The organism is Pseudoalteromonas sp. H103 (assembly GCF_001469205.1).
GTDB lineage: Bacteria > Pseudomonadota > Gammaproteobacteria > Enterobacterales > Alteromonadaceae > Pseudoalteromonas > Pseudoalteromonas carrageenovora.
The window spans coordinates 115,344-173,014 of the sequence record NZ_LOFG01000020.1 but is presented as its reverse complement, the minus strand read 5'-3'; the positions used below and the strand labels follow the sequence as shown (position 1 = coordinate 173,014).

The 57,671-nt window shown below is 38.5% G+C and carries 52 protein-coding genes and 1 pseudogene (2 of these 53 cut by a window edge); 21 read left to right on the top strand and 32 right to left on the bottom strand.

Features of this window, described 5'->3' with window-relative positions:
* The 15 genes from ATS74_RS18500 to ATS74_RS18430 form a co-directional block, all read right to left on the bottom strand.
* Positions 1 to 1,577 carry the start of a hypothetical protein gene (locus ATS74_RS18500; RefSeq protein WP_058550330.1) on the bottom strand. It extends 2,512 nt beyond the left edge of the window, so 1,577 of the gene's 4,089 nt are visible here — the first part of the coding sequence; its start codon is at positions 1,575 to 1,577; the stop codon falls past the left edge of the window.
* 298 nt (positions 1,578 to 1,875) lie between these two features.
* On the bottom strand, positions 1,876 to 3,198 hold the full coding sequence (locus tag ATS74_RS18495; RefSeq protein WP_058550329.1) for a tetratricopeptide repeat protein: 1,323 nt from the start codon (positions 3,196 to 3,198) through the stop codon (positions 1,876 to 1,878).
* 45 nt (positions 3,199 to 3,243) lie between these two features.
* A complete protein-coding gene (locus ATS74_RS18490) occupies positions 3,244 to 3,849 on the bottom strand; it encodes an energy transducer TonB (RefSeq protein WP_173827092.1) in 606 nt (201 codons plus the stop codon).
* A 12-nt stretch (positions 3,850 to 3,861) separates the two neighbouring features.
* Positions 3,862 to 4,275, bottom strand: coding sequence for an ExbD/TolR family protein (locus ATS74_RS18485; protein WP_058550327.1), 414 nt, complete (start codon positions 4,273 to 4,275; stop codon positions 3,862 to 3,864).
* A 53-nt stretch (positions 4,276 to 4,328) separates the two neighbouring features.
* A complete protein-coding gene (locus ATS74_RS18480) occupies positions 4,329 to 4,856 on the bottom strand; it encodes a MotA/TolQ/ExbB proton channel family protein (RefSeq protein ID WP_058550326.1) in 528 nt (175 codons plus the stop codon).
* 3 nt (positions 4,857 to 4,859) lie between these two features.
* Positions 4,860 to 6,227, bottom strand: a complete 1,368-nt coding sequence (locus ATS74_RS18475) for a MotA/TolQ/ExbB proton channel family protein (protein ID WP_058550325.1) — start codon at positions 6,225 to 6,227, stop codon at positions 4,860 to 4,862.
* 10 nt (positions 6,228 to 6,237) lie between these two features.
* Positions 6,238 to 6,990 (bottom strand): DUF3450 domain-containing protein, encoded by a 753-nt coding sequence (locus ATS74_RS18470; protein WP_058550324.1) that lies wholly within the window; start codon positions 6,988 to 6,990, stop codon positions 6,238 to 6,240.
* A gap of 251 nt (positions 6,991 to 7,241) precedes the next feature.
* Positions 7,242 to 7,868, bottom strand: a complete 627-nt coding sequence (locus ATS74_RS18465; protein WP_058550323.1) for a DsbA family protein — start codon at positions 7,866 to 7,868, stop codon at positions 7,242 to 7,244.
* A gap of 8 nt (positions 7,869 to 7,876) precedes the next feature.
* The gene (locus ATS74_RS18460; protein WP_058550322.1) at positions 7,877 to 8,965 is read right to left on the bottom strand and encodes a GGDEF domain-containing protein; all 1,089 of its coding nucleotides are present in this window, start codon (positions 8,963 to 8,965) and stop codon (positions 7,877 to 7,879) included.
* Positions 8,958 to 9,191, bottom strand: a complete 234-nt coding sequence (locus tag ATS74_RS18455; protein ID WP_058550321.1) for a hypothetical protein — start codon at positions 9,189 to 9,191, stop codon at positions 8,958 to 8,960. The genes ATS74_RS18460 and ATS74_RS18455 overlap by 8 nt, the downstream gene beginning before the upstream one ends.
* A gap of 257 nt (positions 9,192 to 9,448) precedes the next feature.
* Positions 9,449 to 10,705 (bottom strand): sugar MFS transporter, encoded by a 1,257-nt coding sequence (locus ATS74_RS18450; protein ID WP_058550320.1) that lies wholly within the window; start codon positions 10,703 to 10,705, stop codon positions 9,449 to 9,451.
* Positions 10,706 to 10,788: 83 nt separating this feature from the next.
* Entirely contained in the window at positions 10,789 to 11,682 is an 894-nt protein-coding gene (locus ATS74_RS18445) for a substrate-binding periplasmic protein (protein ID WP_058550319.1), read from the bottom strand.
* Between the two features lie 181 nt (positions 11,683 to 11,863).
* Positions 11,864 to 12,376 carry an RNA methyltransferase gene (locus tag ATS74_RS18440; RefSeq protein ID WP_058550318.1) on the bottom strand — a complete coding sequence of 171 codons (513 nt, stop codon included), beginning with the start codon at positions 12,374 to 12,376 and terminating at the stop codon, positions 11,864 to 11,866.
* A complete protein-coding gene (locus ATS74_RS18435) occupies positions 12,376 to 12,888 on the bottom strand; it encodes a YcgN family cysteine cluster protein (protein ID WP_058550317.1) in 513 nt (170 codons plus the stop codon). The genes ATS74_RS18440 and ATS74_RS18435 overlap by 1 nt, the downstream gene beginning before the upstream one ends.
* A gap of 96 nt (positions 12,889 to 12,984) precedes the next feature.
* A complete protein-coding gene (locus ATS74_RS18430) occupies positions 12,985 to 14,826 on the bottom strand; it encodes a DUF885 domain-containing protein (RefSeq protein ID WP_058550316.1) in 1,842 nt (613 codons plus the stop codon).
* 153 nt (positions 14,827 to 14,979) lie between these two features.
* Between ATS74_RS18430 and ATS74_RS18425 the strand changes: the two genes are divergently transcribed.
* On the top strand, positions 14,980 to 16,257 hold the full coding sequence (locus ATS74_RS18425; RefSeq protein ID WP_058550315.1) for a Xaa-Pro dipeptidase: 1,278 nt from the start codon (positions 14,980 to 14,982) through the stop codon (positions 16,255 to 16,257).
* A 389-nt stretch (positions 16,258 to 16,646) separates the two neighbouring features.
* Positions 16,647 to 19,061, top strand: a complete 2,415-nt coding sequence (locus ATS74_RS18420) for a TonB-dependent receptor (protein WP_058550314.1) — start codon at positions 16,647 to 16,649, stop codon at positions 19,059 to 19,061.
* A 79-nt stretch (positions 19,062 to 19,140) separates the two neighbouring features.
* Here the strand turns inward: ATS74_RS18420 and adhP are convergent, their stop codons facing one another.
* Positions 19,141 to 20,151 (bottom strand): alcohol dehydrogenase AdhP, encoded by a 1,011-nt coding sequence (gene adhP, locus ATS74_RS18415; protein WP_058550313.1) that lies wholly within the window; start codon positions 20,149 to 20,151, stop codon positions 19,141 to 19,143.
* Between the two features lie 203 nt (positions 20,152 to 20,354).
* Here adhP and ATS74_RS18410 point away from each other — a divergent pair, with 203 nt between their 5' ends.
* The gene (locus ATS74_RS18410) at positions 20,355 to 20,906 is read left to right on the top strand and encodes a GbsR/MarR family transcriptional regulator (RefSeq protein ID WP_058550312.1); all 552 of its coding nucleotides are present in this window, start codon (positions 20,355 to 20,357) and stop codon (positions 20,904 to 20,906) included.
* Positions 20,907 to 20,968: 62 nt separating this feature from the next.
* Here the strand turns inward: ATS74_RS18410 and ATS74_RS18405 are convergent, their stop codons facing one another.
* Positions 20,969 to 21,985, bottom strand: coding sequence for a lytic murein transglycosylase (locus ATS74_RS18405; RefSeq protein ID WP_058550311.1), 1,017 nt, complete (start codon positions 21,983 to 21,985; stop codon positions 20,969 to 20,971).
* Positions 21,978 to 22,265, bottom strand: a complete 288-nt coding sequence (locus ATS74_RS18400; protein ID WP_058550310.1) for a YcgL domain-containing protein — start codon at positions 22,263 to 22,265, stop codon at positions 21,978 to 21,980. The genes ATS74_RS18405 and ATS74_RS18400 overlap by 8 nt, the downstream gene beginning before the upstream one ends.
* 155 nt (positions 22,266 to 22,420) lie before the next feature.
* On the opposite strand from ATS74_RS18400, the gene minC reads away from it, so the two are divergent.
* From minC to minE, 3 genes are read left to right on the top strand one after another with little or no spacing between them, the layout of a single operon-like run.
* A complete protein-coding gene (gene minC, locus ATS74_RS18395; RefSeq protein WP_058550309.1) occupies positions 22,421 to 23,125 on the top strand; it encodes a septum site-determining protein MinC in 705 nt (234 codons plus the stop codon).
* A 5-nt stretch (positions 23,126 to 23,130) separates the two neighbouring features.
* Positions 23,131 to 23,940 carry a septum site-determining protein MinD gene (gene minD / locus ATS74_RS18390; protein ID WP_058550308.1) on the top strand — a complete coding sequence of 270 codons (810 nt, stop codon included), beginning with the start codon at positions 23,131 to 23,133 and terminating at the stop codon, positions 23,938 to 23,940.
* Between the two features lies 1 nt (position 23,941).
* Positions 23,942 to 24,205, top strand: a complete 264-nt coding sequence (gene minE / locus ATS74_RS18385; protein WP_004586362.1) for a cell division topological specificity factor MinE — start codon at positions 23,942 to 23,944, stop codon at positions 24,203 to 24,205.
* A gap of 340 nt (positions 24,206 to 24,545) precedes the next feature.
* Here minE and rnd read toward each other — a convergent pair whose 3' ends face one another.
* The 3 genes from rnd to ATS74_RS18370 all read right to left on the bottom strand — a co-directional run bounded on the left by rnd (position 24,546) and on the right by ATS74_RS18370 (position 28,347).
* Positions 24,546 to 25,676 carry a ribonuclease D gene (rnd, locus tag ATS74_RS18380; protein ID WP_058550307.1) on the bottom strand — a complete coding sequence of 377 codons (1,131 nt, stop codon included), beginning with the start codon at positions 25,674 to 25,676 and terminating at the stop codon, positions 24,546 to 24,548.
* Positions 25,677 to 25,727: 51 nt separating this feature from the next.
* Positions 25,728 to 27,380, bottom strand: coding sequence for a long-chain-fatty-acid--CoA ligase FadD (gene fadD / locus ATS74_RS18375; protein ID WP_058550306.1), 1,653 nt, complete (start codon positions 27,378 to 27,380; stop codon positions 25,728 to 25,730).
* Between the two features lie 115 nt (positions 27,381 to 27,495).
* Entirely contained in the window at positions 27,496 to 28,347 is an 852-nt protein-coding gene (locus tag ATS74_RS18370; protein WP_058550305.1) for an alpha/beta hydrolase, read from the bottom strand.
* 407 nt (positions 28,348 to 28,754) lie between these two features.
* Between ATS74_RS18370 and ATS74_RS18365 the strand changes: the two genes are divergently transcribed.
* A complete protein-coding gene (locus ATS74_RS18365) occupies positions 28,755 to 30,044 on the top strand; it encodes an alkaline phosphatase (RefSeq protein WP_058550304.1) in 1,290 nt (429 codons plus the stop codon).
* A 60-nt stretch (positions 30,045 to 30,104) separates the two neighbouring features.
* Here ATS74_RS18365 and ATS74_RS18360 read toward each other — a convergent pair whose 3' ends face one another.
* The 5 genes from ATS74_RS18360 to ATS74_RS18340 all read right to left on the bottom strand — a co-directional run bounded on the left by ATS74_RS18360 (position 30,105) and on the right by ATS74_RS18340 (position 37,406).
* Entirely contained in the window at positions 30,105 to 30,434 is a 330-nt protein-coding gene (locus ATS74_RS18360) for a hypothetical protein (protein ID WP_058550303.1), read from the bottom strand.
* Positions 30,435 to 30,501: 67 nt separating this feature from the next.
* The gene (gene tsaB / locus ATS74_RS18355) at positions 30,502 to 31,206 is read right to left on the bottom strand and encodes a tRNA (adenosine(37)-N6)-threonylcarbamoyltransferase complex dimerization subunit type 1 TsaB (RefSeq protein WP_058550302.1); all 705 of its coding nucleotides are present in this window, start codon (positions 31,204 to 31,206) and stop codon (positions 30,502 to 30,504) included.
* 9 nt (positions 31,207 to 31,215) lie between these two features.
* Positions 31,216 to 33,132, bottom strand: a complete 1,917-nt coding sequence (locus ATS74_RS18350) for an ATP-dependent DNA helicase (protein WP_058550301.1) — start codon at positions 33,130 to 33,132, stop codon at positions 31,216 to 31,218.
* A gap of 163 nt (positions 33,133 to 33,295) precedes the next feature.
* Positions 33,296 to 35,155, bottom strand: coding sequence for a M28 family metallopeptidase (locus ATS74_RS18345; RefSeq protein WP_058550300.1), 1,860 nt, complete (start codon positions 35,153 to 35,155; stop codon positions 33,296 to 33,298).
* A gap of 64 nt (positions 35,156 to 35,219) precedes the next feature.
* Positions 35,220 to 37,406: a M4 family metallopeptidase gene (locus ATS74_RS18340; protein ID WP_058550299.1), complete on the bottom strand. Its 2,187-nt coding sequence runs from the start codon at positions 37,404 to 37,406 to the stop codon at positions 35,220 to 35,222.
* A 979-nt stretch (positions 37,407 to 38,385) separates the two neighbouring features.
* Here ATS74_RS18340 and ATS74_RS18335 point away from each other — a divergent pair.
* Both ATS74_RS18335 and ATS74_RS18330 read left to right on the top strand, forming a co-directional pair.
* Positions 38,386 to 39,669: a cation:proton antiporter gene (locus ATS74_RS18335; RefSeq protein WP_058550298.1), complete on the top strand. Its 1,284-nt coding sequence runs from the start codon at positions 38,386 to 38,388 to the stop codon at positions 39,667 to 39,669.
* A gap of 258 nt (positions 39,670 to 39,927) precedes the next feature.
* Positions 39,928 to 41,793 carry a cytochrome c/FTR1 family iron permease gene (locus ATS74_RS18330; protein ID WP_235592033.1) on the top strand — a complete coding sequence of 622 codons (1,866 nt, stop codon included), beginning with the start codon at positions 39,928 to 39,930 and terminating at the stop codon, positions 41,791 to 41,793.
* Positions 41,794 to 41,872: 79 nt separating this feature from the next.
* Here ATS74_RS18330 and ATS74_RS18325 read toward each other — a convergent pair whose 3' ends face one another.
* Positions 41,873 to 42,121, bottom strand: coding sequence for a hypothetical protein (locus tag ATS74_RS18325; RefSeq protein WP_058550297.1), 249 nt, complete (start codon positions 42,119 to 42,121; stop codon positions 41,873 to 41,875).
* A 435-nt stretch (positions 42,122 to 42,556) separates the two neighbouring features.
* On the opposite strand from ATS74_RS18325, the gene hisG reads away from it, so the two are divergent.
* From hisG to ATS74_RS18270, 11 genes are all read left to right on the top strand, one after another.
* On the top strand, positions 42,557 to 43,456 hold the full coding sequence (gene hisG, locus ATS74_RS18320; RefSeq protein ID WP_008129142.1) for an ATP phosphoribosyltransferase: 900 nt from the start codon (positions 42,557 to 42,559) through the stop codon (positions 43,454 to 43,456).
* A 5-nt stretch (positions 43,457 to 43,461) separates the two neighbouring features.
* Complete coding sequence (gene hisD / locus ATS74_RS18315; RefSeq protein WP_058550296.1) at positions 43,462 to 44,763, top strand: histidinol dehydrogenase; 1,302 nt, start codon at positions 43,462 to 43,464, stop codon at positions 44,761 to 44,763.
* A complete protein-coding gene (gene hisC, locus ATS74_RS18310; protein WP_058550295.1) occupies positions 44,753 to 45,862 on the top strand; it encodes a histidinol-phosphate transaminase in 1,110 nt (369 codons plus the stop codon). The genes hisD and hisC overlap by 11 nt, the downstream gene beginning before the upstream one ends.
* Positions 45,859 to 46,920, top strand: coding sequence for a bifunctional histidinol-phosphatase/imidazoleglycerol-phosphate dehydratase HisB (gene hisB / locus ATS74_RS18305; protein WP_058405289.1), 1,062 nt, complete (start codon positions 45,859 to 45,861; stop codon positions 46,918 to 46,920). Before hisC ends, hisB begins: the two co-directional genes overlap by 4 nt.
* A complete protein-coding gene (gene hisH, locus ATS74_RS18300) occupies positions 46,917 to 47,507 on the top strand; it encodes an imidazole glycerol phosphate synthase subunit HisH (RefSeq protein WP_058405288.1) in 591 nt (196 codons plus the stop codon). The genes hisB and hisH overlap by 4 nt, the downstream gene beginning before the upstream one ends.
* A 33-nt stretch (positions 47,508 to 47,540) precedes the next feature.
* A complete protein-coding gene (locus tag ATS74_RS18295; protein WP_058550294.1) occupies positions 47,541 to 48,275 on the top strand; it encodes a 1-(5-phosphoribosyl)-5-[(5-phosphoribosylamino)methylideneamino] imidazole-4-carboxamide isomerase in 735 nt (244 codons plus the stop codon).
* Positions 48,257 to 49,036: an imidazole glycerol phosphate synthase subunit HisF gene (gene hisF / locus ATS74_RS18290; protein ID WP_010556206.1), complete on the top strand. Its 780-nt coding sequence runs from the start codon at positions 48,257 to 48,259 to the stop codon at positions 49,034 to 49,036. The genes ATS74_RS18295 and hisF overlap by 19 nt, the downstream gene beginning before the upstream one ends.
* The gene (gene hisIE / locus ATS74_RS18285; protein WP_058550293.1) at positions 49,027 to 49,641 is read left to right on the top strand and encodes a bifunctional phosphoribosyl-AMP cyclohydrolase/phosphoribosyl-ATP diphosphatase HisIE; all 615 of its coding nucleotides are present in this window, start codon (positions 49,027 to 49,029) and stop codon (positions 49,639 to 49,641) included. Before hisF ends, hisIE begins: the two co-directional genes overlap by 10 nt.
* A 118-nt stretch (positions 49,642 to 49,759) precedes the next feature.
* Complete coding sequence (locus ATS74_RS18280; RefSeq protein WP_058550292.1) at positions 49,760 to 50,287, top strand: hypothetical protein; 528 nt, start codon at positions 49,760 to 49,762, stop codon at positions 50,285 to 50,287.
* A gap of 2 nt (positions 50,288 to 50,289) precedes the next feature.
* A complete protein-coding gene (locus tag ATS74_RS18275; protein WP_058550291.1) occupies positions 50,290 to 50,475 on the top strand; it encodes a DUF1289 domain-containing protein in 186 nt (61 codons plus the stop codon).
* A gap of 63 nt (positions 50,476 to 50,538) precedes the next feature.
* On the top strand, positions 50,539 to 51,336 hold the full coding sequence (locus ATS74_RS18270) for a glycosyltransferase family 25 protein (protein ID WP_058550290.1): 798 nt from the start codon (positions 50,539 to 50,541) through the stop codon (positions 51,334 to 51,336).
* Here the strand turns inward: ATS74_RS18270 and ATS74_RS18265 are convergent.
* From ATS74_RS18265 to ATS74_RS18255, 3 genes are all read right to left on the bottom strand, one after another.
* Positions 51,331 to 52,947: a M56 family metallopeptidase gene (locus tag ATS74_RS18265; RefSeq protein WP_058550289.1), complete on the bottom strand. Its 1,617-nt coding sequence runs from the start codon at positions 52,945 to 52,947 to the stop codon at positions 51,331 to 51,333. The genes ATS74_RS18270 and ATS74_RS18265 overlap by 6 nt on opposite strands.
* A gap of 11 nt (positions 52,948 to 52,958) precedes the next feature.
* Complete coding sequence (locus ATS74_RS18260; protein ID WP_058550288.1) at positions 52,959 to 53,339, bottom strand: BlaI/MecI/CopY family transcriptional regulator; 381 nt, start codon at positions 53,337 to 53,339, stop codon at positions 52,959 to 52,961.
* 258 nt (positions 53,340 to 53,597) lie between these two features.
* Positions 53,598 to 54,869, bottom strand: coding sequence for an O-acetylhomoserine aminocarboxypropyltransferase/cysteine synthase family protein (locus ATS74_RS18255; protein WP_058550287.1), 1,272 nt, complete (start codon positions 54,867 to 54,869; stop codon positions 53,598 to 53,600).
* 335 nt (positions 54,870 to 55,204) lie between these two features.
* Here ATS74_RS18255 and ATS74_RS18250 point away from each other — a divergent pair, with 335 nt between their 5' ends.
* On the top strand, positions 55,205 to 55,981 hold the full coding sequence (locus ATS74_RS18250) for a hypothetical protein (RefSeq protein WP_058550286.1): 777 nt from the start codon (positions 55,205 to 55,207) through the stop codon (positions 55,979 to 55,981).
* Between the two features lie 126 nt (positions 55,982 to 56,107).
* Here the strand turns inward: ATS74_RS18250 and ATS74_RS18245 are convergent, their stop codons facing one another.
* Both ATS74_RS18245 and ATS74_RS18240 read right to left on the bottom strand, forming a co-directional pair.
* Entirely contained in the window at positions 56,108 to 57,157 is a 1,050-nt protein-coding gene (locus ATS74_RS18245; RefSeq protein WP_058550285.1) for a DUF5677 domain-containing protein, read from the bottom strand.
* A gap of 348 nt (positions 57,158 to 57,505) precedes the next feature.
* A pseudogene (locus ATS74_RS18240) lies at positions 57,506 to 57,671 on the bottom strand (S46 family peptidase) (its annotated part continues 454 nt past the right edge of the window); the annotation flags it as partial.

Here is a 57,671-nt window from a genome sequence, read left to right as displayed (position 1 = left end):
GTATCTTCAGCTAAGCGATATACTGGTTTATCTGTAATTGCTGGAAATTCGCTAGAAACATCTGATGCTAAGCCTTGTGCAAGCGCATTATCAATATCAGTAGGGAAGCCACCATTAATACCAACGGTCCAACCTTCCATCCAGTTAGTTGACCCATCAAAAGCACCAACTTGGCCATTTGCGATAAGCGGCGAGCCTGCAAGAGGTGTATAACCGTTGTCATCTAGCATTAAATCAGCTGGAGTAAGTGTTTGGTTAGCGTCTTGGCCTTCAAACCAAGATTGTACATCGCCACCGTTAATAACTTCGCTGCCAAAATTATTCGCTGCAGTTTGACAAGCAACGATAGAGTTTGTAATCGTAAGCGTGCCATCCTCAGCACGTGGTACTGAATCTGAACCTACACGTAAACAGTTTTCATAAGTAGCTGGGCCCGTTACAAATACATTTTTAAGAGCGCCCGCAGTACCCGCACGTAAACGAATCCCGTTATTTCCCTCAGCACCCACAATTGTAACGTTTGAAATAGTAGGTAAAGTTAGTGGTGTTGCACTTGAATCAAATTCAGAGTTATCAGCTTCGATAGCGTTGTCACCAACATTAGCCGCTTGCTGAATATAAACGTTTGTAGCTGAGCCCGTCCAACCAAAAGACCAATCTAGCGAATCGTCACCAATATTGGTAAGTACAACATTGCTTACATTAACGGTGCCACCAAAAAACTCGATGCCATCATCAAGATTTTCATGTACTTGAATATAATCAACTGTAGTTGCAGAGCCAACACCGGCAAATGTAATACCATTTAACTCATCACCATTACCTAACGTTTTACCGGCTTGCTTAACAAGTACATACTTTAAAGTACCTGAATTATCATCACTGATATCGCCACCAAATTGGCCTGCGTCACCTTCAGCCGACACACCACAATTAGCAAGTTCATCAGCTGTTGCTTCACCTTCTTGGTCGCCGCAAGAATTTGCTGGCGCGTTACCTAATAGTACTAAACCGCCCCACTGGCCAATCGTTGTTTCTTGAGCTGTAACATCTTGAATTGAGGTCATTGTAATGGGCTGACTTACAGTCCCTACCGATTCAATTTGTGAACCGCGACGAACAACTAGGAAGTCATCTCCTGTTTCGCCAATAATCGTTGTACCTTGTTGAATATAAAGTTTGGCGTTATCTGCGCGATCATTACCAACGGCAGTTCGTCCATTTAATATCCAGTGTGCATCGTTTGTTAACGATACATCAGTAGTGAACACGGTATCTGCAGCTAAGCGATATACTGGCTTATCTGTAATAGATGAAAACTCACTAGAAACATCAGTTGCTAAACCTTGAGTAAGTGCATTATCGATATTAGTAGGAAAGCCAGTAGTCGCATTTTGTGAATCATCACGTGATGACGTTTCATCACTTGTATCGTCACCGCCTTCAACAACGTTAGTTACTGTATCACCTTCATTGATAGTCGTGTCGCCTTCAGATACTACTAAGTCTCCACCACAACCTGCTAAAGATACTGCAGTTGCAATCAAACTTACTTTGAATAAGTCAGATAATTTCATTGTTCACTCCATTAAAGTATTTAATTATTTTTTAGGTGCTTAAATAAACTCAAGTCACCTTAAAACACTTAAACAATGCTTTAAGGTCACTTGAGTTTAGCTGCGGTAACAATACGGGAGACTTATGACAAAGTAGTTACAGTTTGATAACCATAAGATGACAATGATAACGTATTAAAAATCAAATAATTGGCTACTTAAAGCGACGAAAAAAAACCGCCCTAAGGCGGTTTTGGTGTTGCGATTATGAAATAGTTTTAAGCGCGTTACTTTTTAAATTAGTAAAGCGCTTCAAAATTTATAATAAAGCTGTTTTGAGTGTTTCTGCATGCACTTTTTCACGCTTTACATATTTGATCCACTGCTGTGCTAAACGCTGAGATTTTTTATGTTTTTCTGCCTGCTCAAAAGCTAAAATTGACGCATCAAAATTTTGCATGTTGTACTGAGCCATACCTAAGGCAACAAATGCATTTGATTCAAAATCAAGGCCACCTTTATCAAGTGCTTTACGCGCAGCATCGGCAGCTTCTTCATATTGCTCTGTGTTAACGTAAACCTCAGCTAAACGTTGTTCGTATTTACCGTGCTCTGATAAATCAGCCGCTTTTACAAAGTAGGTAATAGATTTTTCATCTTCTTTAGCTTGAATCATTGCCTCGGCTACAAAAGCGTAGTTTTTTGCTGTTTTTTCAGCAATACCTTTATCAATAGCTTCACTCATAACGACTGCAGCTTTAAACGCCAAGCCATTGTATAAATAAACTTGAGCAAGCTGGCGTAAATCAGACTTAGAAGTTAAAAAACCTTGTTGATAAGCTGATTCAATCACTGCTAACTGTTGTTTTTCTTTGCCCGTTTCGCCATACATCCCAGAAAGCTGAACCCAATATTCAGGCTTATTGTATAGCTTTACCATACGCTCAAGTACATCAACCACTTTATCTGTTTGATTAAGTGAGTAATACATTGCACGTTGTAACACCAGCCAGTTTTCTTTAGGGGTTTTACCCTCACTGTCACTTAGTGAAATAACTTGAGTAATATACTCAAGTCCTTTTTGGTAATCCTTTAACTGATAATACGTTTGTGCTCTTAATAAATAGTAACCTTCTGTTTTAGGTTTAGTATTTATTGCATCCCATTTATCTAAAAACGAAATTACCTTTTTATAATCACTATTAGCCATTGCCAATTGCGCCAAGCTAAATGTAGTACTTAAACGAAGTGATTCAGGAATGGCTTCTTCTGCTACCACTTTTTCAAACGAGGCAATCGCTTTTGGTAAGTCGTTTTCGTTGTAATAAATAAAGCCGTAAAAATTATGCATCATTGCAATTTCGTACGAGTTCATACTTGAAGCTCGCTCTTGAATGCTATTAAGTGCTTCAAGTCCACCCTTAACATCGCCATCGTCAGCGAGTTTTTGCGCTCGAGCAAGCTGGCTATAAACCTTTTCACGTAGCGCAGGTACACGCTTTGTTTTTTGCTCTGCATGTGCAGTAGCTACGTTAAGGCCAGGCACAAAGCTTAACGTACTTGGTACAACAATACTGGCACTTACTGCAGCAGTACAAAATAGTGTTATTTTAAAAAATTTAGCTGTAGGTAGTAATTTCATAATCGCCTCGCATTTCTGTCCGTTTACTCGTGGTTAATTACTAAATTAACCACTAATTTGGAAAGATATTTTATTCTGTACACCCGCCACTTCAACGGCTTCACCGTTTACTACGCGCGGTTTATATTTAAATTTAAGGGCAGCATCCATTGCTGCTCTATCAAATAGTGACTCAGGAACTGCTTTTACAACCTGAGGGTCGCGCACTGTACCTTGTTTAGTCACTGTAAATTCAACAATTACATAGCCTTCAATACCACGAGATAACGCACGACGCGGATACACAGGCGCTACTTTAACAATCGGTAAGTATTCACCGTCGCTTGTTTCCAGCGCTAAACCGCCTGATAAATTCACATCGGCATCTACATTGGCACCAAAGTCGAAATTGTTTGCGTTTGCCGTTGCATCACTACTTTGCATTTGTGGTGATTCCATTGGCGGCGGAGGTTCTTTTGGTGTGGGTGGCTTTTGCGGTTTACGTTCTTTTTTTTGTACTGTTTCTTCTTTTTTCAAACGTACAAAGTCTAAAACGTTACCTTTTACTGGCTCCGACATAGCACCTTCACCACCGGTAATAAGTGCCTGCATGCCTAAAAACAGCATGAAGGTCACTACACCGGCTACAACTAATGCAACTAAATATCGCAACATAACTAACCCTTACGACGCATCTTGAGCAGCAATTGATACATCAAACGCACCTGCAGCGCGCGACGCATCCATTACCTTAATTAACATATCAGTCGTGGCTTTTTTGTCGGCTTGAATAACCACGCTCCCTTGAGGGTTTTCAGCTTTTAAGCGCTCAATATTCGCTTGCACTGCGCGCACATCAATTTGACGTTTATTAATCCAAATCTCACCTTTGTCTGAAATCGCGACTAAGATATTGGCACGCTCTTTTTTAACTGCTGTGGCTGCTTCTGGACGGTTTACATCAATACCTGCTTCTTTGACAAATGATGCAGTAACGATAAAGAAAATAAGCATAATAAATACAACGTCTAACATTGGGGTCATATTAATTTCTTCTGCTTCATCTTCTTGTAATAGGTTTCCTAACGGGGCTCTCATTTTTATTCTCCTAGGATAAGCAGCGCTATAGTTAGCCGCTTATCTATATTTATTTAGTGGTCTAAAACCATGCTGTCTTCAAGTAGTTCCACTTCGCGCTTAGCTCTGCGTTGTAAAAACGTAGAGGCAAATACACCCGAAAGTGCGCCGACCATACCTGCCATAGTTGGAATAGTTGCCTTAGAAACACCCGATGCCATTGAACGCGCACTCCCAGTGCCTGTAATTGCCATTACATCAAACACTTCAATCATCCCGGTTACTGTGCCTAACAAACCAAGGAGTGGGCAAAGCGCTACCATTACGTTAATTAACGCAAGGTTTGTGTTTAAGCGCATACCCGCACGCGATATCATTGCTTGGCGAATTTGCTCTGCATTCCAGCTATTGCGCTCTGCTCGATTAGTCCAATCGGCCTTTACGCCATGTTTATAACTACGAAAACCATTAAAAAAATAAATAAATCGCTCGAGTATCAATAACCACATCGCGAAGATTAACACCCCAATGACCAAGAGAACTTGGCCACCAGTGTCGAGAAAATCACGGATAGCATTGATTGAGTCAATCAATAGCACCATGGTTTATGCTCCTTTCTCACTACGCTTGGCAATAATGCCTGCACTTTGCTCTTGAATAGTAAGTAATATATTTTTAGCGCGAGTATTAAGTAAGGTGTATAAAAATACCGTAGGAATAGCTACAACCAAGCCAAGGACCGTTGTTACCAATGCCTGAGAAATACCACCAGCCATTAATTTAGGGTCACCGGTACCAAACAGCGTGATAGCTTGGAAGGTGTTGATCATACCGGTTACTGTACCGAGTAAACCAAGTAGCGGTGCCACCACTGAGATGATTTTAATAAGCGTTAAATTACGCGTTACTTTTGGCATTTCACGTAAAATAGCTTCGCTTAATTTAAGCTCTAATGTGTCGTGGGCAACATCAGGGTACTGATCTTTTACTTTCATTACGCGGCCAAGTGGGTTGTCGTCGCGTGCTATATCATCTTTAAGTTGACGACGGATTTTTCCACCCATAATCAATAATGAGAAAAAGCGCTCAAGTGATATAAGGAGTGCAATTACACCCACACCTAAAATAACGTAACCGACTGTACCACCTTGATGTACACGCTCTTGCGTATCGGGTGCTTGTACTAACAAGCCTAAAATTGAGCCGCCTGTTGGGTCAAGTGCAAACTGCACAACACCATTTTTAGTATTTTGTAACTCATCTGCCGTGGCTGTAAAACGAGATACAGGCTGGCGTGTTAACTCACTCAGTGTGTTAGTAGCTGGATTAAACTCTAGATATTTACCGTTTGATACAAGGTTGAATGCACCTACACGTACAACTTCTTGCTGTGCTTTAGTGCCGCCCTCAATTATAACGCTTGCATCAAAACGACTTACTTTACCTTGCTCGGTCATTTCACGTTGTAGTTCAAACCACACTTTTTCAATATCTTCGATAGAGGCTAATTTAGATGTTGAACCCATTTTTTGAGCCAGTTCATCCATAAATGTACTACGTCCAGCAATCTCGGCTGATACCACTGAGGTTGCAAACTTATTGCTTGAATCCCCTGCTACTTGTTGTAGTACACCAAATAACTCTTTAAGAGATCCCATACGTTTAGATAATGTATCGGTTAAGTTAGCAAGCTTTACTTCGTTTTCTTCAAACTGAGTTTCTAAACGTTCAGATTCAACAAGCATTTGATTACGCTTTGCTTGTGTATTTTTGAGCATTTGTACTTGCTCGTTTTGACGAGCTGCAAACTCTTGTTCACGTTGTTTGTTTTGTGCGTTTTGGGCTGACTTACCCTCTTCAAGGGTTTTAAGTAGTGAGTCTAAATTCATCGGCTCTGCCGCTACACATGTACCCACAATGCTAATACTTGCAGCAAAAAGGGCCATTTTTGTCATTTGAGTAAACAATTTCATTTTTAACCTCTTATTCTGCTGCGTGTACTGGCAGAGTTAACATATCTGGGGCAAGTTGCTTACGCGCTATGCGTAAACCTTTATTGATTTGGCTTATTGTAGAATCAGGCAAAGCAACAAACGATTTAGAGTCTGTATTCCAGCTACCTGCTTTTTTACCGTCGCGTGTTAAGTAAATAAGTTCTAAGCGGCCAATGCGTAAAAAATCTACTTCGCGCTCTTTACCGTCTATATCTAATAAAGAGGTGTAGGCTTCAATAGTGCGCCCGTAATCAACTTCAACTTGGTAAGCTTCAAGTACACGGCGAAATTTTTCGCTTGAATTGATGTCTGCTCGGTTCATCATTTCACTTAAAGAGGTAATTCTTTTTGTGCGTTCGTCAGTTAAAAATGGCACATCTAGTGCCACAAACTGCTCAAGACCAGTGATCATACGCAGCATAAGCGGGGTAATTTGACGCTCAATAATAGATACTTGATCCATTGACAGGTTAAGTGATTCCATTTCTTCAATTTGGTTATTTAACTGCTTAGTTAATTGCGCGTTGTAAACAGCTAACCCGTCAATTTCTTTATTAAGCGTTTTAAATTGTTGAAGACGTCCTTGCATTGAGTCTGCAATCTTGTCTATTTTTGTTTGTGATTGCGCAGCTGACTTATTTATTTCGCTGCTTTTATCGATAACCTTATCTAAATCGTTTGCGTGTACAGCAGCACTTGCAGCCACAATACCAGCTAAGATTAATGGTTTAACGCCTTTCATCGCATACACCTTTACTCGTTAATTAGCGGATTTGCTAGTTTGTTTTTTAGCTTTAATTGTTCAATGCAAACAATTTAAAGACTAAAGATTTTCAATGAGCGAAATTGTATAGATGAAAAATGACAAGCATGTTGCGCAAAAAAGTCGGTTTTATGACAACAGTAATAATTACGACTTAATAGGCTAAAAGTGTACTGAGTGATATAAAAAGGGTATGAGTGTTTGATGACAAAACACTCATTTATAAAAAATTATTTTAAAAGCGCGCTAATTTTATTAAATGACTGCTGCCAATCGGTATAATTAATCGCAATAGGAAAAGCTTTATCATTATTAATAAGCACTAATGATGGAAAGCCTTGAATGGGTAAGCTATGCGCATATGCAAGCTCAGCATTAAGCTCATCATTAATTTGATGTGATTGCAGTGAACTTGCAAAAGCTTCTGCGTCAAGACCAATCTCATGTGCAAGTGATATGAGTGTGCTTTCATCAGATGGGTTTTGAGCATTGAGATAATAAGCATGTTGAATAGCAGCGACCATGTTGGCCTCTTTATTTGCTTTGCGCGCTATAAGTGCTGCTCTACATGCGGGGTACGTTGAACGCCTTGGCTGACATTTACGCCAAAAGTCATAATTGAATTGCGTACCCAACTGCTCTGAAATTTTATGCCATGTTTTTTGTAGCATATCCTGCATATTTTGTGGCATAGGTTCTTGGCTGTCCGGTGCTAATCCCCCTACTTTGTATTCAATCGATAATATATCTTTAAAGTTATTGTCTAGCTCGCTTTTTAATTTTAACCAGGTAGGTGAAAAACCCCAACACCAGCTGCACATAGGGTCATGAATATATATAAGTTTACTTTGGGTCATACTTTGCCTTAACTATGTGCTGACATAACCTTATTACGACCTTGTTCTTTTGCAAGGTATAAGTACTCATCAGCTTTTTTTAGTTCGTTATCGTACTCGGCCACATTATTAACTTGTGCTACGCCTATACTACACGTAAATGCGACTTTTGCTTTATCACTAGTTAAAATAACATGTTCACTAACATGATTTCTAAACTTATCCGCTAATTTAGCTGCCCTTTGACTTCGCTCATTTGGCAATATAACTACAAATTCTTCCCCTCCATAACGCGCTTTAACAGCCGAGCTTGGAAACTGCGACTCTAGCAATTTTGTAAACTCAATTAAAACAGTATCACCAAAGTCATGGCCATACGTGTCGTTCATCGCTTTAAAGTTATCTAAATCGAGTAATAAAATTGAAAAAGGCAAGTATTCGTGTGGGTTTTCATCAACCAACTTTAAAAAATGTGAGGTTATAAAACGCCTGTTAGCACCACCGGTGAGCTGATCGGTATAAGCATCTTGTGTTTGCTCAAGTGTTATACCTGCAATGTCCATATGGCTTTTGTGCCTAAAGTATTCACCAATAAAAGAAAACACAAAAACTAAAGTAAAAGCAGCTAAGAAACGCGATTTTTCTACCTCTGGGTAATTAACTTGACCTATATCGGGGCCATATAAAATAAACGTACAACAGACTAATAGACATGAGCCAAGCCATGTTCCATGTTTAGCCCCTAAAGATGCAAAACTAACAACGGGGTAAAACATAAGCCAATAAAGCCCGGTGTTTTCTTTTCCGCCTGTATAGGTAAGTGCAATACACATTATAAATACAATACCCATGCTAATGAGCGCTACAACCTCAAGCTTCCCTGTTTTTATAAAATATAAAGTACTACTGGTAATAGTGATATTAACCAGAATTAAGGAGATAGTTAGAATAGGCGAATAAACATCGTAATTTAAAATTACCAACATTGATAAAACAACAATAGCTATTGCAATCATTGCAAATAAGGACAATGCCTGGCGTTGCTTATCAGAGCTGTAAACATTGTCTATGTTGATTAGACTAAGCCAGTTTTGTGCATTATTACTTTTTTTAGGCATTAGTTGCACCTAAACGATTTAAATCAAGCCCTAAAACTCTAGTAATACTGAACGTATTTAATAAATTATCATAATCAAACGGGTAAGATTTTACTGTATAAATAACCATAAATAATTTAGCAACTAAAAAACACGCTACAAAATAAAAAGCAGAGACTATTTTTTCCTGGATGACAGTAAGAGGTACAGTCATTATTTTAAAACTTAATTTTAAAGAGTTAAGCATATAAATCCTTTATATTATTCTTCATTAATAACCTTATATTTTTAGCAAAAAAAGCGCTAAATGTCTTACTAAGTAAGACTTAAAAGTAAATAATCAATAAGAAACAATAATAAAGTAGTAAGCTTTTAACAATACAACAAAGTAAGTAACTAATTTTAAGAGAGGCGACATAGGGGAAAACCCAAGATTGGAACGTTCCGTATTTCTTGTGAGTTATAAGTGACTGAATACGTATTCAGTCACTTACAATTACAGTATTATTTCCACTTATTTGCTAAGCGGACAACGTTTAAGCCGTACCATGCTATAAATACATAACATATCATTGGTACAAAAAAGCTTTGCTGTATGTTTACCGTATCGGCTATAAAACCTTGTAGTAATGGAACTAATGCCCCACCAACAATAGCTAAACATAACCAACCAGAGCCTTTGCTTGTCAGTGATCCTAGCTTTTCAATGGCTACAGAAAATATTGTTGGAAACATAATAGAATTAAATAAACCTATCGCAAGTACTGAATAAAGCGCTAAATCACCTTGTGTAAATATAGTAATAAGCAGTAATGCAATAACACTAAATGCGTTGAAGGCAATGGCTTTCGCTGGGGCTATTTTTTGTAAAAGTGCCGAGCCAATAAAACGCCCTACCATCGCACCACCCCAGTAGTAACTAATAAGTGCAGCAGCTGCATGCTCTTCAAGGCCCGCTATATGAGCTTCACCGAAGTAATTAACCAAAAAGCTACCTATAGCAACCTCACCCCCTACATAACAAAATATGGCAAGTACACCCATAGTTAAATGTGGTGCTTGGGTAAGCGAGCGAGATTCAACGGCTGCATTGTTCTCTTCTTTATGGGCCTCTATTTCAGGTAGTTTAATAAATGCAAAAATAATAGCGATTAACAATAAAGCTGCAGCTAGCATTAAATAAGGTACTTTTACAGACTCAGCACTCGCCGCGGAAGCCGCGAGTGTGCCAGCAGTTCCAAAAAATAAAATACCACCTACATAAGGGCCAACCGTTGTGCCTAAAGCATTGAGTGCCTGTGCTAAGTTTAAACGAGAAGAGGCTGTTTTTTCAGGGCCAAGTGCAGCCACATATGGATTAGCAGAAACTTGTAGTACTGTTACGCCTGCAGCAAGCACAAATAAAGCACCTAAAAATAACCAGTACTCATGCACTACAACAGCTGGGTAGAACAACATACAACCAATAGAGGCAACTATTAAACCCGTTAATATGCCCTTTTTATAGCCTAGCTGCTTTACTAAAATACCTGCAGGTATAGAAACAATAAAATAGGCCCCAAAAAAGCAAAACTGTACTAGCATTGCTTCAAAATACGTTAGATCAAATACGCCTTTTAAGCGCGGGATCAGCACATCATTTAAAACAGTTATAAAGCCCCATAAAAAAAACAGGGTCGTCATTGCAGTCAGTGGAAACAGATAATTTTTATTAGACTGTTCGTTGACCGCGAATGATTGATTTGTATTTATTTCACTCACGTTGTTTTCACTCCATTAACAATTTAAAGCAAGTTTACCTGTTTAAACGTAAATTGGGTGAAGTGTCTGTAGGAACGTTCTAATTATTTACAGGTTTTAGTTAGGTTTTTAATAATTCGAGCCGTTTCTCCGCTATTGTGAAATTGATAAAGCCCCTTATTTATATCTTCTAGCACTGTAAGCCATGACGGTGTGAGTTTACTAATAGCAAAATAAAAAGGGTTGTATTGTAACGGTGTAGTTTCTTGCTCAATAGAATTTAATAAAAACTGCTTTTTATCATCACTCAATGTTGAATAACTTATCGCAAATTTTAGTACCTGAGGATCGCCAATGATTAAATCAACACGTTTTGCCACAAGTATCTGTACAAGTTGTAAGTCATCTACAGTTTTTATTGTTTCAAACTCGCCATTATCCATCATCGCATCAAATTCTGGCGTGTTTTGATACCCTCTCACGACACCAATTTTATTCCCTTTAAGTGATTTTAAATTGCCCGTAAAACGATCTTTATCCTCTTTTCGCTTTATAAAAGCGATTTCTCCGCCTAAAAATGAATTTGATAACCCCAGTAATTCACGGCGAGTTTTATCTGTTACGTAGTCAGAAGGCGCAGTATCTTCAATAAAATACTCGGGTAATAGTATATCTGCTTTGCCTAGTTCAACGTTTCTAACTGCGCGTGCCCACGGTAAAAATTCAATGTAAACGCTGTAACCTTTGCTATGTAATAACGCGACCGAAAATTGATATACCCACCCTTTTTTACATAAGTCGTTACCAATATAGGGAGGCCAGTCTAAAGTGGCTAGATGAAGAGTTTGCTTTGCATTTTTAGCCTCAAACAATATGCCCGATTTATAGTTGTACCCGTATACTACTTGGTGACTACCCTTTAAATGATATTCAACTATTGAATCTGAATAACTAAGTTTGCTCGCTAATAATAGAACTAATAAAAATAACCAACGCATTGTAATATCTTAAAATGTTTTAATTTATTCAAGCTTAGCTAACAATGAATTTTTTGCATGATTTAAGTAGGTAAGGATTTAACAAAGAGGGAATGTTTATAGGATAAAGGTAATGCTGTTGCGCATTATAAGCTATGCGCAACCAAGGCTATAAAATAAGCGTAAAAGCAAGATTAACTAATTAGCTTTTTTGCCACTTCATTTTATTGTTTGTATCACGAGAACTAATAATAGTGTCGTCACTACTCTCTACGCCGCCAAGTTTTGACAAACGGTCGTATAAAACAACATTACAGGTTGCAGCCAGGTTCATGCAACCGATTGTTGGAATATAAACCACTTCATCACACCACTTTAAAACATCTTTAGATACAGAGCCATCCTCTGGGCCAAATACATAAAATGCGTTTTCTGGGTGTTTAAAATCAGGTAAAGGTGTCGCGCCTTCTATCAGTTCGATAACAACAACAGTAGCATCTTCAGGCTTTACCGTTTCTAGGTTATCAGTTTCTGTAAGGGGGATTCGTTCAGCTACATTTTTTGTATCAGTATGAAATTTTTTAGCATTTAAGTAACGGTTACCCGTAAAAAAAACGTGTTTAGCATCGTAACAACCAGCGGCACGTAAAACGCCACCAACGTTTGTTGGGCTTTTAGGATTTATTAAACCAATGCTAGCTTTTAGCTTACTCATTAATCAGTATCCTTAGTTGGCCACTCGGCAATGTATAAATCAAAATCATCAAGCTTAACATCACAGTCTTTAACCGTTTTATCTTGAACAGAAATACCTAACTCATGCATTTTAGTTTTATCGCCGTTATTTAATAACGGGTGCCATGAGGCTAAACCACGCCCTTCATGTAGGCGGCGGTAACTGCAGCTTTGCGGCATAAAGAAAATATCTTTAAGGTTTTCTTTGGTTAGTTTTACGCAAGAAGGGACAAGTGTTTGGCGGTTTTCGTATTCACTACAGCCGCAGGTATTGTTATCAAGGTACTGACACACAATATTTGTAAATATTAACTGCTCACCTTCACGTAACTGATCGGTAGCTGTAAATTCGTCTTCATCTTCGCTATCAATAAAGGTGTTTAAACAACACTTTCCGCATCCATCACAAATGGCTTCCCATTCGTTTTGGTTCATATCGCTTAGATTTTTTTTAAGCCAAAACTGTGTATTTGCTAATTCTTGATCAAACATAATTTACTCGCGCCCCTAAAGAGCGCGCATTCTAACGTATTGCAGCTATACACGCAAAGCCCGTGCCTTTATTAATACGGGCTTTCGGGTCTTTTATTATTGCTGCGTGGCAACCCAACGTTTAATTTTTTCTTCTAAAATTGGCATTGGTAATGCGCCATCTATCAGTATTTGCGTGTGGAACGCTTTAATATCAAACTTATCGCCTAACTCTTTTTGAGTGTAGTCACGTAACTGCTGAATTTTAAACTGACCCAGCTTGTATGATAAAGCTTGACCAGGCCATGCAATATAACGCTCAACCTCAGCTATTACATCGCTCTTAGCCATAGATGAGTTAGCAAGCATGTAATCAATCCCCTGCTGACGTGTCCAGCCCTTTGCATGAAAACCGGTATCAAGCACTAAGCGCATAGCTCTAAGTTGTTCATCTGCTAAGCGCCCATACCACATGTAAGGGTCGGTAAATAAGCCAAGCTCTTTACCCAAACTTTCGGCGTACAGCGCCCAGCCTTCAGCAAATACGGTATAACCACCAAACTTTCTAAAATCGGGTAAGCCCTCTATTTCTTGTTGCAATGCAATTTGAAAGTGATGCCCAGGTGCAGCTTCATGAATAGAGAGTGTTTCAAGTAAAAATTTAGGCTGCGCTTTTAGGTTAAATGTATTGATGTAAAAAATACCTGGGCGAGAACCATCTGGTGCCGGAGACGCATACGACGCCCCAGCCGCCGACTGAGCTCTGTATGCTTCAACTGCTTTTACGACGTATGGCGCTTTTGGAGCAATATCAAAAAGTAATGGCAAGCGAGCATCTATTTTTTGCTTAACGTTTTCATAAGCCGCAATTAGCTCCTGTGGCGTATTGTAATAAAACTCGTCTGAGTCACGTAAGTGATTAAAAAACGCTGCAAGATCGCCTTTAAAACCAACAGTATCTTTTACTTTTTTCATTTCACTTAGAATACGCGACACTTCGCTTAAACCAATGTCGTGAATTTCATTTGCAGAAAGACTAAGCGTGGTATTTTTTTTGATTTGATATTCGTACCACGCTTTACCGTTTGGTAAGTCACTGTAACCAAATGTCTCTCGGCTATTAGGAATGTATTTGTTAGCTAAAAAGTCACTCATACTTTTATAAGCAGGCACTAACTTTTCCATAATCAGTGTGCGGTACTTTGCAGTTATTTGTTGTTTCTGCTCAGCGCTAAACGACGAAGGTAGGTTTTTTATAGGTCCCCAAAATAAAGAATCTTCAGCGCTTTGCACAACATGAGCTGCAAATTGTGGCTGTAGTTTTTTTGCTAATGGCTTAGGTAAAGTAATACCTTCATTTATACCCTGATCCATTGAGCTTTGTACACTGGCTAACCACTGCACAAACCCTTCGCTACGTTTTATAAAGTTATTATAATCTTCAACTGTATTAAAAGGTTGAGCACTTTGACCTGAGCCAAACCCTGCAAATGTATTATGCGAACCTGCCATTTGGTTTATTGGCAACATATAACTAGGAAACTGCATACCTTCTAAATTAAGGGCAAGATCGCGCTTTAATATTTCGTAACTTAAAAGGGCTTGGCCTGTTAGCTGTGCTTTATCAATATAACGCAACCGTTGTTGATATTTTTTATAAAAAACGGCTTTCTTTTCTCTGTTTTGTTTTGAAATAGTTGGCGTAAATGTGTCGTTAAATTCGCTGCGGCCACTGTACGTTGCATTAATTGGTTTAAACGTTAGTGACTCATCATAATACTGCGCAACGAGTACATCTAGTTGTTGCTCGCTAGAGAGCTCTGAAACAATAGTTGCTTGTGCGTTTGGTGTGTTTAACTGCGAAGTACTGTTAGCGATATCACTAAGTTCAGTATTTATACAGCCACTTAAGGCAAACATAACGCCGCTGGCAACTAAAGCTAATTTAATTGATTTCATGGTAATCCTTTTTAGTATCGTTTTTTAATTATGAGCACTTAGCACTATTAAATAAAGGAATTACGATAGATTGCATTTAAGCAATTGTATTTACACTTTTGTATTAGGTTGTTACATTTCAATTAATTAAACCGCCACTACAGAAGAACAATAATGAAAAAACAATTACTAAGTGCCTCTATTGCTTTGTTAACTTTTACAAGTCTTAGTGCTCATGCCACAACTTACTTATCAGCAAAAGCCATGGTTGACGTGCAAACTGGTAAACTCGTTCAATCACCTTTAATTACTATAGATAACGGTATTATTACCAGCGTTGAGCAAAACAAAAAGCCTGTATTATCAAAAGGTGATAAGCACATCCAATTACTTGAGCTAACATTGATGCCTGGCCTTATGGATATGCATGTTCACTTAACAAGCGATCCTACCGTGCCGCGTAGTGAGCGCTTAGGGCAATCAGTTCCGCGTATGGCGATAAAAGCGGCTCACTTTGCTAAAAAAACACTAGAAGCAGGTTTTACCACAGTTAGAAATGTAGGCGCCGAAGGCTACAGTGTTATAGCGGTTAGAGACGGTATTAATGCCGGTGATATTGTAGGCCCACGTATTTGGGCAGCAGGCCCTTCGCTTGGTATTACTGGCGGGCATTGTGATAACAACCGTTTGCCTCCTGAGCTAAAGTACACTTCAACAGGTGTTGCTGATGGCCCGTGGGCTGCTCGCGTAAAAGTACGTGAAAACATAAAATATGGTGCGAATGCTATTAAATTTTGTGCCACTGGCGGTGTTTTTTCTAAAGGCACTAAAGTAGGTGCGCAGCAATATTCTTATGAAGAGATGAAAGCAATTGTTGATGAAGCGCATATGCGCGATTTACCCGTAGCTGCTCACGCTCATGGAACAAGCGGTATTAAAACAGCCATTAAAGCAGGTGTCGACAGCATTGAACATGCCAGCTTTTTAGATGATGAAGCGATAGCTCTGGCAAAAGAGCATGGTACATGGCTTTCAATGGATATTTATAATACTGAGTACACACTGACTTTTGGTGAACAAAATGGTGTTGATGAAGAGAACCTCAATAAAGAGCGTCAAGTATCTAAAAAACAAAGAGATAGTTTTAATAGAGCGGTAAAGGCTGGGGTTAATATGGTATTTGGTACAGACGCCGCTATTTATCCTCACGGAGATAACGCAAAACAGTTTTCCCGTATGGTTGAATTTGGAATGACTGAACTACAAGCAATTCAAGCTGCAACAATTAATAGCGCAAAACTATTAAAAATGAACAATAAGCTTGGTCAGCTAAAAGCAGGGTTTGCTGCAGATATAATTGCGCTAAAAGGCAACCCACTTGAAAATATTACTGAACTAGAACATATCCCTTTTGTTATGAAAGCAGGTCAAGTGTATAAAAATGATTTGTAGCTTTAATTCTATAATTTTTAGATAGTAATATTTACCTGAACTCAGGGGTTTGAGGCAATACACCTTAAACCTCAAAAAAAGTTAAGCTAATTACTTACACGTTACTTTACACCTTAAGCTGATATTTAGTTGTTAATAACAAGCCTTTAAATACTATATAGATTTTATTGAAGTTAAATTATTTATTTCGTTATTGCTAATTTCATAACCTTCCTACTAGTTAATAAAACGTAAATAATATTGCATTAACAACCTAAAAACACCATCAATTGTATGTTTTTAAATCAAAAAACGCTATTTAATAAATTTAATTGAACTTTTTATTCACTTTAAAAACAATAACCATTATCATTCGCGCAAAGTTATTAAATGCGAATACTTATCACCCCATGAAAAAATTTAAATACTCATTAGTTACCCTAGCATGTTTAAATACACATATTGCAGTTGCTCAATCAGCTGAAGAAAATATTGAACGTATTAGCGTTTATCAAAAACAAAACCAAGTAGTAATGAGCTCAGGTCTTGCGACTAAATCTGATATGTCACTAATGGAAACGCCTGCTCCTGTTGTTGTTATTGACCGTGAACTAATAGAGTCACAAGGTGTAGATAGCTTACAAGAGTTAACGCGTAACGTAAGTGGTTTAACGCAAGCTGGTAATAACTATGGCATTGGTGACAATCTTGTTATTCGTGGCTTAGACGCTAACTATACTTATGATGGTATGTATGGCGGTGCAGGCCTTGGCAATACATTTAATCCTACACGTTCTTTAACAAATGTAGAGTCGGTTGAGGTATTAAAAGGCCCAGCAACAGGTTTATACGGTATTGGTAGTGCTGGTGGTGTAATTAACTTAATTGAAAAAAAGCCAGAGTTTGAAGAAAAACATAAAATATCTGCTGAGCTAGGGCAATGGGATAGCTATTCACTAGCATTTGATAGCACCAACGCAATCACTGATAATTTAGCCTATCGTGTCATGGCAAAAACAGCCTCTAGCGATGGGTACCGTGATCTAAAAGAAGACAGAGATGAGCTTTACGCATCCCTTAAATATGTATTAAGTGATAAACAGGACATTATGTTCTCTGGTGCTTATATTAAGGACTCAATTGCAGTTGACTCAATTGGTCACCCTATTCGTATTTATAGTGCAGAAACTGCAAATGGCCTAAGCGCTGGCGAAGTAACAGGCGCTGATTTAGTCAATGATCCTACAGGCAGCGGCGTACAATTAACGTCAGATCAGCAACAACAGCTAGCTGATTCATTGTCATCGACTGATGGTTTAACCCCTTACGACTTCGGAACCAATGGTATTATTTCACCAATGGCAGATGATAATGAAGGTGAAGAATTACGCTTTAAACTAACGCACAATTACTTTATTACAGATGATTTATTTTTAAATCAACAACTGCAATACCGTAACTACACATCAAGCTTTGCACGCCAAACAGGAGCGTTTAACTACGTTTATTCAACACGTGATGGGATTATTAACAATGACCCTCGCGCACCACTTGTTGAAGATGGTGTACTTTACCCCTTTGCCGCTCGAAGACAAGAATATCGCCAAGTAGAAGCCGACGAAAAATCGTGGCAATACTTTTTAGACCTGCGCTATGACTTTATGCTTGGTGATGTAGATAATGAACTTTTAGTTAATGCTAACTATGAAGACAGAGATATACGCTTTAAACAGTACTCAATATACGATGCAGACAAAGAAATCTACGACAGTGAAGGTAACTTATTGTACCAAGGTAGCTTGCCATATATTTATGATATGAGCGCTCCAAACTGGCCAACAGGTAACTTTGACGATTATGATCCACTTAAAACCAGTGACTATAATAAGAAAGTACAAGCATGGGGCTTAGGTATTCAGCATGTAGGTTACATTACAGATGAAGTAACAACACGTGTAGGCGTTGCTTACAACCGTATTAAGCAATCTTACGAGCACTTTGGTGTTGATGAGCGTTATAGTTCAAGTCGTGCTGAGCCAACGCCTGAAGCTAATACTTCTGACAGTGGTTTAACGTATAACTTAGGCGCGACTTACCAACCAACTGAAGATTTTTCTGTGTTTATAAACCACGCGAAAGGACGTACTGCATACAGTGTATTAGGTTCAGTCGCTGGAAATGAAGCAGACAGAGAAGACTCTGAGTCAATCAGCAACGATTTAGGCTTTAGGTTTAAAGCGTTTGATGATCAGCTTTTAGCATCACTTGTTATATTTGAAAGTGCACGTACTAATTTAGAGTACGCCAACCCTCTATATGAGGCTGGTGTATCAAACTCAGATGTAGTTGAAAGCTATTACGATGGTGAAGAACAAACTAAGGGTGTTGAGCTTGACTTAAATGCGCACTTAAATGAGCAGTGGAAAATTAATATAAATGGGGTTTATCAAGACGCACGCGATAAATCTAACCCAACAAGCAGTAGCTACGATACTCGCCAAAAAGGTGTACCTTATGTAACTGCAAGTACCTGGGTTACTTATTACGCAGAAATGTTTAATTTACCACAGGCTGTTAATATCAGCGGTGGTATTACGTTTGTTGATAACAGAAGTACTAATTCAAGCTCATTTAGTATTCCTGATGGATACGTACCTAGCTACACAGTTTATGATGCAGCGGTTTCGTACACTACAGATAAATGGCATATGCAGCTAAACTTAAACAATCTGTTTAACAAAAAGTATTACTCAAAAGCCATGTTTTTAGGCGGTATGCCAGGTGAAGAACGTAACGCTAAATTAAGCTTTAGTTACACACTGTAATTAGTTTAGTATTTAAAAAGCACGGTACTCTAATTTAGAATCCGTGCTTTTTTTGTGTTTTATAAAGGCTTAATTCAGGTTAAATAGTAACCACTATTCGACCATTAATTTCGCCTTTGAGCATATCATCAAAAATTTCGTTAATATCCTCTAAGCGTTTTTCTTCAATAATGGCTTTTACTTTACCTTGAGCTGCAAACTCTAAACATTCTTGTAAATCTTTACGTGTACCAACAATAGAACCAACTACCGATACGCCATTAAGTACGGTATCAAAAATAGGAAGCGGCATGTCCTCTGGAGGTAAACCGACTAATACACACTTACCACAACGGCGTACACTTTTATAAGCTTGTTCAAAACCTGGTTTTGATACAGCTGTACACACAACCGCATGTGCACCACCTACTTGCTCAAATATTGCTTCACTTGGTACAACATTTTTAAAATCAAGTGTTATATCAGCCCCTAACTCTTTTGCTAGAGCTAATTTAGACTCCCCCGTATCAACAGCTATAACATTAAACCCCATAGCTTTTGCGTATTGTACGGCTAAATGACCAAGCCCACCTACACCCACAATAGCGACCCAATTACCCGGTTTAGCGCCGGAAACTTTTAATGCTTTATAGGTAGTAACACCTGCACAAAATAATGGTGCAGCCTCAGCGAAACCTAAACCATCAGGAATTTTTATAACGTAATCGCCATGAGCTAAGCAATATTCTGCATAACCACCATCAATTGAGTAGCCGGTATTATGTTGAGATAAACACAGGGTTTCTTTACCTTCTAAACAAAATTCACAATGTCCGCAGGCACTATAAAGCCATGGTACACCTACTCTATCACCAACTGATAAATGCTTTATGTTACTGCCGACTTCTTCAATAATACCCACACCTTCGTGTCCGGGTACTAATGGCATTTTGGGTTTTACAGGCCAGTCGCCATGACATGCGTGTAAATCGGTGTGGCAAACACCACAAGCCGCTATTTTAACTAACACATCATTAATACCCACCTGTGGTTTAGGAAGGTCTGTTATTTGTAATTTACCTTTATACTGAGTATTTATTGCAGCTTTCATAGTCATTCCATCGTAATTGAAAAAATAAAAAAAGGATTTATTTGTCTACTGTTGTGTGTACAACATATCCCAATATAGATGTGTAAATATTAATCTAAATCATACTTTAGTCGTTAAAATCGATTTATAAAGTAGCTAAAATCTTGCTATCCAAAATCAGCATGCTAGCATTACTTTCTGAAATTACTGAAAGTTAAAAAGCTATGAGTTTATCCGAAAAAAATTTAGCCTTTGTTATGCATTGTGGTGAAATGGGCAGCCGCTGGGGGTTCAATAGAACAATCGGGCAAATGTGTGGTTTATTAATTATCACTAAAAGCCCAATGACAGCTAATGAAATAGCCGATGCGCTTAGTATTTCTCGCGGTAATGTAAGCATGGGCATTAAAGAACTACAATCGTGGCAGTTAATTCGCGTTCAACATATTCCTGGCGACAGAAAAGAATATTATGCCCCCGCTGGTGATATTTGGGATATGGCCAATCGTGTTTTTGAAGAACGTAAAAAACGTGAGATTGACCCTACCTTAAGTTTGCTGCGTGATAACCTTTTAGATGAAGCTGTGAACGAAGATGAGCTTTATGCCCAAAAACAAATGGGGGAAATTCATAACCTACTTGAAGCGGTAACAAAATGGTCTTCAGAGCTTCAGCGCTTAACACCAGAGCAACTAAATAAGCTAATGAAGCTAGGCTCTGGTATCGGTAAAGTTATCGATTTAAAAGACAAAATATTTAAAAAAGATAAAGAATAATACACATTAAAAAAGCCGCATATTCTTAAGGGTGCGGCTTTTAAATTGTTAAATGAACATTTTTAAATCTTAGGATAGCCAATTCTATCTGATAAGTATCCAACACTTGTGGCAAAGTAATATGAGCGATTCCAATGCATAAACACTTTATAGTTGTCGTACGCTAAGTACATACGCCCATTAATGTCATCTGGCATTACCAGTGCAGCGCGTACATCAACATTAGGTAAGTCAGAGCCGTCAGCTTTACGCACACCCAGGGCTTGCCAATCTGCAAGTGAGCGCTCTGAATCATTCCAGTACTCAAGCCATTGTTTACGTGTTTTAGTGCCTCGTACTAAAACGTATTTACTGTCAAAGTTTTCAGGTAATTGAACTTGGCGACCCCACGTAAGAGAGTCGTTCCACCCTTCTTGCTTTAGATAATTAGCAATTGAGGCAAATGCATCCTCTTCGGTAGTCCAAATATCTTTACGCCCATCGTTATTGTAATCTACCGCATAGGCATTGAACGAGGTGGGCATAAACTGTGTTTGCCCCATAGCACCGGCCCAAGACCCTTTAAACTTATCAAGCGTAATATGGCCCGACTTTAATATATCTAGCGCAGCCCAAAGCTGACGCTTATAAAGTGCTTCTCGGCGACCATCAAAAGCAAGTGTAACTAAAGATGAAATAACATTGTGGCCACCTTGAATAGCACCAAAGTTACTCTCCAAGCCCCAAAGTGCCACTATAAAACGCGCCTGAACACCAAACTCTTTAGCTACTTGCTCTAACACATCTTTGTTTTCTGCGTAGAGCTTACGTGCACGGTCAATTTTCCATTGCGGCACACGTTTTGGTAAATACGTTTCAAGTGTTTCTTTTACTTCAGGCTGATTTTTATCAGCAGAAACAACCTTTTCTTTGTAAGTTGCGGTTGCAAAAGCATCATCAATTAGTTTGCTATCGTAACCTTTTGCTATTGCTTCGTGTTTTAAATTCGCTAAGTAAGTTTGAAACTCGGCTTGCGTTTTAGCCATTACAGAGCCGCTTAAGCACACTCCACATAATAAAACGGTCAGTTTTTTAATCACTATCAGCTCCATTTTCTTTTCTTAATTGACTTAACAAGTTCTCTTCTGGTGGTGGTATTTGTAAATAAAAGCCTTTATCGGGATCCGATAAAGCTGCTTTAACTGTTTCTAAATCTGCGCCACCTAAATGTTCACGTTTTGCTAAGTTAATGATCATAACGTATTGAGGTTGACCAAACATGGCCATTAAAGGTTCAGGAACTTTACTAAAATCATCTCTTTTTTCAACAAATAAGAAGGTATCCGCTTTTTTCTTACTTTTATATACCGCAGTGAGCATTATGAGCCTATAAATTCTTGCTTAACAATGCCGCACACTATAACATGAGAGTAATAATAAGTTAGAAAAATTAGATTAGAAATTTCAATAAAGGCCTTATTCAGCCTGTGTTTATCTAAAATTAATTTCTGATCAGACAATTCAATTGAGCGTGTATGTCGGACCAAATTTTTGAGTTAAAAGGGAATCTTTTTACGTTATCAGTTTTGCATCTTTATAGTGCTGATATAACCCTTTTAGCAGAACAGTTGTATGTAAAAATAGCCCAAGCCCCTAAATTTTTTGAAGGGGCTCCTATTGTTGTTAATTTAATAGAAATTAAAAACAGCTCACTTGATTTTGTGCATTTAAAATCACTCATTGAGCGTATGAGTTTTAACGCGGTAGGTGTTTGCAATGGCTCAGATGAGCAACATGCGCAAGCTAAAGCCGCTGGCCTTTCTGTATTAAATTATTCACAAGACGTTAAGAGCGAACCTGTTAAACAAGAGGCAAATACCTCAATTGTAGAAAAAACGGTTTACTTACCGGCACAAATTATTAGTGGCACGGTACGCTCTGGACAGCAAGTTTATGCAAAAGATAGAGATTTAATTGTACTTGGCGCAGTAAGCCACGGTGCAGAAGTTATTGCCGACGGTAATGTACATATTTATGGCACATTACGCGGACGCGCCATTGCAGGCGCAAAAGGTTTCAAAGAAGCACACATTTTCTGTCAAAAGCTTGAAGCCGAATTGGTTTCAATAGATGGCAACTACTGGATCAGTGATTCCCTACAAGGAGAACACTGGGGAAATGCAGTGCAAATACAACAAAAAGACGAATCATTAGAAATTTCAGCTTTGGTTAAAGGATAAATCTCATGGCAAAAGTAATTGTCGTTACCTCGGGTAAAGGCGGTGTTGGTAAAACAACATCAAGCGCTGCAATTGGCACCGGATTAGCATTAAAAGGCTATAAAACAGTCATTATCGATTTTGATATTGGTTTACGAAACCTAGATTTAATTATGGGTTGTGAACGCCGTGTAGTATACGACTTTGTAAACGTAATTAATGGTGAAGCGAACCTTAACCAAGCGCTTATAAAAGACAAACGCGTAGAAAAATTGTTTTTACTTCCTGCGTCGCAAACTCGCGATAAAGACGCACTAACCCGTGAGGGTGTTGAGCGCGTACTTAACGAACTAAAAAAAGATTTTGATTACATCGTATGTGACTCGCCAGCGGGTATTGAAGCCGGCGCGATGATGGCTATGTACTTTGCTGATGAAGCAATTGTTACTACAAACCCAGAAGTCTCATCGGTACGAGATTCAGACAGAATTTTAGGTATTTTACACAGCAAGTCAAAACGTGCTGAAGAAGGCCTAGAAAACATTAAAGAGCACTTATTATTAACGCGTTACAACCCTGAGCGTGTTGAAAAAGGTGAAATGTTATCGGTAGAAGACGTACAAGATATACTATCGATCCCTCTATTGGGTGTTATTCCTGAGTCGCAAGCAGTATTAAGTGCATCTAACTCGGGTCAACCAGTAATACTTGATAGCGATTCTGATGCAGGCCAAGCCTACGCAGATGCAATTAATCGCTTATTAGGTGAAACAGTCGATTTTCGATTCTTAGATGTTGAGAAAAAAGGCTTATTTAAACGGATTTTTGGAGGTTAATGTGTCTTTACTTGACTACTTCCGCTCAGAAAAGAAAAACAGCGCGTCATTAGCAAAAGAGCGATTGCAGATCATTGTCGCGCACGAACGTTCTCAACGTGGAACGCCGGATTACCTACCACAATTAAAACAAGATATTTTAGATGTGATCCGTAAATACGTGAACGTTAATACTGATGCAGTACAGGTACAGTTTGATCAAAACGAAGATGATTTAGCCGTACTTGAGCTAAACGTGACACTACCTGACGAAGAAAAAAAGTAAAATTAAAAACGGCACTTTAAGTGCCGTTTTTGTTTAATACCAATCATTATAATTGAATGATTTTTTGATGTATGAAAATCGTATTGATAACTTGGTGAAACACTTAACTTAAACCCTGTAAGTTAGATGATTTGTTGTACTGTACTTTGTGCGTGCATACAGGCGTAAATGAGTAACTATTAATGTAACTACCGCCAGGTTTAGCACCTTAAAATGATTAAGTATTATTGCGAATTAGTAAAACACCCACTCTTTTAGTGTGGGTGTTTTTGTGTTCATGCAAACATAAGCTCTGGCTACTCAGATTTTGTTGAAATCATAAAAGCCTGATTTAAAAAATCTATTTATCCCACTCTTTTAATGTTTCTTTTACATAACTATAGCGCCACGAACTTAGTAAATCTGGCTTAATATGCTTTTGTTTTTGCACATCAGTTAACTTCCAATTCCAACTAATCAATTGATTAATTTGCTTTTTAGAAGCCATAACATCCTCAGGAATGTTGTGCTCTTTAGCCACTTTAGTTACTTTTTGTTTGATATCTTTAGCTACCTTTTTATAACTAGGAAAATCAATTAAACGCTTAAGTACAGGTGGATGAAGCTCTTCTGGGGTTGCTTTAGCCGTTTCAATACATTTTAGTATTTCTACACCAGAGCGATTAACTTCCATTGATTCAACGCCCGGAATTTGCCTAAGTGAATTTAAGCTTGAAGGGCCGCGCTTAGCAATTTCAGTCATATTGTGCTCTTTAAGCACAAAGTTAAGCGCTAAGTTTTTGCGTATTGCTTTGTTACGTCGCCATACAGCTAGCTCTTTAAGAACAGCGAGCTCATGCGGCTTTAACTGCCATGCATTCTTTATGTCTTTATATAAAAGCTCGTCGGGTGTTTGAAACGCGCGTTTATTTGCAATTAATTCGCTTTCATTTATTACAATATCAAATAACTCAGCCTTATTAATACGCTCAATAATAAGCTCATAACATGGTAGTAAATGAAAAGTATCTGCAGCTGCATAGTCTAATTGTTTTTTTGTTAAAGGACGCTGTAGCCAATTAGTACGCGATTCACTTTTATCTATTTCTATTCCTAATAGCTCTTTTACCATTAAGGCAAAGCCCATACAATTGCCCTCGCCAAGCAATTGCAGTGCAAATTGTGTATCAAATAATGGAGCGGGTACAAAGCCTGCGTACTTTTGAAAAACTTCAATATCTTCTGATGGTGAATGCAGTACCTTTAAAACTGCGGGATCTTTCAAAATCTCCCAAAAATCAAATAATGAAAGTTCAGCCAGTGGGTCTATTAATGCTAAAAGCTCACCGTCAAAAACTTGGATCAGTGCAACCTCTGGATACAAAGTGCGACGGCGCATAAATTCGGTATCAATTGCTAAGATAGGTTTGCTTTTAATTTGCTCAACAAAAGTATTAAGCTGATTTTGTGTTTCGATCAATTGGTATTGCACTTAATCTCCTACAATAAAAAAGCCGGCTAATGCCGGCTTTTTTATAGGTTGCTAATCTTTCAAGGCTCTTCTGAGTATTTTACCTACGTTAGTTTTAGGTAACTCATCTCTAAACTCTACCAGTTTAGGGACCTTGTAATTAGTTAAATTATCACGACAGTGATTTATTATATCTTTTTCAGTTAAAGAAGGGTCTTTTTTCACAACAAAAACTTTAACTTGTTCACCACTTACATCGTGAGGTATACCAATAGCTGCTACTTCAAGCACACCATCATGCATCGCAACAACTTCTTCAATTTCATTTGGGAATACATTAAAGCCAGAAACAATAATCATGTCTTTTTTACGGTCTACTATGTAAAAGAAACCTTCGTCATCGTATGTTGCTATGTCGCCTGTTGCAAACCAGCCATCTTTAAGACATTCAGCAGTTGCATCTGGTCGATTATAGTAACCAAGCATTACTTGTGGACCTTTAACCCATAATTCACCTGGTTCACCTTTGGCTGCTTCTTCACCATTATCAAGCATAAGCTTAATTTCTGTGTTTGGCGCTGGTAAACCAATAGAGCCGTTGTATGCTTCTAAATCGTACGGGCTTACGGTTACAAGTGGCGCACACTCAGTTAAACCGTAACCTTCCATTAGTTTTGAGCTTGTCACTTTTTGCCATCTTTCGGCTACAGGGCGCTGCACGGCCATACCACCACCAAGCGACATTTTTAAATGACTAAAATCAAGCTCAGCAAAACCAGGGGTATTTAATAAGCCATTAAATAATGTGTTTACGCCTGTAATAGCGGTGAATTTATTTTGGCTAAGCTCTTTTACAAATGCTGGCATGTCGCGTGGATTTGTAATTAATACGTTTAAACCACCGTATTTCATAAACGTTAAACAGTTCGCCGTTAAAGCAAAGATATGATAAAGCGGTAAAGCAGTAACAACCACTTCTGTGCCTCTATCTAAAACTTTATCTAAACAACCCGATACTTGCTCAAGATTTCCAACCATATTACCGTGGCTAAGCATTGCACCTTTAGACACACCGGTAGTACCACCTGTGTACTGTAAGAAAGCCAAGTCAGATAATTGCATTTCTGGGCGAGTGTACTTTGCAGCATCAGCGCTTAGTACATCTGAGAACTTAATTACATTAGGCAGGCTGTAGCTTGGTACCATTTTTTTAACGTACTTAACGACAAAATTAACGATATGCTTTTTAACGCCACCAACTAGGTCACCTACTTGCGTAACAACAATGTGCTTAACATCGGTTTTAGCCAATGCTTTTTCAAGCGTGTCGGCAAAGTTAGCAAGAATGAAAATAGCAGTAGTATCAGAATCTTTTAGCTGGTGCTCAAGCTCACGTACTGTGTATAAAGGGTTAACATTAACCACAACACATCCTGCGCGTAGCACACCTAAAATAGTAATAGGAGTCTGTAACAAGTTAGGCATCATTACAGCGACTTTATCGCCTTTTTTAAGACCTAAATCATTTTGGATATATGACGCAACTTTTTTTGTAGCCGAGTCAATTTCATCATAAGTTAAAGTTTTACCCATGTTAGTAAATGCAGGTAAATCTTTGTAATCAGAAAAACTTTTTTCGAACACTTCGAGTAACGAGTTATAATGCTCAGGATCGATTGTTTCAGGCATACCCTCTGGGTAGCGCTTAAGCCAGATTTTTTCCACTCTTAGCCCCTGTTTATAATTATATTTTTATTAACCTTAATCTAAGTAAGGCGCTTTAACAATTGAGCAAATACTCTAATGCAGGAATAATCCCACATTTCACGTAAACTTACAATTAACATGCACCATTTTGCTGCATAAAGTCTTGAATATGCTCAAAACATAGCTCACTACTTTGCATATGGCAATGGTGCCCACCATCAACATTAATTATCTTCAAGTTGTTGTAATAACTAATATACTTTTCTAAATTTTGTTTTACAAACGAATACCCTTCGTTACCTAAAATTAATTGACTTGGTGCAGTTAATTCTTTTATTGCACCAATACATTGCGCTTCATCAAACCTAAAACCTGAATGATTTTTGAGCTTAGGATCCGTAGTTAAAACAAAATCTTTTGAAACTTGCTTAATATTGCGCTGCATCAACATGGCTACATGCTCATTATTCAAATCGGTTGTTTGAGCACGTGCATCATAAATTTGTTGTTTAGACTTATAAAAACGCGCTTTTTTATTTTTTAATCTGCCCCTGTTTAAAACTGCGTTTTTTAATTGCTCACACACATCCTCACTTGGGGTCGTTACGCAGCCTATGCCCTCTATAAAAGTAACGCTTTTAACATAGTCACTAAAGCAACTTGCATATAGCCCCGCCACCATAGCTCCCATAGAATGCCCAACTAGATGCACTTTTTTAAAACCAAGTGTGGTTATAAAGTCATGTAAATCATCGATGTAATCTACAAAATAGTAATGTGCGTCATCACTTCGCCAGCTCGATAGACCATGACCTGCAAAATCAATGCAATACCAAGTATGTATAGGCTCTACATTATTTAACATTGGCATAAAACTATGACAATTATCTAACCAACCATGCAGTGCTATGACGATTTCTTTCCCAGAGCCGACCTTTAAGCCATGAATATTTAAATTGCTTGTTTTAATATCAAATGGCTGCACGTTGACTCCTTACTTTTAGTAGCGCGTCGTTATTTATAACATACAAGTTGTCTGACCACTAACATCTCAAATGGTGCGTAATTAAACCACTTTAAATACTTGTGATTTATAAAAAACACAGGATGATTTAAAACTATTATATTTCATGTGCTTAGATAGATAACTTCAATTTTCTATATTTATCCATAGCATTTTTAGTACGATTTTAAGCCAAAACTATGTCTATTAAGTTTTATGTATAAAACTTATAATAAGTATAAATAAAATAAATACCCCTTAACTTTAGTCTTTTTTCAATAATCTGAAAGCTCATTTAATGCAAAAACCTTAGATATTCATTTATTTATCATGCTATCTGTATACAATATCAACGGCTATTAAATAAGGTACACTCATAAGGTACAACAATGAAAAAACAATTAAGCTTATTGGCACTTTTATGCACTACTTCTGGCGTTTATGCAGAATCAGCGCCTAAAAATGTTATTTATATGATTGGTGACGGTATGGGTCCAGCATACACGACTGCTTATCGCTATTTTCAAGACGACCCAACCACCAAAGACGTTGAAAAAACAGTATTTGATTCAATTTTAACAGGCATGGCTACCACATACCCTGACGATCATACTTATGTAACTGACAGTGCAGCAGGCGCAACAGCACTTAGCAGCGGTCATAAAAGTTACAATGGTGCTGTTGGTGTAGACACAGAAAAAAAACCTGTGAAAACCATGCTAGAAATCGCGCGTGAACGTGATATGACAACGGCGCTTGTTGCTACATCACAAATAAACCATGCTACTCCAGCAAGCTTTACAGCTCATAATGAGTCTCGTTATAACTACGACGAAATAGCAAATGATTACATCGATAATAAAATTGCAGGTAAATTACCCGTCGACTTAATGTTAGGCGGTGGTACAAAGTATTTTATTCGCGAAGACCGTAATTTAGTAGACGAGTTTAAAGCTGCTGGTTATCAATATGGCGACGATATTAAAAACCTAAATCAAATTACGCAACTGCCTGCTATCGGTTTATATGCATCAAAGGGCTTGCCATTCGCGCTTGATGAAAACCCAACTCGTTTAACTCAACTTACTTCTAAAGCACTTGATTTACTTGATGGCCATAACAAAGAAGGCTTTTTTGTAATGATCGAAGGCAGCCAAATTGATTGGTGTGGTCACGCTAACGATATTGCGTGTGCAATGGCGGAAATGGATGACTTTGCTAAATCAATCGAAAAAGCAAAAGCCTATGTTGATAAAAACAAAGATACTATATTAGTAATTACAGCTGATCACTCTACTGGTGGTTTAACGCTTGGCGCACATGGTCAATTTAAGTGGGAAACAGATGTAATTAAAGGTGTTAAAGCAACAGCAGGTAAATTGACTCAGCAATTACTTGATACTGACGACCTCAAGTCAGTATGGGATGCTAACACTAATATTGAATTTACGACTGAAAATAAAATCAAGCTTGAACAAGCTAAAAAAATGGGCGACAAAGCGCTTAATTTAGCTGTTAAAAGTATCATAAGTGACACAAGCTTTACCGGTTGGACTTCTGGCGGGCATACCGCAGTAGACGTTCAAGTATTTGCTTACGGTAAAGGGAGTGAGCAATTTATCGGTTCACAAAACAATACCGATATTGCAGATAAATTGATTGGCTTTATTGAAAAGTAGTATTTAACACTAAACGCAAAAGCCCGAACTACTGTTCGGGCTTTTTGTTTTTAAAAGGCTTTAAGCGTATATATCTACGCCTATTAAATCTTGTACTTCTGCTCTGCGTTCTAAATTAGCAAACTCTGTATAAGTAGAAATTGCTTTGCTTACTTGTGCAGTTGGTTGGTCGTAAATTGTTTGGCTGAACTGTGTAGTACTCGCGCTGGCTTTAAAAAACTCATTTGCGCGCTCGACACCTTCTTTACTGCTTTTTACATAATCTGTGTGTGTTTTTTGTGTTGTATTTTGATCAACAACACTTTGAGGTTTATTAGTGACAACACTTTTTGAGCTTACTCTACCAGGAATATCTCCAGCAAAAAAACCGGAACCAATGGGTAATGTCATAAACAAACTCCAAACTTAAACATAGTTAAAATTATGATTTAAAATTAAACAATTTGCAAACTTAAGCCTATTCGCGACCAGGTAGCTTTTTCCATGTAACCGTATCGCGTACATATTTTGGTTGAGCGTCGCTTGCTTTAACACTATTACCAGCTAAAAACTCTGCATCAACAAGGGCGAGCATAAAACGTGCATCTGGTAGAGTAATATCACTATTAATAGAAACGCTATCAAAATTATTAAGCGCATCTGGGTAAGTTTTGAAACCAGTGCCTACAGCTACATAGTTTTGCTCGTTATCTGAAATATAATCGGCGTTTAAAAGTTCAGGCTTGATCACACACTCTTGATTAACAAGCTGCATTAAATTGTTGTTTACTTGGTACTGAGCAAAGTAAATTTCACCCATTCGAGCATCAATAGCTGGGTATACATTAGCGCTGCCATTTTGTTCAAAAGCTTGCTGCGCCATAATCGCAAGTGTAGACACCCCAACTAATGGCAAGTTAGTTGAATAAGCTAACCCTTGTGCAATTGCAACACTTATACGCACGCCAGTAAAACTACCAGGCCCTTGGCCAAAACCAATGACATCTAAGTCTTTTAATTTACAGTTGGCTTTACTAAGTAGCTCATCTATAAGCGGAAGAATTTTTTGGCTATGCTGCTGTGGGCATTCTTCAAAATGATGAAATGTTTGTCCCTTTACATGTAAAACAATTGAAAGTGCTTCTGTTGAAGCATCAAGGGCAAGAATATTACTTTTGATCATTTTAGTACTCTAATTAATTTGTTTTAAAAATGTATTGGCGTCTTCTAAGCTTCGCGTGCGGCGCATAGGCGGTAAGCTTTTTAAAAATACTTGGCCATATTGGCGTGTTACTAATCGATTATCGCATATTACTAATACGCCTTTGTCTTTATTATCGCGTATTAAACGCCCTACACCTTGCTTGAGTGCAATAACTGCTTGTGGAAGCTGAATATGCGCAAATGGGTCTTTACCTTGCATTTGGCAATCTTGCATTTTAGCTTGCAATAAAGGGTCATCTGGTGCGGCAAACGGTAACTTATCAATAATAACACAGCTTAAAGTGCTACCACGCACATCCACGCCTTCCCAAAAAGAAGCGGTGCCAAGCAATACGGCATTGCCGTGTCGGGTGAACTTTTCAAGTATAATTCGTTTAGACATTTGCCCTTGCATATACACTGGGTAATCGATTTGCGTGGTTAAGCCTTCGGCAACCAAGTGCATCATTCTATAACTTGTAAAGAGCACAAAGCAGCGACCTTTAGCCGACTTGATAAGCTCAAGTGTTAGCCTCACAATCGCATGAGGCATATTGTCTGCATGTGACTCAGGTAAATACCGTGGTAAACATAATAGCGCTTGGTTTGGATAGTCAAATGGGCTATCTACCATCATACTTTGCTTGGGCTTCAATCCTAAACTGGCATTAAAATGCTCAAGCTTATTATCTACAGATAGCGTAGCTGAGGTAAACACAAAGCCCGCGCCTGTATCTTCCATCATTTTAGCAAATTTAGCTGATACATTTAACGGTGTAATATTAACAGTTAAATAGCGCCTTGTGGTTTCGTACCAGTAACTAAACCCTGTTTGAGCTGTATCAAAAACACGCTCTAGCTGACCTTTAAAGGCAAGTGCTCGCTCAAACGGGTGTTCTATTTTATCACTGCGCTCTAAGCATAATTTTAATACTTGGTACACAAAGTCTAAATCACTTATTACTCTGTGCAGTGCTGCACATATTAATTTATCACTAAGCTTTTCGCGCCAGTCACCACGGCTGCCATCAACACCAAACTGTAAACGTAAATCAGCTACACTCGTTTCAAGTTTATTTAAGCTTTTACCCAATTGCAGCATATCAGGGATTTCGGCTCGGTAAATTGCACGTAAATCGTTAATTAAATCAACCAGCTTTTTAGTACTTATACTTTCGCCAAAGTAATCACTCGCAATTTCACTTAACTGATGGGCTTCGTCAAATATGTAAGCATCCGCAGTGGGCATAAGCTCAGCAAAACCAGAGTCTTTTACTGCCATATCTGCAAAAAATAAATGATGGTTTATAACGACTACATCTGCTTCGGCTGCATTTAAACGCGCTTTACGTATATAACAACTTTGAAAGTCGGGACATTCTTTACCTAAACAGTTATCTGCGGTTGAGTTTACATAAGGCAACACTTTGGCGTCTTCTTCAATACCAATACAATCGGCTAAATCACCCGACTGAGTTTCGCTTGCAAACTTTGCAACCATGGCCAGTTGATGCATTACATCAGAGTCATCTGTGGGTACGTGTGCAACATGCTGATTTAATCGATAGGTACATAAGTAATTGGCACGCCCTTTTAGTAAAGCCGTTTTTTTAGAGGCGCTTAGCGCTTTAACAAGTTGAGGTAAATCACGGTGGTAAAGCTGTTCTTGCAGGGCTTTTGACCCCGTTGAGATAATGGTTTTACCTTTTGATTTTAGTGCGGGTGCTAAATACGCAAATGTTTTACCCGTACCTGTACCGGCTTCGACCACTAGTTGGGTGCTATTTTTTAATGCATCTGCAACAGCTACGGCCATATCAATTTGAGGCTGGCGAGGTGTATAACCCTCAAGCGATAACGCCAATGGTCCGGTTTCACTAAACAGCTGTTTGATAATACCAATCACTTTAAAATAAATAATAGCGGGATTTTACGTAAGCTATACATCAAGGGCAAGTATTTAAGTAAGCAGCGCAAGTACAAAATAAGGGAGCATAGCTCCCATTAATTAAATCCACCTCTACTTAGCAATCTAATATTTATATTGGTAAGCTATTTTGCGGTGCATTTCATTGCGCAGTAATATTTAATGTAATATTACTTGCAGCACTGTACCCTTTTAAATCTATATGCCACTTACCATCTTGAGGATTAGAAATACTGCATTGTTCACTATTGCCATTTTTGTAAGGCCTACACATATAAACTAGCTCGGATGATTGACTACTAAAATTCACATACAAATCAGCATCACCTGACCCACCAGCTATGCTTATATCTAAAGAAGAATACCCAGCTTGTAATTCTTGTGTAAACCTAACCCACTGGCCTGAGGCAACACTAATATTTTTTTCAATGCGGTTAACTGGCTCAAAGTTATCTTCTTCGGTATAACTTCCTATGAGCGATACATTAGCTATGTCACTCCAAGCCTCCACCATCACGTAATAAACTCCCGCTTGAGTGTTTAAAATATCACAGCTTTCATTGCTAGATGAGGTTGCACTTTTACAATCGTAACTATCAAGTGTTGGCGCAGAGTTATATTTCACATATAAATCAGCATCGCCACTCCCACCAGCGGTGGAAAAGTTTAAATTACTAATATTATTTGCTACTTGTAGCGTGTAAAAAAGTTGCTCTTTTGCATTAGCGGCTATACCTGTTACTGCTACCCCATTTTGTAACTCATTATTATTTACTGGAGGTGTTTCTCCAGCATTTTTAGCCATTTCAGCTAAATAACTAACGGCTAACTTTGCAAATTTACTTGCGTGTTCAGCATCAAAAGCTGCATCATTTTCACTATGTATTAACGGGTTTATATCAGCCATTTTTGACTCAAACGGTATCGATGCTGAAAAGCCTTGTTGATACCACGAGGCATGATCAGAACAACCATAACCACATTGATCAAATCCATAAGTAACCGCAGGTAAGTATGTATCAATTAACTGGCCTAAATACTGATTTTGTGAATTAGTAGTGTAATCTGTCATCATAACAATATCTTCACTGCTACCATTGTTACCGGTCATATCAAATTGCACCATACCAATCACATTTTTACCTTGTGATTTATACGCTGTAGCAATCTCCTTTGAACCTCTAAGACCCACTTCCTCAGCAGCAAAAGCCATAATTTTAATCGTTCTTTGGGGTTTATAATTCTGCTCTACCACAGCACGAAGTGCTTCAGTTAAAACCGCAATGCCTGATGCATTATCATCAGCACCAGGTGAACGTCCATTGCTTGGGTTTAACTGATTAATAGAATCTAGATGACCACCAATAATTACTATTTCGTCTGCTTTTTCACTGCCGTTAATAGTCACAATAACCGATGACTGAGACCAACTATGTGTAAAATAATCAACTGAAATATCATTTCTAGCACTTGCAAGTTGCTGCCAATAACCTTTTAACCATTGGGCTGCATCTACACCAGTTTGAGATGAATAGTAGCGGTTATAAAAATTACTTAATGTATTTACCATATTTGTTAGATTATTCTCGTTCACACGATTTATTAGCGCTTGAACTGTTTGTGAATTATCTATGGTGTAGTTAGTCGAAATATTCGCAAGTTGATTTTGAACAGAAGCTAATTGCTGCGTATATTGCATAGCTTCACTTAGTGAGCTATGCGCAACAAATCCACCACAACGGTTGTAATTGTGATGCATAAACTCACTCAATTGAGTGACGTTTTTCTGATCAATTTTCATTAAGTTTACCGAATCCATATTTGTATTCTTTACGCTTAATAATTGATCATTTTGTATAAATGTTTTTTGGGCTTGCTGATAATGTTTTGCAGCAACCGGGTCAATACTAACCCAAATGCTTTCATTATTTTGAGCATATAATGTCGACGATGTTAAGAGAGTAAATGCGCATAATAGGGAAGTATAAATAGAACTTTTCATAAGTATTCCTTGTTATTAAATACAACTTTAAAAGAAAGGGAGCTATTGCTCCCTTAAAGTAGGTTTAATTTGCTGAAATACTAAGCGTTACACCACTTGCAGAACTATAACCGCGTAAGTCTATATACCAAGTGCCCGCTTGTGGAGCATCAAAGGTACAACTTTCACTATTACCATTTTTATATGGGCGACAAAGATATGTACCCGTACTTGATGCTGTTCCATAATTTACATATAAATCAGCATCACCACTTCCACCGGATATAGAGACATCAAGTGATGAATAACCTTCATTTAACGTTTGTGTAAACCGCGTCCACGCCCCCGTAGCAACACTCACATTAGTTTCTGTTACATTGATAGGAGTAACATCCCCTCCATTACTGCCATCAAAGCTACCTGTTAAAGAAACACCAGAAATCGCATTCCATGCCTCTACCATTACATAGTAAGTTCCGCTTTGAACATTACTAATTGAACAACTCTCAGTACTTGATGAAGTGGTACTTTTACAATCAAAGTTATTTAACGTTGGTTTTGATCCAAATTGTACATAAAGATCAGCATCGCCTGATCCACCATTGGTATTAAACACTAAATTACTTGCTCCAGCAGGAACCTCTAACGTAAAAAACAGTTGCTCTTTAGAAGAACCACTTATGCCAGTACGAGTTACGCCATTAGTTAAAGCTTCATCATTAGTTGGAGGAGGTGTTGAGCTACACGTGCTACCTGAACTTAAATTAGAGCTTACCCCCACAGCACTTAGCGCTGCTTGTACATCACTTGGGTCATAGTTTAAATCACAAGCTGCATCCATAACGCCATTACCTGCTAAATCCCAATCTGTACTTGCGCTCCAATAAAGCTGATTAGCTCTAGTCATTACAATAAATGCTTTTTTTGTATCCCAACCGGGTGTGGTAGCCAAATTATAAAAAGCTTTATTAAATACACCAGAGCTATGGTGCACATCCATCCCAGAATAATAACTTGATTGGTTATCTATTGAATTACCATCTTGCGTTGGGTTATTCATGTAGCGAAGCGCACCATTGCCTTTAAATATGTCTTGGCCGACTAGCCAATCATTAGTACCTTTCATATAAAATTCGGCCGCTTCACCCGCCATATCAGAAAAGGCTTCATTTAAACCGCCCGATTTTCCACTGTAAACTAAGCCAGAGTTTTGTTCAGTAAATCCATGGCTTACCTCATGAGCAGACACGTCTAAACTAACAAGCGGATAAAACGTATTTTGGCCATCACCAAAGGTCATGGCGCTGCCATCCCAAAATGCATTTTCATAGTTACTACTGTAGTGAACTCGCATTTTTAACTGAAACGTAAGTGGTGGCGTACCAATCCAATCGTTATACATATTAAAAATTACATTACCAAAATAATGCGCATCATTGAGTGGAGAATAAGCACCATTTATTTCTTTAAATGTATTTTCAGGACAAGTAAAAGAATATGCAGACGAACCACTTGTACCACCGTTGAGGTTTATGGTGCGCACATTAGTGTTGTTCATCGTACAGTTATTGCCTGACTGAGTAACATCTAAACTATCAAAGTCACTACCATATATGTATTTCCCTGTTTTTAAATTTCCACCAGGACCTGTAGCTTCTGCATGTTGAAGATTGTCAAAACTAAGTAGTACTTCGCCAGAGTTAGCATCAATAATTTGATAGGGTCTAGAAGGCGATTTACCATAGGTGACATACGACACCTCATAAACCAAGTGCGCTTTACTTTGCTGATCGACCCAAATAGCTAATCTAGATTTTTCATTATGTTTTTTTAAGCCAATTGTTTTTGCTGCAATACCCACATTTTGGCTTTGGAGCATAGCCTGTTTAGCTGATAATTTAGCACTAACATCGCTTATATCACCTTCAATGTCATACACTGCCGCGCCATGCGCTTTTTTTAGCATGCCGTTTTTAAATGTAAGGCTTACAGTATCCCCTATCACGGGCAATCCTTGATAAGTTTGTTGATACCGGCGGGTTACTTCCCCGTTGCTGCTCGTAAACTCTTTTAATACAACTAATTCGTTCCTTACACTTAACCCAATCAATTCTTGAGGACTTGTAGATAATATTGATGCAGAGTTAGATTGCACCATAGTATTTATAGCCGATTGTTGATTTAGGTATTTCTTATTCGCAGCTACTGCATCTGTTGCTTGAACAAAAGTTAAAGCAGCAAAAGTTGCTAATGTGATTTTTGATAAATTCACGTTTACGCTCCGTTAAAATATTTAGTTTGTAGTGGAATTGTATTAACCGGAACTACCTGTACCCGATTAAGGATCAAGCATATGTTACAAATTAAAGTTTTAAAAATTAAACATTTAATTTACAAGTAAAGTATTAGTTTGAAATTTAAACTATTTAATTACAGTAAGTTACTAATTTAGTGACAAGCGACTAAAAGCTCATCTTTACAATTTGTAAACATATATTTACTTAAAATTACATTGGCTTATATTTCAAAAAGGATTAGAAAAACTCGAGGAAGATTTAAAAGCAGCTGGTAAAAACAAAAAATAGTGTTTATTTTTTGATTAACATTAGGGCGTGTTGATCTTTGCGGATTGAAATTTGTTCAATCTAGGGGCGATTAAATCGCGGCGCGAAGTTTGTAACCCAGTGGGCTCGGTAACTGCTCCTGCGTTACCCTACTGGCTTACATCCATGTAAGAATAAGTAAAAACCGAGTAAAGCTTCCGCGTCCTGCTCACGCCCCTTACCTACATCCATGTAGGCAACAAAGAGTTTATCGCCCCTAGGCAGAACCCGAAGAGCAGCGCATGTTTGGCATTTATGCTGCGTTATCGCCTATTTATGGGGAGTAACCACACTTCATAGGCTCTGCCTTGCCTAAAAACCAAACATACTGCTGCAAATTCAACCATCAAATATCAACATGCCCTAATGCAGTTAAAACATTAGCGCTTTCAAGGATATTAAAAGGGGTATTTAGAGCAATGTTCGTATTGGTTTAGACAACTACCTGTACCAAGTAACCTAGTATTAAAAAATACATTACAACACGTAACAACAGAAATTATACATTAACTAAATGTCCTACAAGACATAATAAATATAGCTAATCAAACCATAAAGACTGTGACACAGATAAAGCACAGGAGTACCATATGGCGGGTTTATACTCCCCTTTTTTGTGTGTCGTTTAAAAAATAGTAAGGTTAGCCAATGAATGCTTGGTATCTCATTTGTTTTCTCTCTGCCATTGCAATTTTTATTGCTTTTGCAAACCAATATATCCTCAAAATGCAAACTACAATTGCCATTACAACTGGCTCAGTTGTTATTTCTTTATTATTGATTATTGCCGTTAAATTATTAGGCGATCAAAATGCGTTAGCCATGACCCAAATTGTCTCTAGTATTAATTTTAATGAATTATTACTCAAAGGTATGCTCGGATTTTTACTTTATGCTGGCGCACTGGAAATTAACCTTATGGCGCTTCGTAAACAGCGATGGGAAATTACCGCATTAGTACTATTTTCTACTATTGCTTCAACTTTTATAGTGGGCTATTTAAGTTTTTATCTGTTTGCCTTATTTGGCTTTGATGTACCGTTTATATACTGTTTATTGTTTGGCGCACTTATTAGTCCAACAGATCCTATTGCCGTATTGGCTATTATTAAACAAATGCGCGCACCAGAGGGTATATCTGTGCAAGTTGAAGGTGAGTCTTTGTTTAACGACGGTATTGGTTTAGTAATATTTACGACCATTTTTTCGGTTGCTTTTTATGGCACAGATGCACAATTTGGCGATATAGCAGAGCTATTTTTTGTAGATGCCCTAGGCGGTATTGCGTTTGGTTTAGTGATTGCTTTAGTGGGTCACTTTTTAATTATAAATAGCCGCGATGTAAATATTCGTTTATTGATCACGTTAACTATTCCTACTGCAGGCTTTGCTGCTGCAAATATTTGGGAAATATCTGGTGCACTCGCTATGGTAACGAGCGGTATATTAATGGGTAATATTACTCGCACTAAAGCAACAGAGCGCACAGGCCCAGAAGATACACGCTACGTAAAAGATTTTTGGCATGCAACCGACAGCTTTTTAAACGCACTTTTATTTTTAATAATCGGCATGTTAATAGTCACAATGCCTATCACCTTTGAAGAGATTGGCTTAGGTTTGTTAATGGTACCTGCAGTATTACTCGCTCGCTTTATAAGTGTAGGAACACCATTTATATTTTTCAAACGATTTAGAGCCTATGATAAACACAGCGTAAAAATATTGACGTGGGGTGGCCTTCGTGGAGGGTTAGCACTTGCAATGGCTGCGGCAATTCCTCGCGATCAAGTGTTTATTGGTGGCTCAGACTTACACAACCTACTTGTTATTGTTACCTACGTTGTAGTTATATTTTCTATTATTGTGCAAGGTTTAACTATTTCGCCGCTTATCCAAAGTAGTATTAAATCGGCTGAGAAAACTAAATAACACTAATTTTAACGCAGCGAATAAAGCTTTAGCGCCTTTATTCGCTGTTATTTAAGTGTTGCATAAGCGTTTAAAACTTTTACTAATTGTTATACTTTTAGCCAATATACACGCTTTAGTTCAATCTACTTGAAATGCAAATGAAAACGATTATAATTTTTGACTTTTCCTCTTCAGGGCTTTTCAATGTCCATAAATAATTCTCACGTATTTTTTAAATTATTGTCGTTAAGTAAAAGACAGTTTAATTTTATTTTCATGGTTTTAATTATCACTGTTGTGAGCTTCAATGCTTTGGCTTTAGAAAGTGAACAAACAAAAATTAAACAAATTGCTCAACTTTCTGAATATGTAGGGGTAGATTACGTTGCCGCTGTAGGTAATGGAGAAATACTGGACCCTGATGAATATCAAGAAATGAGCGAGTTTTCACACGTTATTCTTGAGCAAGCAAGTCAGCTTTCAAGTCAAACAACTAAATTTGATACCGTAAAAGTACAAGCAAAAGCCTTGCATACAGCGATTTCTAATAAAGCGAGTGTAGAAAATGTACGAAAAGCGAGTTCTTCACTTCGCGAATCACTACTTGCTTTTATGCCTCAGTTATCTTTACCAACAACACTTCTGCCAACCGAGCAAACAAAAGCACTCTTTGCTGCTAATTGTTCTATGTGCCACGGCGCAAGTGGGCAAGGTAACGGGCCGCTTGCTAAAAACCTAACACCAGAGCCAACCAATTTTACTGACAAAGAACGCGCAACCAACCGTTCGCTAATGGGCTTATATGATGCTGTAACAAATGGTATTAACGATACACCTATGGTTGCTTTTACACAGCTTAATGAGCAGCAGCGTTGGTCATTAGCCTTTTATGTAGGAAGCTTAGCATTCAAAGATGTACGAAAACCCGAAGGGACTTTTGAAAGTGTTACAGCTTCACAAATTGTAAACTTAAACCCGGCACAAATTTCAGCCGGCAAAAGTGATTTACAAGCACATTATGTAAAATGGTTACGCGGTAACCCCGCGCAATTATTTACCGGTAAAAAAAATCCAATAACGATAACCCGTACGCAATTACTTGCAGCTCAGGCAGCGCATGCTAAAGGCAATTACTCTCAGGCGAGTGACTTAGCAATTAGCGCATACCTAGATGGCTTTGAGCTTGTTGAAAATAACTTAAATGCTTACGACGAAACTTTGCGTAAAAACATCGAAGTACAACTGATGAACCTGCGTCAAACTTTCAAAAACGAGAAAGATATTGCCATCGTTAACAAAAAAGTAAGTGCGGCGCTAGCTCAACTAGCTAAGGCAGATAGCATGCTGAACGAAACCAAACTAACTGATGGCGCACTCCTCTCAGCAAGTTTAGTTATATTGCTACGCGAAGGCTTAGAAGCACTATTAGTTGTTATTGCGCTGATGACTGTACTTATAAAAACGCAGCGCCAAGATGCGCTTAAATACGTTCATATAGGCTGGGTTATGGCACTCATTGCTGGTGGGTTAACATGGGCCGCAGCGCAAACATTAATACAAATAAGTGGTGCAAGCCGCGAAGTTATGGAAGGTGCAGGCGCCCTATTTTCAGCTATTATTTTGCTATATGTTGGCGTGTGGATGCACAGTAAAACCAGTGCACAACAATGGCAAAAATACATAAAAAACAATATTGATAAGCGTCTTGAGTCGGGTACATTATGGGGATTAGCAGGGCTTTCTTTTATTGCCGTATACCGTGAAGTTTTCGAAACGGTATTATTTTATCAGTCGTTATTAACGCAAAGCTCACAAGCGCAGCATTCATCGGTGGCTATTGGATTTGCATTGGGTGTCGCTTTATTAGCGCTTATTGCATGGGTGTTAGTTAAATATTCGATTAAGTTACCTATTGCTAAGTTTTTTGCTTATACAACTTACTTATTATTTGCACTTGCCTTTGTATTAATGGGTAAAGCTGTAATTGCATTACAAGAGGCTGATATAGTTGCTATAAGCTCAATGCCGATAAACTTTGATATTGCACTACTTGGTTTAAAATCTACGTGGCAAGGTTTTATAGCGCAAATTGCTGTTGTAGCCATATTTAGCTTTTACATTCTTAAAGCTAAAAAACACTAACAAATATATTAGGCGTAAAGAACAACACGCCCATAATAGTAAAAAGTCATTCGTGGCTTTTTACTATTATTAATTCAGATCATGCCCACGTATCTAAATGTTTATTCCCTTCATCATCTACGGTAATCGCTTTTTCATTATCGGTGTTTACGCTTTTGTTGCCCTGAGCTATTTCTAATCGTTTTTTATTTAGCGTTTGTTTTTTTTCATTTTCCAGCTTAATTTTTTGTGTTTGCGGCGTATTTTGCACACCCGCAATGTGAAAAGCGCCTTTTGGCTCGAGTTCGAGTCGTGATATTTTCCCTAAAAAAGGGATCATTATATCCATACATTTCTCCCTAACGTTAATTTACTAAATTAGATAAAACGGCTAATAAGGCCTGGTTTGTCTACATTTTAAACATTAAAACAGCAAAAAGTGAGGTTTTGCTTTCAATATTATCGACCGTTATAAGATATGCTTTAATTAGGTAAAAAAAAACTTGCCTTAACAAGGCGGTTTATGTTTTTATGAATGCGAAATTTATTGAAACAGATTAAAGCTTAACGCTCACTAAATAGCGCTAAGCAAAATAGGATATAAAAATGCGCTTAAACCTGACAACAGTACATCATCACCACCATTCACCGGAATAACCTGTCAGGTCTTTCGCTGAGAGGTTATTCCTAAAAGGAACCTCTGGCGATTCAAAACACATTGATTCATTTTCGCCCTGAGGTTCCCCTCGGGGTTTTTAGTTTTTAAATTAAAGGAAAATGAATAATGAATAACACAAATCGTCTACGTATCGCCATCCAAAAAGGCGGTCGCCTGTCTAAAGATTGTCAAGATCTACTAAAGCAACTAGGTGTTAAATTAAACCTACGTGAGCAACGCTTAATTGCACACTCAACCAATATGCCAATTGACGTACTTCGTGTGCGCGATGACGATATTCCGGGCTTGGTAATGGACGGTGTATGTGATTTAGGTATTGTTGGCGAAAACGTGCTAGTAGAAGTTCAAGCAGAACGTGAACGCCAAGGTGTACCAAGCGAAGTTAGCAAACTAGCTAAACTAGATTTTGGTTACTGCCGCCTTGCACTTGCATGGCCACAAGAGCTTGGCCCTCGTGATAAGAGTTGGTTTGAAGGTAAGCGAATTGCTACAACCTACCCAGAAATTTTAACGCAGTGGTTAAAGCGCGAAGGCATTAATGCAAGTACTGTAATGCTTACAGGGTCAGTAGAAGTTGCCCCACGTGCAGGTCTTTCTGATGCAATTTGTGATTTAGTTTCAACCGGTGCAACACTTGAAGCGAACGGCTTAATTCAAGGTGATACAATTTTAGAATCAAACGCGTGTTTAATTCAAAATAAAGACCTTCAAGATGAAGATAAACTAGCGCTAATCAATAAGCTTATGCCGCGCCTTCGTGGTGTTAAACAAGCAAAAGAAAGCAAATACATTATGCTACACGCGCCAAAAACTAAACTTGATGAAATTTGCGAAATTTTACCAGGCTCTGGCCAACCTACTCTACTAGCACTTGCTGGTAATGAAGAGTACGTAGCGCTTCACATGGTAAGCAGCGAAACATTATTTTGGGAAACAATGGAGCAGCTTAAAGCCCTAGGCGCTAACTCTATTTTAGTAATGCCAATTGAAAAAATGATGGAGTAAGTACCATGCTTCGTTGGAATGAGGAATCTTCACAAGTACAAGCAGCGGCGCTAATGCGCCCTGCGGTTTCTGCCAGCGCAAAGGTTGAAGCAATATGCCAAACAATTATGAGCGATGTTAAAGAGCAAGGCGATAAAGCCTTACTTGATATGGCTAAAAAGTTTGATAATAGAGCTAACCCTCGTTTACGTGTACCGCTTGATGAAATAAACGCATCAGAGCAGGCACTAAGCGCAGAGCTTAAATACGCAATTGACACCGCTTATGCAAACGTTAAACGTTTTCACGAAGCGCAATTGCCTAAAGATATTAAGTTATCAACCCAACCTGGCGTTGTATGTGAACTGAAATATCAGGCCATCGAAGCTGTGGGTATTTATGTACCAGGTGGCAGTGCTCCACTGCCATCATCGGTTATTATGCAAGGTGTACTTGCACAATTAAGTGGTGCTAAAACCGTCGTACTTGCAACCCCTGTGCAAGGTAATGAAAATATTAATCCTGCCATTTTATATGCTGCAAAACTGTGTGGTATTACAACTTTAATTGAAAGTGGTGGCGCAGGCGCAATAGCCGCAATGGCCTACGGCAGTGAATCAGTGCCTAAAGTGAACAAAATTTTTGGCCCAGGTAACAGCTTTGTAACGATGGCCAAACAGCTTGTTGCGCAAACAATTCCTGGAATGGCAATCGATATGCCTGCAGGCCCCTCTGAAGTATTAGTTATTGCAGATGAGCGTGCAAACCCAGAATTTATAGCGGCAGATTTACTCTCGCAAGCTGAGCACGGCGGCGACTCACAAGTTATTTTATTGTGTAACAGCGAAAGTATCATTGAGCAAACGCAGCAGGCACTTACACGCCAGCTTGCAAACTTAAGCCGAAAAGAGACAGCCGAGCAAGCTCTGGCTAATTCATCACTTATTTTAGTGGACTCTGTTGAGCAAGCATTTGACGTATCAGCGCAATACGGCCCTGAGCACTTAATTTTGCAATTAGCAGATTCAACACCTTATTTAGATAAAGTAAAAAATGCAGGCTCTGTATTTGTAGGCGACTACACGCCAGAGTCAGCGGGCGATTATGCATCGGGTACTAATCACGTGTTACCTACCTATGGTTACAGCGCAACGTATTCAAGTTTAAACTTGCTCGATTTTTTCCGCACTTACACTGTGCAAACTATTAGCAAAAGTGGCTTAACACAGCTATCAAAAGCTATTTTACCATTAGCAGATGCAGAAGGCCTTGATGCACACGCAAATGCGGTTTCAATTCGTTTAGAGGCAATTAAAAATGAGCAATGAGAGCGCACAAGCGACAAGCTTATTACCACAAAATATTGCAGCACTTGCTGCCTATAGCTCTGCTAAAAGTGAAAAGCTAACAGGGTCAACCTGGTTAAACGCCAACGAAAGCCCTTATACTAAAAACCTTGAACTGAGTATTGAAGATTTAAATCGCTACCCAGACCCACAGCCGCAACTGGTTATTGACCGCTACGCTGCGTATGCAGAGCTTGAAAGCGAAAACGTATTAATGACGCGCGGCGCCGATGAAGGCATTGAGCTTTTAGTACGCACTTATTGTGAACCAGCTAAAGACAGCATTGCGTTATTTTTACCAACATACGGTATGTACAAAGTTACGGCTGATACTCATAACGTTGCCATTAATAGCCTAACGCAAGCGCTATTACTTGATGGTAGTGTAGATGAAATAGTAAAGGCTGTGGGCAACTCGAAACTGGTGTTTATTTGTAATCCAAATAACCCAACAGGTAGCCTAACACCTCTTAATAAAGTAAAGGCAATTGCTACAGCGCTTGCGGGAAAAGCACTGGTAATTGTTGATGAAGCCTATATTGAATTTTGCCCAGAGCAAAGTGCTACAGCGCTGATTAACGAATATAGTAATGTAGTGGTTCTGCGCACTTTATCTAAGGCGTTTGCACTTGCAGGCCTCAGAACTGGCTTTACTCTTGCACAACAAAGTGTACTGGCGCCAATTCGTAAAGTGATTGCGCCGTATCCGGTATCTGGCGTAGTGGCAAGTATTGCTGCGCAAGCAATTGCACCTGATGCAATTACATCAATGCGCCGCCAAGTGACTATTTTAAATAGCTTAAAAGCTAAACTTGTACAGTGGTTAAACGCCTCCCCCGCTGCATTAAAAATTCTCACTGGTGAAGGTAACTTTGTTACCTTAAAATTAGCCAACAAAAACTACTTTAAAGTAGCACTTGAGCAAGGTTTAGTAATGCGCGCGTTTACCCTATACGGTGAAGACGATTGGCTACGAATTTCAATTGGTAGTGAACAAGAGCTCGAACAAGTAAAAATTTGGTTAGATGGCTTACAAACGCCGGCTACCACAGCACCATTAGCAGGAAACGAAGTATCATGAGTAACCCCTATTTATTTATTGACCGCGACGGCACCATAATTGAAGAGCCAATTACCGACAAACAGGTAGACAGCCTTGAAAAGCTTGCCTTTTTACCAGGTGTTATCCCGGCTTTATTACAGTTACAAGCCGCAGGGTACCGTTTAGTGATGGTATCGAATCAAGATGGCTTAGGCACAGACAGCTTCCCGACTGCTGACTTTGACATAGCCCAAGATAAAATGATGGACATAATGCAAAGCCAAGGCATTAGCTTTGACGAGGTATTAATTTGTCCACACTTTGACGAGCAAAACTGTGATTGCCGTAAACCTAAAACAGGTTTACTTACCGAGCTTATGCGCTCAGGCAAAGTTGATTTAGCTCGTTCATATGTAATTGGCGATCGCCAAACAGATATTGGCCTTGCACAAAATTTATGTTGTGAAGGCATTTTGTACGATGGCAGCTGGCCTGCCATTGTCACCAAGCTAACCACAGCTAACCGCGAAGGTCGTGTTACCCGTAACACCAAAGAAACCCAAATTGATGTAGCCATAAACCTAGATCAGACTAAAAATGGCAGCATAGATACTGGCCTTGGCTTTTTTGATCACATGCTTGATCAAATTCGCACGCACGCCAACATTGGTTTAAACATTAAAGCGAAAGGCGATTTACACATAGACGAGCACCACCTTGTTGAAGACATTGGTATTGCCCTAGGTGTTGCACTTAAACAGGCGCTTGGCACTAAATCGCAAATAGCGCGCTATGGTTTTGCACTGCCAATGGATGAATGTAAAGCAGAGGCACAAATTGATTTATCGGGCCGCGCTTCATTTGTATTAAACGCTAATTTTAGCCGCGAAAAAGCAGGCGATTTAGACGTGCAAATGGTTGAGCACTTTTTCAAAAGCTTAAGCGATAATGCCGCTATTAGCCTTATTTTATCGGTAAGCGACGGTAACTGTCATCACCAAGTAGAAGGCTTATTTAAAGCGTTTTCACGTGCCCTTCGTATGGCAGTAGCACAAGACACGACCCAACAAACAGCCAGCTCTAAGGGATGTTTATGATTGCAATAATTAATACCGGGTGTGCCAATATAAATTCAGTTCGTTTTGCCTTTGAACGCTTAGGGCAAACGCCAACAGTAATTACCTCGCCAGAGCAATTAAAAGGCTTTGAGCGGGCTATATTACCAGGCGTTGGCCATGCATCTGTTGCCATGAAACGCCTTGTAGATAACGGCTGGCAACAAGCTATAAACGAATACCAGCGCCCACTTATGGGAATTTGTTTAGGTATGCAGTTACTGTGCGAAAGCACCGAAGAAGGTAACGTGCAGTGCTTAGGTAAAATACCAGGGCAAGTAAAAGCCCTTGATGTTGGTAGTTTAACGTCGCCGCATATGGGTTGGAATAACTTAAGCATTAATAAAGAGCATGCACTTACTAAAGGGTTAACACAAGACGAGCAAGTGTACTTTGTACATAGCTTTGCGCACACTGTAAACGACGCAACACTTGTAAGCGGCGAATACGGCCAAACCTTTTCAGCTATAGTTGCTAAAGACAACTACGCTGGCATGCAATTTCACCCTGAGCGCAGTGCAAAAGTAGGCACCCGTTTATTACAAAATTTTGTTGATTGGCAGCTATAAACTGCCCATTAACCAACAAAAAAGAGATTATTTGTGATTATTCCAGCATTAGACGTATTACAAAATCAAATTGTTCGTTTATACCAAGGTAAATACGACACCGCTCAGTTTTACCCTTTTGAGCTTGGTGCACGTTTAAAAGAATACGCCGACAGCGGCGCAGGTAAATTGCACCTTGTAGATTTAGAGGGCGCACGCGATCCGAGTAAGAAGCAGTGGCAACATATTCAAGCTGCAACTAAAGCGCTTAACGTACCGTACCAAGTGGGCGGCGGTATTCGCTCAGAGCAAGATGTAAGTGATTGGCTAAAAGCCGGTGCTAATCAAGTTGTTATTGGCTCAATGGCGGTAGAAAAACGTGAGCAAGTAAAAGCTTGGATTGAAAAGTTTGGTGCAGAGCACTTTGTTATTGCCCTTGATGTAAATAAAACAGCCACTGGCTGGGCACCTGCTACGCACGGTTGGTTGAGCGAGTCAGAGTTTGGTTTACTTGAGCTTGTTGATTTTTATGTAAGCTTGGGCGTTATTGACTTTTTATGCACGGACATCAGTAAAGATGGCACCATGACGGGTCCATCGTTTGAGCTTTACGAAGATTTAACTCGTCATAACAGCACAATTAAAGTGCAAGCTTCAGGTGGCGTAAGCTCACTTGACGACATTAAAAAACTTAAAGAGCTTGGCGTAGGCGGCGTTATTTTAGGTAAGTCACTGCTTGAAGGTGCATTTAGTGTTGAGGAGGCGTTGGCATGTTATCAAAACGCATAATTCCGTGTTTAGATGTTAAAGACGGCCAAGTAGTAAAAGGCGTTAAATTTAAAGGCCATGAAGTTGTTGGTGATATTTTAACAATGGCAAAAGCATACAGCGATGCCGGTGCCGATGAACTGGTTTTTTATGAGATCAGCGCAAGTGTTGAAAAACGCTTACTTGACGTAAATTGGGTAGAGAGCATTGCCCGCCATATTGATATTCCATTTTGTGTGGCTGGTGGTATTAAATCGGTAGCTGATGCAGCGCGTGTTTTAGAGCGCGGCGCCGATAAAATAAGTATTAACAGCCCTGCTATTGCACGCCCAGAGCTTATAAAAGAGCTACACGATGAATTTGGTAAGCAATGTGTTGTTGTAGGTATTGATAGCTTTTACGATGAGGTGACCGGCGAATACTTAGTGTATCAATTAACCGGCGATCCTAATGCATCAAGCCGTACACGTTATAAAACCGAGGAATGGGTTAAACGCGTACAAGACTTAGGCGCAGGCGAAATTGTTTTAAACTGTATGAACCAAGACGGCGTACGTAATGGTTACGACAACGAGCAACTAAGTAAAATGCGCGCATTATGTAATATCCCACTTATCGCCTCTGGCGGTGCAGGCAGCATGCAAGACTTTGTAGACGTATTTAAACAAAGCGAAGTAGATGGCGCATTGGCAGCCAGCGTTTTTCATAAAAATGTGATTAACATTGGCGAACTAAAACAATTTTTAACCGATAACCAAGTGGCAGCAAGATTATGCAAGTAACACAACAAAACCAAACCCAAGTTGATTTTGCTAAAAGCGAAATGATCCCTGCTATTGTTCAAGATGCCCGCTCTGGCGTTATTTTAATGCAAGGCTTTATGAACAGCGAAGCACTAAAGGTAACGCTTGAGAGCAATAAAGTGACCTTTTATTCGCGGTCTAAATCGCGTTTATGGACTAAAGGCGAGTCATCAGAAAACTACTTAAACGTGGTATCGGTTCATACCGATTGTGACTACGACTCAATTTTAGTCCTTGCCAACCCAGAAGGTCCAACGTGCCACTTAGGTACACAAAGCTGTTTTGGTGATGATGCAAAACCAAGCTTAAGCTTTTTAGCACAATTAGAAGATGTCATTGTTGAGCGTAAAAATGATGACCCATCAAAAAGCTACACCGCTTCATTATTTGCTAAAGACTTAAGCCGTAGTTGTCAAAAAGTAGGTGAAGAAGGCGTAGAAGTAGCCCTTGCCGCAATGAAACACGATAACGATGAGCTTACTAACGAGTCGGCTGATTTAATTTATCACCTGACTGTATTACTACAACGCCAAGGCTTAAGCCTAGAAGATGTAGTTAAGTGCCTGCAAGGTCGCCATAAATAATACCAGCTAAAGTAAATTAAAAGAGGCTCATATTTTATGGGCCTTTTTATTTTCCCTTTTAGTTGAATAAGTTATGTGTGGTATAGTGAATGGCTTAATTTATCGGTTACTGTGAACTATGAAAAACTATATTATTCTTCTTATTGTTGTGTTTATTCTAGCGGGCTGTACTAGTAAAACAAAACAAACTGCTACTCCACCTACAATAAGTAAGCCTGTAAATTCCGTAGTAACATCCAATGAATGTAGCACCATAAACAGCCTAGTAACCGGTTATGAATCTGAGTTTGACTCAATAAAAACAGATAAAGTAAATAACCAGTTCACTAACCAATGGCGCACTAATACTCATTTAATAGGTTCACGTTGTACTGTTACTTTAAATAAGTCTGAGCAAGTAAGTTACCAATGCCAAACACCTATAAAAACACAAACACATGCAGTAAAGTCGCATCAAACACTTGCTAAGCAATTACGCCAATGCCTATCAAAAACAGGTTGGTTTGAAAGCCAAAAAGAAACAGCAAGTTCAATTTACAGCTCATTTGTACTTGATACTAAAAATCCGGTTATTACACTTTCTACAATTCAAGAAGGTAATGGGTTTTCTACTCGCTTTGAAATTGCTCCACCGTTAGGATTTTAATAATGCGAAAAACGAATAAAAACACATCTAAATTAAAAAGCGACTGTTTAGGTATATGTGAACGTCGCAGCGGTTATTGCACTGGGTGCGGTCGAACTAATGAAGAAATATTTGATTGGATCATTCTCTCTCAAGATGAAAAAGACGCAATTTTAGCGCAGCCAAGAGCAGACTTAAAAAAGCCATAAATTTGCCACTGCCATGTAATACAGCCTTCTTACTATAAGTAAAAAATGTAAGAGGCATTAGGTATGGCAGCAATATTTGTAATTAATTTGGCACGATCAACCAAGCGTTTAATACAAACCACAGAGCGGCTATCTGCAGTTAACTTAACGTTTAAGCGTATAGACGCTATTGATGGTAATAACTTAACTGATAAACAAAAATACCTTCATTACAACCCACAACTAAACAAACAAAAATACCACTACGCACTTAGCAATGGTCAAATTGGCTGCTATTTAAGCCACCGTAAAGCATGGCAAAAAATAGTTGATGAAAAATTAAAATACGCGATTGTGCTTGAAGATGATTTTTATATTGATGAGTCCATTCATGATGCGATTAAAAATATTGAGCAGCTAAACCAGCCTTGGCAACTTATTAAACTTGCAGCTTATGAAAACCGCACACGCCCTATCGCCTATCAGCACAGCCTTAATAATCACCAGCAGTTAGTAATACATAAAAAACTAATGACCGGCTGCTGCGCTACAGCAATAAGTTATGAAGGTGCAAAACAACTACTTAAAGCCACAGCCCAATTTGGTCGCCCTGTAGATTGCGACTTGCAACATATATGGGAAACACAGGTTAATGGTTTTTCACTTATACCATACCCAATTAAGCAAGACGCAAACATAAAAAGTGATATTGCCAGCTGCACAACTAAAACACGAATTAAAAAAGCATTTTTGCGGCGTAAAACACAGCAAATTAAAAGCTGTATTTTTAATAAGGTTTACACAAGCGCCTTTGTAAAAAAATTTAAACAGAATGAAACAGGAGCCTCAAAGGCTCCAAGTTTAATTACTCAACGCTTATAACATCCTTAATAGTTGAGAACCTGGTACGCCAGTTTGCGGTAATAGCGCGGGGGTAACTGCAAATACGTCTGGAATTTTACTTTTGATTTCATCCATCTTTTTACGGTTATTTTGTTTATCATAAACATAATATTTAAGGATATTTCCGTATACATCATCTTTTGCATCAACCTGCTCTAGGGTTTTTAATGCTTTATCGTAATCATCAAGGTAAATGTATGCCAGTGCTAAGTTATCAGCTGAGCCAACATGTAGCTTACCTTCAAGCTGTTTTGATAAATCTTCAAGCTCTGCAACAGCAAGCTCATAACGTCCTAGCTGTATATAGGCCGTTGCTAGTGAATTTTTTAAAAAGTAAGGTGGGTTACTGCCCTGCTCGTACCATTTTTCGTAAGCACTCAGTATGTCTTCATATTGTTCAAGTTTAGAGTAAACGTGATTTAGCAGCCTAAAGCTTTGTAGTTTGATTTCAGCTTCTTCAAACCCCGTAAGTTTGTCTCTATTCAAGTGCCAATCTTGAATGCCTTGCGCAGCTTGGTTTAACAGTTCAGGGTTATCACTTTTTGCCCCAGCAGCACTTTTTAGAAGCTGTGCAAGTTGTTGATTATAAGCTTCACTTTTTAAAGGTACCTGAGAAGTTTTACTACTTTGCTGTTTACTACCCGTAGTACCATCTACAATTTGCGCTGCAGCTAAAGCACTAAAAGACATTGCCGCCGCAACCATAACCAAATATTTACTTTTCATTGTTTTTTCCTTGTTTAACATTTTGATCCTCTGAATATTAAAACTCTTAGAGTGAGCAATATTCAAAAGTGGGGGGGTAAAAAAGTTAGGCGAGCTTTTAGCACTTTGCTCTTGTAGCAATAAACTTGCTAAATCCAATTGGTATTTACCTTTTAGCTTTTGCATACACAACTCATCACAGCTAAGTTCGAGTTGCTCTCTTGCTAAACCAGTTAACTTTAAGCAAATAGGATTCCACCAAAAAACGCTTTCTATAAAACAAATAAGCCACGTCCAATAAATATCACCTTGTTGTAAATGAGTTACCTCGTGTTGAATGACTGAATCTAATTCTTTACGGTGTGTCATCGTCGACTCTAACCAAATAACAGGCTTTATTAACCCGGTAGCAAAAGCAGGTTCTGTATGGGTTGTTAGTCTAATTGGATACTGATTGTTGATGTGGTTAAGTTCAGGACTTGGCTTTGAGTTAATGTATAAATTTTTTATAAGCTTTACATATAAGCCCACGCGTAATAAAAACAATCCAAAACCAGCTAAAACTAAAACTATAAAAACAGTACTAAGTGATGGCAATAAGTCCCATATAACCATATCGCTTTGTAATTCGTCCTTAATTGCTACTTGTTCAGCATTTGGTATTAGTGCTTTAACATCGGGAATCAATTGCGCCACGTTGAATGTGTAACGATTTGCCCCTTCAAATAACGGTAGCTGGGAAAAGTACTGCCAAGGGACAAACCAACATGCCAAGGCTGTCATTAAAATGTAAAAGTTTAATCGTGCTGGGGCATTTTTTAGCCCTTTTACTGTAAGCAAAATACATAAGCTAATAAGTGTGCAAGTTAGTAAATAATCCGTCATTACCCTCTCCTTTAATCTAACTTTTTATTTTTTAAAAGCGTTTGTAAGTATTCTATATCGTCATCATTTAGCTTTTCTTCTTTAATAAAGTGGGCAATTAAACTACGAGAATTACCTTTAAAAAATCGTTGCATAAAACTAGGCATAGCTTGCTCCGATAATGTGTCTTGAGTCACTATTGTTCTAAAAACAATAGCTCGCCCTTCATGTCCACAACGCTCAATCGCTCCTTTATGTTCTAACCTATCTACAATAGTTTTAACTGTTGTATAGGCTACTTTTTTATCTTTTTGTTTATCAGCTAAAAGCACCTTATGTAGTTGACTCGCGGTACAGGGTTCTTCCTGCCAGAGCAGTTGCATAATATCCATTTCAAAATCACTAAGTTTCATTGTCGCTCCTATTACTACAGTTGTAGTGGTACTGTTACAAATGTAGTAGTAAGTAATCTTAGTGTCAATACAAAATTGACATGTGAATAAAAAACAAACGATAGAAATATAAAAGTCTTAAGAAGGTTTTATAAAAAAGGCATATAAAATAAAGAGGTATACTTATTAATAGATTTTAGAAAAACATAAAAAACGATAGTTTATTTTCAACTAACGCTTTTTATGCTTTAAAGTTTTTTATGGAAGGTAGTGAGGTAACTATGCTTTATCGAGCGCTTGGCTTACATCGGCAATTATGTCTGCAATGTTTTCAATACCGACCGACAAACGTATTAAATCGCGACTTACGCCCGCATTAGCAAGCTCTTCATCATTTAATTGGCGGTGTGTGGTTGACGCAGGATGGCACGCAAGCGACTTGGCATCGCCAATATTAACTAAGCGTAAAATCATGTTTAGCGCATCAATAAAACGAGTACCTGCTTCTAGGCCACCAGCAATACCAAAGCTTAAAATACCCGATGCTTTACCACTGGTAATTTTCTGACTCATTTCGTTATACGGGCTTGATTCAAGCCCTGCGTAATTAACCCAAAGCACTTTTGGATGATTTTCTAAATACTCAGCCAAGTGCTGTGCATTTTCGCAGTGGCGATCCATTCTTAAGCCTAAGGTTTCAAGGCCGATTAAAATGTCAGATGCGTTTTTAGGGGCAAGCGCTGCGCCGGTATTTCTAAGTGGCACTACTCTGCAGCGACCGATAAATGCAGCTTCAGCAAAAGCTTCGGTATAAACCACATTGTGGTACGACGGATCGGGCTCGTTCATCATTGCAAAACGTGTGGCATTCGCTTTCCAATCAAATTTTCCTGAGTCGACAATCATGCCGCCAATAGCAGTACCGTGCCCGTTTATATACTTTGTAAGTGAGTGAACCACTATATCGGCGCCCAGCTCAAATGGGCGGCATAAATACGGCGTAGCCACGGTATTATCAACAATAAGCGGCACACCTTTACTGTGTGCAATACGTGCTAAACGTTCAATATCAACAATATTACCTGCAGGATTACCAATAGATTCACAAAAAACAGCGCGGGTGTTATCGTCAATTGCATTCTCGAACGCGGTAAAGTCATCGGCTTTAATCATGCGCGCTTCAATACCTTGCCTAGGTAGTGTATGAGCAAATAAGTTATACGTGCCACCATATACTTGGCTGGTGCTTACAATATTAGTGCCTACTTCGCACAAGCATTGAATAGCATAAGTAATAGCGGCCATCCCAGAGGCAACAGCTAGCCCACCAATACCCCCTTCCATTGCAGCAATACGTTGTTCAAGTACGGCATTAGTTGGGTTCATTATGCGGGTGTAAATATTTCCAGGTACTTTTAAATCGAATAAATCAGCGCCATGCTGCGTGTTGTCAAATGTATAAGAAGAAGTGTGATAAATAGGCACGGCAGCCGATTTGGTCGTAGGCTCAGATTCGTAACCGTGGTGTAGTGCTAATGACTCTAATTTCATAATTATTTCCTTCAATTAATTTACCACTAAGCTAGCACTTCTTGGTTATAAAATGCACATGAAATATATTAAAGGGTGTTGAGGTGGTTTGATTTAAGTTAAAGGCAGCTCAGAGCGATAACCGGTCAGTCAGGTGAGTCGTCATTAGATTAGTAATAATAAGAAAAAACTTTCCTTCTCTCGCATGTCTAAATAAACTACAGTAAGTATAATATTTATAGCTGGCAATAAGTTACACTATTTGCTAAAAATAGAAGCTTATGAAATGAAGACGTCTTCACGTAAGAATAGGGGAATTGCCCTATGATAAAGAAGTTATGTAACAGGAGTTATTTTTGGCCAATGCGGTAAAATGGGAGTTCTATTTAGATGGTGACTCTCGAAATTTTAGAGCTTACGCTGAGGGGCGAAAGAATTTTTACTTTGATATTTCTGGCGGGATTGATCACTATAATGATTGTATGAATGATGACTTTCGTCTTTCATCTGTATATTTTGACGACGAAGACGAGCCTGAGGTTGTGTGGCAAATCGGCTATGAGTTGGCCAGCTTATACAATGGAGTTTCTTCAATATTATCTAAAAATTCGAGGAAGCTCGAATTAGCCGAACTATTGCATAATGGCGTTAGAGTTGAAAAAACTCCAAAAAGAAATATTTTAGCTTTACTAGGAAAGCCAAACATTTCAGACTCCCTATACAATCAAGAGTTTGAAAAAGTGAAAAAATTAGATGTTCGTTTCTTTATGATGAACTTGGCCACTGAACGTGAAGATGCTTATCTGATATTGAAATATTTCGCGGTCGAAGCAAGTTATATTAACTATTATAAAACTCTGGAAACATTAGAAGAATTATCAGACAAAACAGGTATTGCAATTTCGGTAGATAAAAAATTAAGAAAATCTTTTACAAATACCGCTAACAACTTCACATTGTCAGGCTTGGATTCTAGACACGGATTTAAACAAGCTCTTAAAGAAAATAAAACTCCCAGTATGAAGTTATCAGAAGCACATTTATTCATAGCAAGCATTGCTAAAGAATACCTCAACAGGCTAGCAGATGGTGTTATCAATGGAATACATAATAAGTCATTCAAGATGGGCTAAATACAGCAGGCTTTCAAAAACAGACGGTGTTTCGCCTGCTAAATTTCAAGAAGCGTATTATTCTGAGTTAAAAACTGTCTAGTGAAAGCTGGGAAGTCCAATTTTTTATTTCATAAGATAATTTTTTCACTCTGCGCTTTCGATACGATCTTTACTTAAAATTTGGAGTAAAGCCTTTCCAATATCATCTGCATACTCTCCCAATAGATTCATTAGAACAATATGGTCCAAACTTGGCACGGTTTTGAGTAGACAAGTTGTGATTTGCGTTAAACTTAGTGAAGTCGCGTGGGCTGGATCTGCCATACCTGAGTCACTTTGGCCAACGACCAAAATGTCATCTGGACATTCTACTAACGCAAGCCGAACCCTTGTTCCTTTTGAACCGGCATGAATATTTTGACTTGCCCATTTATAATACGGGCGCATATGGTCAAGCCCAACATCTTTTTCTAGCGCAGCAAAACCTATAGTTCTAGGCTTGCGCTCAGGGAAAACGTGTGCTGCCCAACCATAGTGAGATTCAAAACCTTTGCCGAATTCTTTAATTACTTTATCGTATTCTTGTTTGCAGTCATCGATAACAGATTGCTCAGGAGCTTTTTCTTGCAGCCTAGCCTCATATTTTTTATGCTCTTTCATGCCGTCATATGAATCAATGATGTCATGAAAGTAAAAGCGTCTAGCACATTCTTGACCATGCTTTTCAATAAACCATGCTGTTACATTTACTTCATGCAAGGCTCTCCATCTGGCGTGTGCAGCATCTGCGAAACCATTTTTTAAAAGGCATAAAATTTCGTTTGCTATATGACAAGCTCTTGCATGATGCCTAATCAAAATATCAAATTTTAGATCATTTTCTTCTACAGCAATTGGCCGATTTTCAAAATTAATACTCTCACCAGCTTCAGTGCAAATGACGATATGTGCCTCTAGTAAATCAAATGCATTTTTCCATCGAGCTTCATTACGTTCAGTAAATGATGAAAACTGCTGTCTTCGTTCGCTCAGCATTTGTTTCGTGTGCTTTTCTAAGGATTTTCGAAGTGTTGAAACTAATTTAGGATGTAATTTCTGAAGTGTGCCATCGAAATCAAATTTCTCTATTCGGTCGGGGTTTGCCTCGAACTCATCCTTGATTATATCCATAAATTGTTTGTGAAATACATTCATGGTTACTCCTAATTAATTACCGTTTTTATCAAAATTATGAAAAAAGAGATTTTGATGCATTTTAACTATAACGCATCAAAAAAGCTTTCGCTTAACTAAAACATCATATATTAATTTAGTTACAAGATTTAACGCTGTACAACAATCTTACCTTGGATGTGTATGTTCAACCGTGGATTATCCTAACATCTTGAATAACTGGGGATATAACTTATTATTGCCTAGCAGAAACGAATTATGCATGAATGTCTGCTCATGGCACTTAGCAGTCATAAATAAGCGAATCAAATACCAACAAAAAAGGCGCTTCCTTTACGGTAAGCGCCCTTCTCTTATCTCACCAATTACTTATTTTACGATTGTCATTTCGTCTAACAAGTTTTGTGCATTATCTACTTTATCCATTACCCACAGCATGTAGCGTGAATCAACGTGGATTGAGCGATTAAGCTCAGGGTTGTAATCCCAGTCACCAATAATACTTTCGTAAACACCGTCGAACAGTAAGCCTACA

What these genes read in the sequence shown, in the direction of transcription:
- ATS74_RS18495 (WP_058550329.1), bottom strand. Translation starts at nt 3,198, where the DNA reads ATGAAATTACTACCTACAGCTAAATTTTTTAAAATAACACTATTTTGT.
- ATS74_RS18485 (WP_058550327.1), bottom strand. Translation starts at nt 4,275, where the DNA reads ATGAGAGCCCCGTTAGGAAACCTATTACAAGAAGATGAAGCAGAAGAA.
- ATS74_RS18480 (WP_058550326.1), bottom strand. Translation starts at nt 4,856, where the DNA reads ATGGTGCTATTGATTGACTCAATCAATGCTATCCGTGATTTTCTCGAC.
- ATS74_RS18475 (WP_058550325.1), bottom strand. Translation starts at nt 6,227, where the DNA reads ATGAAATTGTTTACTCAAATGACAAAAATGGCCCTTTTTGCTGCAAGT.
- ATS74_RS18470 (WP_058550324.1), bottom strand. Translation starts at nt 6,990, where the DNA reads ATGAAAGGCGTTAAACCATTAATCTTAGCTGGTATTGTGGCTGCAAGT.
- ATS74_RS18465 (WP_058550323.1), bottom strand. Translation starts at nt 7,868, where the DNA reads ATGACCCAAAGTAAACTTATATATATTCATGACCCTATGTGCAGCTGG.
- ATS74_RS18460 (WP_058550322.1), bottom strand. Translation starts at nt 8,965, where the DNA reads ATGCCTAAAAAAAGTAATAATGCACAAAACTGGCTTAGTCTAATCAAC.
- ATS74_RS18455 (WP_058550321.1), bottom strand. Translation starts at nt 9,191, where the DNA reads ATGCTTAACTCTTTAAAATTAAGTTTTAAAATAATGACTGTACCTCTT.
- ATS74_RS18445 (WP_058550319.1), bottom strand. Translation starts at nt 11,682, where the DNA reads ATGCGTTGGTTATTTTTATTAGTTCTATTATTAGCGAGCAAACTTAGT.
- ATS74_RS18440 (WP_058550318.1), bottom strand. Translation starts at nt 12,376, where the DNA reads ATGAGTAAGCTAAAAGCTAGCATTGGTTTAATAAATCCTAAAAGCCCA.
- ATS74_RS18435 (WP_058550317.1), bottom strand. Translation starts at nt 12,888, where the DNA reads ATGTTTGATCAAGAATTAGCAAATACACAGTTTTGGCTTAAAAAAAAT.
- ATS74_RS18430 (WP_058550316.1), bottom strand. Translation starts at nt 14,826, where the DNA reads ATGAAATCAATTAAATTAGCTTTAGTTGCCAGCGGCGTTATGTTTGCC.
- ATS74_RS18425 (WP_058550315.1), top strand. Translation starts at nt 14,980, where the DNA reads ATGAAAAAACAATTACTAAGTGCCTCTATTGCTTTGTTAACTTTTACA.
- ATS74_RS18420 (WP_058550314.1), top strand. Translation starts at nt 16,647, where the DNA reads ATGAAAAAATTTAAATACTCATTAGTTACCCTAGCATGTTTAAATACA.
- adhP (WP_058550313.1), bottom strand. Translation starts at nt 20,151, where the DNA reads ATGAAAGCTGCAATAAATACTCAGTATAAAGGTAAATTACAAATAACA.
- ATS74_RS18410 (WP_058550312.1), top strand. Translation starts at nt 20,355, where the DNA reads ATGAGTTTATCCGAAAAAAATTTAGCCTTTGTTATGCATTGTGGTGAA.
- ATS74_RS18400 (WP_058550310.1), bottom strand. Translation starts at nt 22,265, where the DNA reads ATGCTCACTGCGGTATATAAAAGTAAGAAAAAAGCGGATACCTTCTTA.
- minC (WP_058550309.1), top strand. Translation starts at nt 22,421, where the DNA reads ATGTCGGACCAAATTTTTGAGTTAAAAGGGAATCTTTTTACGTTATCA.
- minD (WP_058550308.1), top strand. Translation starts at nt 23,131, where the DNA reads ATGGCAAAAGTAATTGTCGTTACCTCGGGTAAAGGCGGTGTTGGTAAA.
- ATS74_RS18365 (WP_058550304.1), top strand. Translation starts at nt 28,755, where the DNA reads ATGAAAAAACAATTAAGCTTATTGGCACTTTTATGCACTACTTCTGGC.
- ATS74_RS18360 (WP_058550303.1), bottom strand. Translation starts at nt 30,434, where the DNA reads ATGACATTACCCATTGGTTCCGGTTTTTTTGCTGGAGATATTCCTGGT.
- tsaB (WP_058550302.1), bottom strand. Translation starts at nt 31,206, where the DNA reads ATGATCAAAAGTAATATTCTTGCCCTTGATGCTTCAACAGAAGCACTT.
- ATS74_RS18345 (WP_058550300.1), bottom strand. Translation starts at nt 35,155, where the DNA reads ATGAAAAGTTCTATTTATACTTCCCTATTATGCGCATTTACTCTCTTA.
- ATS74_RS18335 (WP_058550298.1), top strand. Translation starts at nt 38,386, where the DNA reads ATGAATGCTTGGTATCTCATTTGTTTTCTCTCTGCCATTGCAATTTTT.
- ATS74_RS18330 (WP_235592033.1), top strand. Translation starts at nt 39,928, where the DNA reads ATGGTTTTAATTATCACTGTTGTGAGCTTCAATGCTTTGGCTTTAGAA.
- ATS74_RS18325 (WP_058550297.1), bottom strand. Translation starts at nt 42,121, where the DNA reads ATGGATATAATGATCCCTTTTTTAGGGAAAATATCACGACTCGAACTC.
- hisG (WP_008129142.1), top strand. Translation starts at nt 42,557, where the DNA reads ATGAATAACACAAATCGTCTACGTATCGCCATCCAAAAAGGCGGTCGC.
- hisD (WP_058550296.1), top strand. Translation starts at nt 43,462, where the DNA reads ATGCTTCGTTGGAATGAGGAATCTTCACAAGTACAAGCAGCGGCGCTA.
- hisC (WP_058550295.1), top strand. Translation starts at nt 44,753, where the DNA reads ATGAGCAATGAGAGCGCACAAGCGACAAGCTTATTACCACAAAATATT.
- hisB (WP_058405289.1), top strand. Translation starts at nt 45,859, where the DNA reads ATGAGTAACCCCTATTTATTTATTGACCGCGACGGCACCATAATTGAA.
- hisH (WP_058405288.1), top strand. Translation starts at nt 46,917, where the DNA reads ATGATTGCAATAATTAATACCGGGTGTGCCAATATAAATTCAGTTCGT.
- hisF (WP_010556206.1), top strand. Translation starts at nt 48,257, where the DNA reads ATGTTATCAAAACGCATAATTCCGTGTTTAGATGTTAAAGACGGCCAA.
- hisIE (WP_058550293.1), top strand. Translation starts at nt 49,027, where the DNA reads ATGCAAGTAACACAACAAAACCAAACCCAAGTTGATTTTGCTAAAAGC.
- ATS74_RS18280 (WP_058550292.1), top strand. Translation starts at nt 49,760, where the DNA reads ATGAAAAACTATATTATTCTTCTTATTGTTGTGTTTATTCTAGCGGGC.
- ATS74_RS18275 (WP_058550291.1), top strand. Translation starts at nt 50,290, where the DNA reads ATGCGAAAAACGAATAAAAACACATCTAAATTAAAAAGCGACTGTTTA.
- ATS74_RS18270 (WP_058550290.1), top strand. Translation starts at nt 50,539, where the DNA reads ATGGCAGCAATATTTGTAATTAATTTGGCACGATCAACCAAGCGTTTA.
- ATS74_RS18265 (WP_058550289.1), bottom strand. Translation starts at nt 52,947, where the DNA reads ATGACGGATTATTTACTAACTTGCACACTTATTAGCTTATGTATTTTG.
- ATS74_RS18260 (WP_058550288.1), bottom strand. Translation starts at nt 53,339, where the DNA reads ATGAAACTTAGTGATTTTGAAATGGATATTATGCAACTGCTCTGGCAG.
- ATS74_RS18255 (WP_058550287.1), bottom strand. Translation starts at nt 54,869, where the DNA reads ATGAAATTAGAGTCATTAGCACTACACCACGGTTACGAATCTGAGCCT.
- ATS74_RS18245 (WP_058550285.1), bottom strand. Translation starts at nt 57,157, where the DNA reads ATGAATGTATTTCACAAACAATTTATGGATATAATCAAGGATGAGTTC.